Source organism: Ancylobacter sp. VNQ12 (assembly GCF_049445835.1).
Taxonomy (GTDB): domain Bacteria; phylum Pseudomonadota; class Alphaproteobacteria; order Rhizobiales; family Xanthobacteraceae; genus Ancylobacter.
In genome coordinates this window covers 164,920-221,294 of record NZ_JBMSDU010000007.1, presented here as the reverse complement: position 1 = coordinate 221,294, position 56,375 = coordinate 164,920, and the positions used below count along the sequence as shown (strand labels likewise).

The window sequence follows — 56,375 nt, the reverse complement described above, 5'->3', positions numbered from 1 at the left end:
GAAGGTGGTCAAATAGCCCGGATAACCGTTCGCAAGCGCCGTGACATAGAGAAGGAGGCCGCCAAGGAAGGCCAGAATGATGCTCCCCACCGCAACAAGCTTGGCCCGATATGACCGCCTTCGGGATTGCCGGGCGGCGTACAAACCCATCAAATAGCCGCTGAAACCCAGCATGAACTTGGTCCCGACCCATTCCAGGTAGGGCATACCCAAAGGCGTGGGGAACAGCGTCGATACAAATGTGGCTACGGCAGCCACCAGCACGCCGAGAGCAGTTTGCGAAAAGGAGAGCATCAGTGTCTCACTGGAAAGAATTGCCGAAGAAGGCGAATGGCGCCCGAGCGACCGGTCTACCGGCTTCGTTGAACACGAACACTTCGCTCACCTGGATTATTGGCGCCCCGCGCAGCTTGAAGGTCAAACTTTTCAGCTCACGTCCACGGTCGGACACAGCCAACAGCTGCTTGGCGTTCACTGCCTGGATAAACTCCCGGTCATCCGACACGTTGACGAGCGGCGTGACCTGCATCCCCTGCTCGGCCGCTTGATCGACATCACCACCCAGAGCAAACCCCACCCTATAATTGAGGGGCAGACCCTCCAGGTTCATCTCAAACCTGCCCTCGCCATCTTTGAATACGGCTGTGGTGCGGACGGAGAATTTTGTTCGCATAACGTTGGCGATGGTCTCAGTTATGCTCAGCTGGCTATAAAGCAGCTGCCCCTGCTCGATGATGCTCTTGGCGTCGCCCGTGCTGGCCACCTTCGTTCTCGCTCGGACGTATATGGAGCTGTCCGTCTTGCCGGAGTTGAGCCCGAACACCAGCGGGACGTTGCCCTCAACCTGAGGCCTGTCGAAGCCGACACTGATCCTGCTCACCATAGCCATCCCTTTTTTGAGAGGCAGGTGGCTATAATTGGAGAAGTCGGCCCTTTCCCATTTCAGGACGAGCGGCTTTTCAGCCTCATTGCACACGCTGTTGTCGATTGCCCAAACGTAGGTCGGTCCTGGGCCGTTTAACTGGTAAGCCTTCGACATCCAGTGGAAATTGACATCAGCGGCGTCATCCACCTTCTGGCCCGGCAGGTCTGGCTGGCTCATTTTTATTTCATAGGGTAGCCGTTCCGCGTCCCGGCACGACGTCTCTGCGAACGCGCCGCTGGCCATTAGCGTAACAACCATCGCAGATAGAAAACTACGCACAGTCATCCCCCGAGGATTCTTCTTTTCTGGGAGGAGCCGAACACCGACACGGTCCAAATGCAAGCGCTACTACACTCTAAAAGTGTGAAAGGGCGGCGGCTAAGGCAAACGGCCAAATAGAGACCTGGCGCCCTTTCATCATCCCCCGTTGTTGGACACGGTGGGCGGGTCCGTTCCGAAGGCGCCTCCGCCTTCAGACAGCCTAAACCGGGGAGTACACCATGGCGGTGGCCGCTTCCCGACGTTGGACTTCCCAGCGTGCTATGTGCACATCAACAGGGCACGTCCATGCTGTTCTAAGCGCTCCATCTCCGCAACGGAAATATTGAGACCCCGAATCTTGATGGGTGCGCTCTCCGATTCCGCCTATTTTGATAATATTTTCTTCAATGCTAGCGAATCTGGAAACCTAGCACTTGCCGTAGATTTTAAATGGTATGATCATCCGATTCCTTAACGTCAGGTGGACAACATGCCATTCAACCCAGGTACTCCTTATACCATAAGTGATGAGGCGATAGCTTTTTTTTTGCCATCACACCTGCCAATGCAGAGCGCATCGAGCTCGTCGCAGGCTACGATCTGTCAGTAATTACACATGAACTTTCTGATGACCTTATAAGGTCCGGGCGAACATACTCGTGCGAACAAGCGTATCCTCTCATGTTCGAGTATGGAAAATGCGATCTTCGTCTATCGGAACGGCTTGAACTAGAATTTAAGCGTTTTTACATTCTTACACTGGTAAAATCAGGCGTGCCTCATGCACCTGCCGGTGATATCGATATGTATTGGCACTTCTTTATCTTGCATACTAAACAATATGCCGAATTCTGCGTCTCGGTTTTGGGAGATTTCGACGGCGACCCTCGTGTGCGCGACCACTTTCCCTCTACCGACAGTACTCGCCGAGGCATGTTGAACGCATATCGGGACACGCGCGCTCTTTATGTGAAAGTTTTCGGTGAGCCCGAGCCATATCAGATGGACGGAATAGTTCGCCAAGGAGCCGACGTTCTGCCGGTCGCAGATCGACAAATTTGGCGTCACGCCAGCGATACCAGCGGCGATAGCTATTCGGGCACGATCGAGGGTGACTCACCGTCCTAGGTAGCTCTAACGCCAATCGTCGGTAGCGACGACGGTCATAAGTTCTGACCGGGCTGCCAATGCCTTGCGGGTGGCGAGAATGGGCCGGTCGTTCCAATCCATTCCCCACTTGCCGTCGATAATGCAGAGGGCGTGCCCCTCCCCGTCCCATTTCGTGAACGCCTTCAGCTCCAGTCTTTCATTGCTGAACCCGGCCTTCCGCAGCTCGGCACATTTCAACACGGCGAGTCGAGGCAGTTGCCGGGCTCGCCGCGCTCGATGACGCGCCACGAGCGGTAGAGGCGAGGCTTAGGCGTGTAGTTGTACGACGCGTTCACCTCGGCATTGATGTCCATGGCCTCGTAGTAGCCCTCGAAGGGCAGCGCTACGACTTGGCCGCTATACAGAAGAGAACACGACGATGGCCGGGCGCGTCGATTAGGGTATCAATGAACTCCACATTCTAGATTTTCATTTGATTTGCACCGGACGAACCAGCTCCGGCACCCATTTGATGCGGTAGCTTTGGTGTGCAGTGCTGCCCGTGCCTTCGGTGTGTGAGTCCACGGTCAGCCCCCTCCCGCTCCAAATAACGGCGAGCTTCACGAAGGCGGCCACCGACATCGTTGCTGGGGTCGTGGTGCTTGGCGAGGAGGCGCGTGTCCGCTTTTGGGCAGCGTCTGTCGCCACGGTAACGACCGAGATCGGGGCGCAAAGCGGACGTCGCTGAAAGGGCAGTGGAGGGGCAGGTATGGGTCAAAACCAGTCGCTTACCCCCGTCTTGGTACGCTCGGGCTGCCGGGAAGGGTCGTCACTCTATGCCTCAACATACTCTTTTTGCTCGCTTATTCCACTCGACTTCAAGGCGGAACAGAGCGACATCAGTGGTGCAGGTGGCAAAGAGGAAGACGGCAAATGGCGGAACGGATGGTGGACTTTGTGCAGCGACTTGGGCAGCTGCGGCTACGACTGGACCGCGCCGCCGCCATTACCGCAAGCGCGCAAGCGTGTGCCGAGCAGGGCGCGGGACGGGACGCGTTTCAGATGATCCTGGAACTCGATCTTGATGTGCTGATCGGTGAGGCTCGGGCCCTGCTCGATGCACTTTCTGTGAGGTCGATGGACGCTCGGCTGTCGGGCTGAGCCTCACACAAGGATGCCGATCTACTCTCTGCCCGCGCAATGCGCGGGCTTTCGGCAGTGCCGCCAGATGGACTGGAGGCCTGCCGAGGAGAGCCCTGATGACGATCACCAAGCCGACCACCCCGTCCCGCGCACGAATTCGCTCCCGGGTGCTGGAGCTGGGAACTGAAAAGCGCCGTCGTCGTAAGCAGACAGAGGCCGCCGGGCAGGCGGTGGCTGTTACGCCGGTTCAACTGCCAGAACCCCCGGTGGTCTCCACACCGACACGAGCGGCTGAGGTTCCTACGGCGCTGCCGACGCCCGTCGCTCCGACCACGATAATGCCGCAGTTGACGAAGAACGACCTTGTGCTGAACCAGCTTAAGCAAAAGGACGGCGTCAGCATATCGGACATGATGGAGGTCACCGGCTGGCAAGCGCATTCGGTGCGCGGTTTCCTCTCCGCAGTCATCCGCAAAAAGCTCTGCCTGACGTTGCTGACGGAAGTCGGCACCGATGGCATACGCCGCTATCGCATCGACGCGCGCGCCGCGGCCTGATCATGACGGTCGAACAACAGGTGATGGCGCTGGCGGAGCTGGAGGGTCCCCAGCTTCGCCAGCGATGGCAGGAGGTGAGCGGGCAGCCGGCCCCCGGTGTCAGCCCGAAGCTGCTGCGGCTGGCGCTGGCCTATCATCTCCAGGCGGCCGCCCTGGGTGATCTGCCCAGCTCCGCGCGGCGCGCGCTCGCTCAGATCGCGAAGGGCAAGCGATCGCAGCCGGTGGGCGCTGGCATGCGCCTTGTCAGAGAATGGCACGGGACCACCCATGTCGCGACCATCGACGAGCAGGGCAGGGTGCTCTGGAACGGGCGCGTATGGACGTCGCTCAGCGCCGTGGCGCGGGCGATCACCGGCCAGCAATGGTCGGGACCTGCCTTCTTCGGTTTGAGGAAGGGATAGGACGATGAGGTCGATCCGCTGCGCGGTCTATACCCGCAAGTCGAGCGAGGAGGGCCTCGAGCAGGACTTCAACTCCCTCGACGCCCAATATGGTGCCTGCTCGGCCTACGTCGCCAGCCAGGCCAGCGAGGGTTGGGTGCTGTTGCGCGAACGCTACGACGATGGCGGCATCTCAGGTGGCACGTTGGCGCGGCCTGCGCTCCAGCGCCTGCTGGCCGACATTGCCACCGGACGGGTCGACATCGTCGTCGTCTATAAGGTCGATCGCCTGACCCGCTCGCTGCTCGATTTCGCTAAACTGGTCGAGACCTTCGACAAGGCGGGGACCTCCTTCGTCTCGATCACCCAGTCTTTCAATACCACCACCAGCATGGGGCGGCTGACCCTGAACATGCTGCTGTCCTTCGCCCAGTTCGAGCGCGAGGTCACCGCCGAACGCATTCGCGACAAGGTGGCGGCTTCCAAGGCGAGGGGCATGTGGATGGGCGGTTCGCCGCCGCTCGGCTATCAGCCGGACGGGCGCACGCTCGCCATCGTCGAGAAGGATGCCGAACTCGTCCGGCAGATCTTCCAGCTCTATCTCGAGCGTGGCAGCGTTCGCAGCCTGTGTGACGAAATCGATCGGCGTGGCATCGTCAAGCCAATCCGGATCTCCAAGGCTGGGAAGTCTCATGGCGGGCGGCCCTTCGGGCGCGGCGAGCTCTACGCCATGCTCGCCAACCCGATCTATATCGGCCGCATCCGGCACAGACAGACGCTTCACGATGGGCTTCATCCGGTCATCATCGACATGCCGCTCTGGGAGGCGGTCCAGGTGCAGCTGCAGGACCATCGCAACGGTACCAGTCATCTGCGTGCCGCCAGCCACCCGAGCCCTCTCGCCGGCAAGCTATTCGATGAGGACGGACAGCCGCTGGTCGCCTCCCATGCCAGCAAGGGCAGTCAGCGCTACCGCTACTATGTCAGCCGGAACCTGCAGCTGGGCGTCGAGGATGCTAAGGCCAACGGGATGCGCCTTCCGGCGGCCGAGATCGAGAAGCTGGTGTGCGCGCAGCTTGCGGAACGCTTGGATGACCCGATCGCCCTGATCGAGCAGCTCAATCAGGGCGCCGTTGCCGATCACATCACCAAGATCCTGGCGGTGTGCCGCAATGCTGCCGGAACGCTGCGAGGCGCGGATCACACGGCCATCGCCCACCTGATAAACACCCTCGTCGGCAGGATCGTCATCAAGCGCGACGGCGTCACCATTATGCTCGACCCAAACGGCATCACGACGCTGCTAAAGATCAGCGCATCGGCACCCGATGCCGCGATCGCTCCGATCATCGTTCCAGTAAAGCTCAAACGCTCCGGCTTTGCCTTGCGCCTGGTGTTGCCGAACGGCACCGCCGCCCTGCCTCAGACCGATGACAAGCTCCTCAAGACCATCGCCACGGCGCGCGAGTGGTGGAAGCAACTGACCTCCGATCCGACGCTGCGCATCGCCGATCTTGCCGCGTCCAGCGGCACCACCGAATCCTGGGTCACCCGCGTGCTACGCCTCGCCTTCGTCGATCCAGCGATCGTCCAGCAACTCCTCGCCGGCGATGCACCTGCCGCTTTCACTTTCGACAGCCTCAGCGGGCCCGACAGCATCCCGGCGCTCTGGTCCGCCCAACGGGTGCTCCACCAGATCAGCCTTGCCCGCTAGGCGCGCCGGCAATTCCGTAGTGAAAAATATGGCCGAGAGAGAAAGGGCGATTTCCGCGCCCTGAGAGGCCTATTTCCGTACCTCAGAGAGAAAGCCATCGCCCGGAAACCCGCATATCCGCGCGCTTTGCGAGGCCAAGGCGCCACCGGGTCGTTTTCGGCAGACTAGTTGGCGGAGGGAGCGGGATTCGAACCCGCGATACGGTTTCCCGTATACACACTTTCCAGGCGTGCGCCTTCAACCACTCGGCCACCCCTCCTGCCGCGGGCGCGAGGCCCGGCGGTTCTCTCAAGGCGGCGGATCGCTTCGTCCGGCCGCCCCGTGAGAGGCGCGGAATATAGCGAAGCGCGTCGCGCTGGCAAGCGGGTCTGGCGTCATTCCCCCACAAGCCCGCAAAGCAGCGGTGGAACGCTCTTCCGGCGGGGGTCCGGCGATGCCGCCGCCTGTGGCCCCGAGCGTCGCGCGGCCTCGTCTCGGGCACCGCTCATCGGCGGTGCCGCGACCGTCGTTTCAGTTCGGCGGCGTGGTCGAGGAGATCGAGCACTGGGCGCCGTCCGCGGCGGCGCCCATGAGGTGCACCTGGTCCTGGCCCTTCGCGCCGGCGACAATGTTGTAGATGGTGGTGCTGGACGAGCCGACCGGCTTTCCCTTCGCCGTGAAGGCGCAGGTGACGACGGCGGAGCCGAGGGTGGCGGAGCTGCCATTGGTCACGGCGACGCCGATCACCGTGCCGACCGGATCGGTGAAGATGTCGCCCTGCGTCAGCGTGAGCGCCGGATCGGCCGCCAGGCCGAGGGTCGGAGCGGCGAGGGTGACGGCGACGAGGGCAAAAGCGACCGGCTTCATGCGGGGTCCCTGAAAGGCGCGTGGAGGGCATGCGCGATGACGTTCCCTACCAGTACAATCGCGCAGGCTCGCCGCCTAGAGGCTAATCCTGTCCCACGAGCCCGTGCATCCCGGTCGGCAGGAGGGTACTCAATCGGGTGAGCGAGACCCTCAATGGGACAGGATTTCTGCGTCCCCGATCAGGAGGCTCGCTTGGGTAGAGCCGTGCCGCCGCCGCATTGCTGCGAGCAAACATCCGATCCGAGCATGATTCTCCCGTTGCGCCGCAGCTTTGCACTGCACTGCACCTAATCGACCAAATCCCATCCCCCGCAGTGGGACGAGATGCCAGCTTCCGTTGCTCCGCCCTACACCCCGCAGGTCTGTACGAACCGTATCGGCGCGGCGCTCGCCATGGGACATTTGTTGTGAGTTTATGAAAGTATACCGACATCTCCCAAATATTAACTTAAATTAATTACAATACCTGCCAAACTAGACATTTGTCGGCTCGCCAGTATATTTTCGCCCCGGGCAATAGGTCGCTCGGGGGAATGGCATGGTTGCGGGTGTGCGTCTGTCGGCTGCGGGACGCAGATGGGCCGGTGTGTTCGGCGTATCGGTGATCGCGGCGCTGCTCGGAGCCTGCACCGAAGAGAACAAATACGTCCCGCCGCCGCCGCCGCAGGTGACGGTCGCCACGCCGCAGAAGCAGGCGGTGACGCGCTATCTCCAGTTCACCGGCAACACGGCCTCGATCAATTCGGTCGATCTGGTCGCCCGCGTCGAGGGCTTCCTCGAGGCGATCGACTACAAGGACGGTGCCGTGATGAAGAAGGGCGACCGGCTCTTCCTCATCCAGCAGGACACCTACCAGGCGAATCTCGACCAGGCGAAGGCCGATCTTGCCTCCGCCAATGCGCAGCTGGTCAATACGTCGGCGGAATATCAGCGCCAGCTGACCCTGGGCCAGCAGGACTTCGCCTCCCAGGCCACCGTCGACAAGGCCCGCGCGGCGCGCGACCAGGCGCAGGCCTCGGTGGACGGGGCCAAGGCGAGCATTGAGCTCGCCACCATCAATCTCGGCTACACCACGGTGATCGCGCCGTTCGACGGCATCGTCACCCGCCACCTCGCCGATGTCGGCCAGCTGGTTGGCAACGGCGCTCCGACCAAGCTCAGCACCATCGTGCAGATGGACCCGATCTACGCCTATTTCAACATCGGCGAGAACCAGGTGTTGCGCATCAAGGAAGCGCTGGCCAAGGAAGGGCGCACCATCGAGCAGGTCAAGCAGGTCGAGATCGACCTCGGCCTGCAGAATGAGGGCACAGATTTCCCTCACAAAGGCAATCTCGATTACGTCTCGCCCGAGCTCGACCCGTCGACCGGTACGCTGCTGGTGCGCGGCGTGTTCGAGAACAAGACCCTCTCGCTGCTGCCCGGCCTGTTCGTGCGCGTGCGCATTCCGGTTCAGGACATTCCGGACGCGCTTCTGGTCGACGATACCGCGATCGGCTCCGCGCAGCAGGGCAAGTATGTCCTCGTCGTCAACAAGGACAATGTGGTCGAACAGAAGATCGTCGTCACCGGCCAGTTGGTCGGCGAGTACCGGGTGATCGAATCCGGTCTCTCGGCGGACGATCGTGTCGTGGTCGGCGGCATCCAGCGCGCGGCACCGGGCGCGAAGGTCGATCCGCAGCTATCGGCAGCGGGCTCTGCGGCAACCTCGGCGACCGGATCGGCGACGAAGCCCGCCGCGCCGGCCAACTGATACGGCGACTGGATACGCATTGCTGCCCCCGGACCGCTCGAACCTAAGGCCCGCGCCATGATTTCCCGCTTTTTCATCGAACGGCCGGTTCTCGCCAACGTTCTCGCGCTGGTGTTCGTGCTCATCGGCGGCGTGGCGCTGCTCAACCTGCCGGTCTCGCAATATCCCAACGTCGTGCCGCCCACCGTGCAGGTGACGACGCTCTATCCGGGCGCCAGCGCGCGCACGCTGGTCGACACCGTGGCCTTGCCCATCGAGCAGCAGGTCAACGGCGTCCAGGGCATGCTGTACATGCAGTCGACCAGCGCCAGCGACGGCACCTACACGCTGACCGTCACCTTCGCGATCGGCACCGATCCGGATCTGGCGCAGGTGCTGGTGCAGAACCGCGTGGCGATCGCCATGTCCTCGCTGCCGCAGGCGGTGCAGGTGCAGGGCGTCACCACGCAGAAGAAGTCGACGGCGATCCTGCAGTTCGTCACGCTCTATTCGCCGGACGGGCGCTATGACAGCCTGTTCCTGGCCAATTACGGCGTCATCAACCTGCAGGACGAGATCGCCCGCCTCGATGGCGTCGGCAATGTCAGCGTGTTCGGCGCCGGACAGTACGCCATGCGCGTCTGGCTCGATCCCGAAGAACTGCAGGCGCGCCAGCTCACGCCTGAAGACGTCATCAACGCGATCCAGCTGCAGAGCCAGGAAGTCGCCTCGGGCGTCGTCGGCATGCCGCCGGTGCCGAAGGGGCAGAACTTCCAGTACACGCTGACCATCGACGGGCGGCTGAACGACGCTGCCGACTATGAGAACATCATCGTCAAGGTGTCGAATGCCGATGGCGGGCGCATCACCCGGCTGCGCGACGTGGCGCGCGTCGAGCTCGGCGCCCAGACCTACAGCCAGATCTTCACCTTCAACGGTCAGCCGGCGGCGGCGCTCGGCATCTACCAACTGCCCGAGGCGAACTCGCTGCAGGTGGCGACCGAAGTCCGCAACAAGATGGCGGTGCTGGCAAAGGCCTTCCCGCCGGGTCTTTCCTACCAGATTCCCTTCGACACCACCGTGTTCGTCAACGCCTCGGTGACGGAGGTCTACAAGACGCTGTTCGAGGCGGGCATCCTCGTGCTGATCGTCATTCTGGTGTTCCTGCAGGACTGGCGCGCCACGCTGGTGCCGGCGACCACCGTGCCGGTGACGATCATCGGGACCTTCGCCGCCATGGCGGCGATGGGCTTCACGGTGAACCTGTCCACGCTGTTCGCCATCGTGCTGGCCATCGGCATCGTGGTCGACGACGCCATCGTCATCGTGGAAGGCGTCGCCCGCCACATCGAGAAGGGGCTGCCGGGACGTCTCGCCGCCGAGAAGGCGATGGACGAATTGTTCGGGCCGGTCATCGGCATCACGCTGGTGCTGATGTCGGTGTTCCTGCCGGCGGCCTTCATGCCGGGCCTCACCGGCCAGCTCTACCAGCAGTTCGCCCTCGTCATCGCCGCTACCGCCTTCATTTCGGCGATCAACGCGATGACGCTGAAGCCGACCCAGTGCGCGCTCTGGCTGCGCCCGCCGGTGCCGCCGGAGAAGCGCAATTTCTTCTACCGCGGCTTCAACGCCGTCTATGACCGGGCCGAGCATTGGTATGCCCGCCTCATCAGCCGCATGGTGCATGTGAGCTATCTCACCGTCAGCTTCGCCCTGCTGATGATCGGCGTCGCCATTTGGGGCCTCACCCGCGTGCCGACCGGCTTCCTGCCGACCGAGGACCAGGGCTATGTGCTGATCGGCGCCCAATTGCCCGACGCCGCTTCGCTCCAGCGCACCAGCGCGGTGATGGAGAAGATCGCCAACCTCGCCAAGGCGACGCCAGGCGTGGAGAACGTCATCGCCATTTCCGGCGTGTCGGTGCTGGACAACAACGCGACCCTGCCCAATGCCGGCGTCGCCTATGTCATGCTGAAGGGCTGGGACGAGCGCGACAAGGCCGGGCAGGGCCTGCTCTGGATCTACGAGACGCTGAACCGCGAGCTGAAGCAGGTCGACGAGGCCGCCACCTTCGTGCTGGTGCCCCCGCCGATCCAGGGCATCGGCAATGCCAGCGGCTTCACCATGATGGTGGAATCGAAGAATGGCAGCTTTGATTTCGTCGAGCTGCAGAGCCTCACGCAGTCGATCGTGAGCAATGCCTCCTCGCAATCCGCGCTGCAGCGCCTCAGCACCTCGTTCCGCGCCAACGTGCCCCAGCTGTTCCTCGAGATCGACCGCATCAAGGCCGAGACGCTCGGCGTCACGGTCGGGCAGGTGTTCTCGACCGTGCAGGGCTATGTGGGGTCGAGCTATGTCACCCAGTTCAACCAGTTCGGCCAGACCTTCCAGGCCTATATCCAGGCCGAGGCCGATTTCCGCCGCTCGCCGGAAGAGATCCTGCAACTGAAGATCCGCACGCCGAAGGGCGAGATGGTGCCGCTCGGCACGCTCGCGCGGGTGACGCCCAGTTTCGGGCCGCCGCTCATCACGCTCTATAACCTGTATCCCGCCTCCACCATCGTCGGCGCGCAGGCGACCGGCTTCTCCTCCGGTCAGGCGCTGGACATCATGGAGCAGGTGGCGACGAGCACGCTGCCGCCGGGCATGGGCTATGAATGGAGCGCCATGTCCTATCAGGAGAAGGTGGTCGGTAACGAGATCTACTACGTCTTCGGGCTCGCCATCCTCCTGGTCTATTTCGTGCTCGCCGGCCAGTATGAGAGCTGGATACTGCCGCTCGCCGTGCTGCTCGCCGTGCCGCTCGCGCTGCTCGGCACGGTCGGCGCGCTGACCGGCTTCGGCGTTGCCAACAACCTCTACACCCAGATCGGCCTCATCCTGCTTATCGCGCTGTCGGCGAAGAACGCGATCCTGATCGTCGAGTTCGCCCGCGAGAAACGGGCGGAGGGCATGGAGATCATGGAGGCGGCGACCGAGGCGGCGCGGCTGCGTTTCCGCCCCATCCTGATGACCTCTTTCGCCTTCATCCTCGGCGTGCTGCCGCTGGTGCTGGCGACCGGCGCCGGCGCCAATTCGCGCAAGTCGATCGGCATCGCCGTGTTCAGCGGCATGCTCGCCTCGACCTGCCTGGCGGTGCTGTTCGTGCCGTCCTTCTACACCGTGCTGCAACGCTTCGAGGAATGGCGCAGTGGGCGCAAGGGCGGGGCTCCTGTGGCCCCGGCAGCTGCCGGCGACGTGCCGGCCGAGCCCCATCCGGCGCCGTGATCGCGTTGCCGCCTCTTTACGCGGCAATCATGGCGCCGAAACAGGCGAGGGCCCGCTTTCGCGACCTCGGCCGTCCGCAACCGCCGTGGCAGGCCAAGAGTGGAACAGGCCGCCGCCCCGCTGACGCGTGCGGCACGATTCGTGCGTTCGGGATCGTATACAAACTCGCGTCGCGCGGTCGGGCATGCTGTCCGGCCGAACGGGGTCCATTGCCCAGTTGGTGCCTATGACAATCTTTGCCAGCCTGCATCACGTCACGGCCTACAAATATGATCGGCCGGTATCGCTCGGGCCCCAGATCATCCGCCTGCGTCCAGCGCCGCATTGCCGGACCCCGGTCAAGAGCTACTCGCTCAAGGTCACGCCCTCGAACCACTTCGTGAACTGGCAGCAGGATCCCTTCGGCAACTGGATGGCGCGCTACGTCTTCCCGGAGCCGACGACCGAGTTCCGCGTCGAGGTCGACCTCATCGCCGACATGACGGTCTACAACCCGTTCGATTTCTTCATCGAGGAATTTGCCGAGACGCTTCCCTTCGCCTATCCGACGGAACTGGCGAAGGAACTGATCCCCTATCTGGAGGCGGAGGAGGGGGGCCCGCTGCTCGATGCCTATGTCGAGAAGGTGCGGCCCAAGGACGGCGCGCCCACGGTCGACTATCTGGTCGAGCTCAACCAGAATCTCCAGCACGCGGTCAAATATCTCATCCGCATGGAACCGGGCGTTCAGGCGCCCGACGAGACGCTGGCGCTTGCCGCCGGCTCCTGCCGCGATTCCGGCTGGCTGCTGGTGCAGATCCTGCGCCGGCTCGGCTTTGCCGCCCGTTTCGTCTCGGGCTATCTCATCCAGTTGAAGCCGGACGTGAAGGCGCTGGACGGCCCGACCGGCACCGAGGTCGACTTCACCGACCTGCATGCCTGGTGCGAGGTCTATCTGCCGGGCGCCGGCTGGATCGGCCTCGACCCGACCTCCGGCCTGCTGTGCGGCGAGAGTCACCTGCCGCTCTGCGCCACGCCGAACTACGTCTCGGCGGCCCCCATCACCGGCAGCTTCAGTGCCGAGCCGGGGCTGGAGACGACGTTCGACTTCGACATGAAGGTCACCCGCATCGCCGAGAAGCCGCGCGTCACGCTGCCCTTCTCGGACGATGCCTGGGCGGCGCTCGACGCGCTCGGCGACAAGGTCGACGCGGACCTCGCCGCGCAGGATGTGCGCCTCACCATGGGCGGCGAGCCGACCTTCATCTCGATCGACGACTATCAGGGCGCGGAATGGAACACCTCGGCGGTCGGCCCGACCAAGCGGATGCGGGCGGACGATCTGATCCGCCGTCTGCGCAAGCGCTTCGCGCCCGGCGGCATGATGCATTACGGCCAGGGCAAATGGTATCCCGGCGAGAGCCTGCCGCGCTGGACCTTCTCGCTCTACTGGCGCAAGGACGGCCGGCCGATCTGGCGCGATCCCGATCTCGTGGCGACCGAAAACCAGACCGGCACGACGACCGAGGACGCCCGCGAATTCACCGAGAACCTCTCCGAGCGCCTCGGCCTCCCGAGCGGCTTTGTCGAGCCGGCCTATGAGGATCCCTCGCACTGGATTCTCAAGGAAGGCGACCTGCCCAACAATGTCGATCCGCTGGATTCCAAGCTGGAGGATCCGGAAGCGCGCGCCCGCTTCGTGCGCGTCTTCGAGCGCGGGCTCGGCCGGCCGACCGGCTATGTACTTCCGGTGCAGCGCTGGCAGGCGCGTTCCAAGCGGGGCTGGGTCAGCGAGAAGTGGCGCTTCCGGCGCGGCAAGCTGTTCCTGGTGCCGGGCGATTCGCCGGTCGGTTTCCGCCTGCCGCTCGCCAGCCTGCCTTGGGTGCCGCCGGCAGCTTACCCTTACGTCAATCCTGCCGATCCGATGACCATTACCGGCGATCTGCCGGATGTCGAGGCGCTGCACCAGCTCTATCGGCGCAGCGCGACCGAGGAAGGCCACCAGGACAAGGTCGACCAGGTGCTGACCGGCACCGGATCGGTGCGCACCGCGCTCGTCATCGAGCCGCGCGACGGACGGCTGTGCGTGTTCATGCCGCCGACCGAGCGGCTGGAGGACTATCTGGAGCTGCTCGCCGCCATCGAGGTGACGGCGGCGGAGCTGAAGCTGCCGGTGCATGTCGAAGGCTACACCCCGCCGGTCGATCCGCGGCTCAACGTCATCCGTGTCGCGCCCGATCCCGGCGTGATCGAGGTGAACGTCCATCCGGCGTCGAACTGGAAGACCTGCGTCGAGATCACCCGCGACCTCTATGACGAAGCGCGGCTGTCGCGGCTCGGCACCGAGAAGTTCATGGTCGACGGCCGGCACACCGGCACCGGTGGCGGCAACCATGTCGTGGTCGGCGGCGCGACGCCGGCGGACAGTCCGTTCCTGCGCCGGCCGGACCTGCTGAAGAGCCTCGTCACCTACTGGCAGCGCCACCCCTCGCTGTCCTACCTGTTCTCCGGCCTGTTCATCGGCCCGACCAGCCAGGCGCCGCGCATCGACGAGGCGCGCCACGACAGCCTCTACGAGCTGGAAATCGCCATGGCGAACGTGCCGGCGCCGGGCAAGGGGCAGGCGCCCCCGCCCTGGCTGGTCGACCGGCTGTTCCGCAACCTGCTGACCGACGTCACCGGCAACACCCATCGGTCCGAGATCTGCATCGACAAGCTGTTCTCGCCGGACGGGCCGACCGGGCGGCTCGGCCTCGTCGAGTTCCGCTCCTTCGAGATGCCGCCGGACTGGCGCATGAGCCTTGCGCAGCAATTGCTGCTGCGCGCGCTCATCGCCTGGTTCTGGCGCGAGCCGCAGGAGGGCCCGCTGTCGCGCTGGGGCACGGCGCTGCATGACCGCTTCATGCTGCCGCATTATGTCTGGGCCGATTTCCTCGACGTGCTGCACGATCTCGGCGGTGCCGGCTACCGCGTCGACCCGCTGTGGTTCGAGGCGCAGCGCGAGTTCCGCTTCCCCTATTTCGGCCAGGTCGAGCATGGCGGCGTCTCGCTCGAATTGCGCCAGGCGCTGGAGCCCTGGCATGTGCTCGGCGAGGAGGGAGCGGTCGGCGGCACGGTGCGCTTCGTCGATTCCTCGGTGGAGCGCCTGCAGGTGAAGGTGGAAGGGCTGAACCCGATCCGCCACGTCATCACCTGCAACGGGCGGCGCCTGCCGCTCGGGCCGACCGGGCGGTTCGGCGAATATGTCGCCGGCGTTCGCTTCAAGGCGTGGCAGCCGGCCTCCGGCATGCATCCGACCATTCCCGCGCACGCGCCGCTGACCTTCGACATCGTCGATCTGTGGTCGAACCGTTCGCTCGGCGGCTGCGTCTATCATGTAGCGCATCCGGGCGGCCGCAATTACGAGACTTTTCCGGTGAATTCCTACGAGGCGCAGGCGCGCCGACTGGCGCGCTTCCAGAACTACGGCCACACTCCGGGCTATCTGTTCGTGCCGCCGGAGGAGCCGTCGTCGGAATTCCCGGCGACGCTCGATCTGAGGCGTCCGGCGCAGATCTGACGCCGTCCGGGCGGCGCGGGGGATAACGGGGAGGCCGCCCTCCGGCGGCCGGTTGCGAATTGCTTTCCCCGGCCAAGGGTGGGCATAGGGGGCATCATGCCCAAACGCATTAAGCCGCAGGCGCTGACGCGCCGCTTCGAGGAAGAGGCGGTCGAGGCGCTGCTGGCGGGATATCAGCCGCTTCCCGGCGTGCACGACGAACTCGTCGATGCCGAGGGGCGCCCGCGCGCCCATTGGCTGGCCATGCTCTCCGCTCTGGCGGAGATGGGGGTCGACGAGGTCAACCGCCGCTTCAACGCCGCCGATCGCCATCTCTACCGCTCCGGCGTGTTCTATCGCGTCTATGACGACCCCAATGGCGGCGAGCGGCCCTGGCCGATCTCGCATCTGCCGCTCGTCGTCGACGACCGCGAATGGCAGGCGCTGGAACGCGGCTTGATCCAGCGCGCCCAGCTGATCGAGGGCGTGCTGGCGGACATCTATGGCGCGGGCAATCTGGTGCGCTCGGGCGCCCTGCCGGCCGCCGCCATTGCCGGCTCGCCGGATTTCCTGCGCCCGCTGGTCGGCGTCGATCCGCATGGCGGCAGCTTCCTGCGGCTCTATGCGGCGGATATCGGCCGCGGTCCGGACGGACGCTGGTGGGTCATCTCCGACCGCACGCAGTCGCCCTCCGGTGCGGGCTACGCGCTGGAGAACCGCATCGCCATCGCCCGCGCGCTGCCCGATCTCGCCCGCTCGCTCAACGTCGTGCGGCTTGCCAGCTTCTTCCAGGCGATGCGTGCCGGCCTGACTCGGCTGGATCGGTCGGGCGAGGGCCGGGTCGGCCTGCTCACGCCCGGCGCGCTGAACGAGACCTATTTCGAGCACGCCTATCTCGCCCGCTATCTCGGCTTCGTGCTGCTGGAGGGCGAGGACCTGATGGTGCGCGACAACATCGTTTACGTCCGCACCGTTGCCGGCCTCAAGCGCGTGGACGTGCTGCTGCGCCGTCTCGATTCCGACTATGCCGATCCGCTGGAGCTCAATCCGCGTTCGCAGCTTGGCGTGCCCGGCCTCGTGCAGGCCATCCGTTCGGGCGGTGTGGCCGTGGCCAATGCCCTCGGGGCGGGCGTGGTCGAGGCGCCCGCGCTGATGGGCTTCCTGCCCAAGCTCGGCCCGCGCGTGCTGGGCGAGGACCTGATCCTGCCCAATGTCGCGACCTGGTGGTGCGGGCAGGAAAGCGAGCGCGAACGGGTGCTCGACGAACTGGACGACCTTGTGATCGCGCCTGCCTTCCAGCGCTCGCTGCCGGGACTGCTCGACAAGGGGCCGGTGATCGGCGCCGATCTCGACCGGGCGCAGCGCCTGAAGATCGAGGCGGCGATCCGCACCCGCGGCGTCGATTTCGTCGGCCAGGAAGCGGTGCGGCTGTCCACCACGCCGGTCTGGCGCAATGGCAGGCTGGAGCCGCGCCCGTTCATCCTGCGCATCTTCGTCGCCGCGACGGAGAATGGCTGGAAGGTGATGCCCGGCGGCTTCTGCCGCGTGTCCGAGAGCCAGGATTCCCGCGCGGTCACCATGCAGAGCGGCGGGCGCTCCGCCGACGTCTGGGTGCTCGATGCCAGCCCGGTGGAGCAGACCTCGCTGCTGCCCGCCGTCGACCGCGTGGAGATCAAGCGGCAGACCGGTCCGCTGCCGAGCCGTGCGGCAGATAATTTCTTCTGGCTCGGGCGCTATGTCGAGCGCGCCGAGACGACACTGCGCCTGCTGCGCACGCTGGTCGGCCGCCTGTCGGCCTCGGTCGAGGGCGACAGCACCTCGCTGAACGCGCTGCTCGACCTGCTGCGGATCTGGGGCGCGGTGCCGGCCGACCTCGCGCCGGCCAGGCCCGCGCGTCATGCGCTCGCCGCATTGACCCGCCGCGATCTGCCGGGCGCGCTGCCCAACATCATCGAGGCCGCGCGCCAGACTGCGTCGGTCATTCGCGATCGCCTGTCGCCCGATGCCTGGCGCACGCTTTCGGAACTCGCCCAGCTGATCGCCGAGCCGGTGCCGACTGTCAGCGCCGAGCCGGACGCCTATGAGCGCTCGGATCGGGCGCTGCGGGCGCTTGCCGCCTTCTCCGGTCTTGCTTCGGAGAACATGAACCGGCTGGCGGGCTGGCGCTTCCTCGATCTCGGGCGCCGCATCGAGCGCGGCATCTCTACCTGCCGCTTCGCTCGCGCCCTTGTCGGCGAGAAGCCCACCGCCGGCACGCTCGACGTGCTGCTGGAGCTGTGCGACAGCCAGATCACCTACCGCTCGCGCTATGTGATGGTGGAGAGCCGCGCGCCGGTGCTCGACCTCGTGCTGCTGGAGGCGGTCAATCCGCGCGCGCTGGCCTTCCAGATCGACGCCATCATGGCGCATCTCGACCAGTTGCCCGGCCATCTCGGCGATGAACCGCCGCCGCCCGAGGAGCGGCTTGCCGCGCGCCTCGCCGCCTCGATGAAGGCGTTCGACGCCAGCGACTTTGATGATAGCCGCCTGCGCGAGATCGAGGGGCAGCTCATGGAGCTCTCCAACGACATCGCCGAGCGCTATTTCATCCACCGCCAGCCGGTGGAGACCCCGTGGGACCTCCTGTCATGACCGAGACCGGGGCTGAGCGGACGCCCCCCGCCCGCATGATCTACGACATCCACCAGACGACGGCCTACGCCTACAGCCATGCCGTGCCGATGGCGCGGCACGTGGTGCGCATGGTGCCGGTGGACCGTCCCGGCCAGCGCGTCACCGCCAGCCATTTCAGCGTCGAGCCCGAGCCGGTGGAATGGACCGAGACGCGCGACTTCTTCGGCAACAAGGTAGCGCATATCCGCATCGAGACCCCGCACACCGAGTTCAAGGTGCATACGCGGGCGCGGGTGGAGGTGGAGGCGGCGCCACGGCTCGACCCTGAGGCGTCACCCGACTGGGAGGCGGTGCGCGAGGCGATCGCCGCCTGCCTCGATCTCGGGCCGGGCTCGCCCGCCCACCATGTCTTTCCCAGCCTCGCCGTGCCGCTCAGCGCGCCCATCACGGAATGGGCGGCCGAGAGTTTCCCGGCGGGACAGCCGATCCTCGCCGGCGCCATCGACCTGATGGAGCGCCTGCATGACGAGTTCACCTATGACCCGCGCGCGACCGACGTCTCCACTCCCGCGATCGAGGCGTTCGAGATGCGCGCCGGCGTGTGCCAGGATTTCGCGCATATCATGATCGCCGGGTTGCGCGGCCTTGGCTTGCCCGCGGCCTATGTCTCCGGCTTCCTGCGCACCGAGCCGCCGCCTGGCCAGGAGCGGCTGCAGGGGGCGGATGCGACCCATGCCTGGGTATCAGTATGGTGCGGTGCCGTCCTTGGCTGGCAGGGGCTCGACCCGACCAATGCGCTGCTCGCCTCGACCGATCACGTCATCCTTGCCAATGGCCGCGACTATACGGATGTCGCGCCCATCGGCGGCGTGGTGCTCGGCCCCGGCCGGCAGAAGCTCGACGTGGCGGTCGACGTCATCCCGGTAACCGCCGCCCGGACTGCCGAGGGCCGGGGATAGCGCCGCGCGACAGGCCGGCGCGGGCGCGTTACAGATACGCTTCGTCCTGTCCTCGATTCGATGCGCCCGACACCAGATGACCGACGCCGCACCCCCCGATGCCGCCCGTCCGGCGCCGCGCGACCAGGACGACGGCTTGCTCGCGAGCCTCGCGGTGTATCTGCGGCCGCGCGTGCTCATCGTCATCCTGCTCGGCTTCTCCTCTGGCCTGCCGCTGGCGCTGTCCGGAGCGACGCTGACCATCTGGATGGCGGAAGCCAAGGTGAATCTCGCCACCATCGGCCTCTTCGCGCTGGTCGGCGTGCCCTATAATTTCAAATTCGTCTGGGCGCCGCTGGTCGATGCGCTCGACGTGCCGCTGCTCGGGCGCTGGCTGGGCCGGCGGCGCGGCTGGCTGGTGTTCACCCAGTCGCTGCTCGCCGTCGCCATCGTCTGGCTCGGCTTCCAGGACCCGGTGCTCTCGCCCTGGCATGTGGCGCTCGGCGCCTTCCTCGTCGCCTGCGCTTCGGCGACGCAGGACATCGTGGTCGATGCCTTCCGCGTCGAGAGCCTGGAGACGCGCGAGCAGGCCGCCGGCATGGCCGGCTATGTCGCGGCCTACCGCGTCGGCATGCTCGCCTCGGGCGCCGGCGTCGTGCTGCTGGTGGCGTGGTTCGAGGTTCTCGGCGTGCCGCGCGCGGATGTGTGGGGCTATGGCTATCTCGCCGCCGCGCTCATGGTGGCGGTCGGCCTTTTCGCCGCGCTGATGGCGAAGGAGCCGGAAGGCGGGCCCGCCGCACGTCCCGAGGGCAACCTGCTCAAGCGCATCGGCGAGACGGCGGTCGGCGCCTTCGGCGAATTCCTGTCCCGCCGCAGCGCCATCGCCATCCTGCTGTTCGTGGTGTTCTTCAAGTTCTGCGATGCCTTTGCCGGCGTGCTCACCGGCGCCTTCGTCATCGATATCGGCTTCGACAAGGCGGCCTATGCCGGCATCGTCAAGGGTGTCGGCTTCGCCGCGGCGATCCTCGGCGGTTTTGCCGGCGGGCTGATCGCCCGCGCCCTGCCGCTGGTGACCAGCCTGTGGATCGCCGGCCTGCTGCAGATGGCGTCGAACCTCGTCTTCTCCTGGCAGGCATGGATGGGCGTCGATCTCGGCGCGCTGACGCTGACCATCATCATCGAGAACTTCACCGGCGCCATCGGCACGGTGATCTTCGTCGCCTACATCTCCGCGCTGTGCGGCGACCGCGCCCATACCGCCACGCAATACGCCCTGCTGACCGCGCTTGCCGCCGTCGGGCGCACCTTCCTCGCCTCCTCGGCCGGCTTCGTGGCGCAGGAAACCGGCTGGATGGTGTTCTTCGCCGTCACCGCGCTCGCCGCATTGCCGGGGCTCGCCATCCTCGCCTGGCTACAGGCGCGCGGGCATTTCCGCGAACTGGCGACGCGCGGCGCGACCTGACGCGGCTGCCCATTGGGTGTGGCGTGCGCGTCCCGTCGCAAGGCGGGGGAGGACGGTGGCTTCGGTGGCACCTGTTAATCCGTTGTTAACCGACGCGGCCGGAACGTTCGCCTGAGCCGGCGTCCGTCCCATCCCTTCATTCCGTACCCTATCGGAGCCTCCCGTGACCGCTTCATCCAACCGTCTGCGCATCGCGGTGCTCTATGGCGGGCGCTCCGCCGAGCATGACGTCTCGGTGATGTCGGGCACCAATGTCATGCGGGCGCTGGACCCGGCGAAATACGACGCCGTCGCGATCTTCATCACCCGCGACGGGCGCTGGCTCGCCGGCCGCTTCGAGAACGACGTGCTCGACACGCCCGAGAGCGGCACGGAGCTGTGCCTCGTGCCGGGCGGCAAGGGGCGGATCGTTGCGATTCCCGCCGGTGGCGTGCCGCACGAGCTGCCGGCGGTCGACCTCCTCTTCCCGGTGCTGCACGGCCTGCCCGGCGAGGACGGCTCGGTGCAGGGCCTCGCCGATGTGGCGGGCGTGGCGCTGGTCGGCTGCGGCATCCTCGGCTCGGCCACCGCGCTCGACAAGGACATCGCCAAGCGGCTCTATATCGAGGCCGGCCTGCCGACCGCCCGCGCCGTCACCATCCGCGAGGGCGCCGCGCCGAGCTTCGCCGAGCTGAAGGCGACACTCGGGCTGCCGGTGTTCATCAAGCCGGCCCGGCAGGGCTCCTCGGTCGGTGTCAGCAAGGTCGCGACCGAGGCCGACTATGCCGCCGCGCTTGCAGAGGGGTTCCGCTACGATCGCAAATTGCTCGCCGAGGAGTTCATCCGCGGCCGCGAGATCGAGCTCAGCGTGCTGGAGGATCCCGAGGGCGGGCTGTTCGTCTCCCGTCCCGGCGAGATCCGCCCGGCCGAAAGCCACGGCTTCTACAGCTACGACGCCAAATATATCGACGCCGACGGCGCGGCCATCATCGTGCCGGCGCAGCTGCCGGCCGAGGTCGAGGCCAAGCTCCAGGCCATGGCGGCCGATGCCTTCCGCGCGCTCGGCTGCGACGGCTTGGCGCGTGCCGACTTCTTCGTGACCGAGGACATGCGCATCCTCGTCAACGAGCTCAACACCATGCCCGGTTTCACCAATATCAGCATGTATCCGAAGGCGATGGTGGCGAGCGGGGTGAGCTATCCCGAGATCATCGACCGGCTGGTGGCGCACGGGCTGGCGCGCGCCGCGCGGTAGGCGGCGCTCTCCTACAGGCTGGTGCGCGCCCGGATCGCCGCCGCCAGCGTGCCCTCGTCGAGATAGTCGAGCTCGCCGCCGACCGGCACGCCATGGGCGAGGCGGGTGACCTTCACGCCGGAGTCGCGCAAGAGCTCGGTCACGTAATGCGCCGTGGTCTGCCCGTCGACCGTGGCGCCCAGCGCCAGCAGCACCTCCTTGATCGCGCCGCCATGGGCGCGGGCGACCAGCGACTTGAGGTTCAGCTCCTCCGGCCCGATGCCGTCGAGCGGCGAGAGCGTGCCGCCGAGCACGTGGTAGCGCGCGTTCAGCGCGGCGGCGCGCTCCAGCGCCCAGAGGTCGGCCACATCGGCGACGACGACGAGCAGGCTCTCGTCGCGCGTCTCGTCGACGCAGACCGAGCAGGGATCGCGCACATCGAGATTGCCGCAGATCCGACAGGTCGAAATCTTGCCCAGCACCTCGCCAAAGGCCGTGGCCAACGGGCTCATCAGCTGTTCGCGCTTCTTGATGAGGTGCAGCGCCGCCCGGCGCGCCGAGCGGGGGCCGAGCCCGGGGACGCGGGCGAGAAGCTGGATCAGGCGTTCGATCTCGGGGCCGGCGACGGCGCGGGGCATGGCATCCTCTTCACCGGCCGCGGCGACGATGGTGTCGGCGGGCCGGCATCTGGTTCGCTCCGGTCTAGCGCAGCGGACGAGGCCGCGCCAAGTCCCATGGACCGGGGATCACATCGGGAGCGGGCCGGTCCGGTTTTGCTCGACACCCGGGAAGGGGGTTGCTAACCGGGAATACGCGCCCGATACCGCGAGGGGAGACGTGATGCCGACGACGAAAGCCGCCGCTTGTGCCGCCATGCTCGTGGCTCTTGCCGGATATGTTCTCTCCGGGACGCCCGTTCTGGCGGCCGAAGCTGCCGGGATCGACGGCGCGAGCCTGTCGCTCGCCTGGGGTATTCCCTTCGTCGGCATGCTGCTGTCCATCGCCGTCATCCCGTTGCTGGCGGGCCATTTCTGGCACCACAATTACGGCAAGGTGGCGCTGCTGTGGTCGCTGGTCCTGCTCGTGCCCTTCGTGCTGAGCTTCGGCTCGGGCCTGGTGGTCTACGAGGTCGTGCACGCGGCGCTGCTGGAATATGTGCCCTTCATCATCCTGCTGTTCTCGCTCTTCACCATTTCCGGCGGCATCCTGCTGACCGGCAATCTGAAGGGCAGCCCGGCGGTCAATACCAGCCTGCTCGCCATCGGCACCGTGCTGGCCAGCATCATCGGCACCACCGGGGCCTCGATGGTGCTGATCCGCCCGCTGCTGCGCGCCAATGACGAGCGGCGCTACAACGTCCACACCGTGGTGTTCTTCATCTTCCTGGTGTCGAACATCGGCGGCTCGCTCACCCCGCTCGGCGACCCGCCGCTGTTCCTCGGCTTCCTCAAGGGCGTCGACTTCTTCTGGACGACGCAGCACCTGTTCCACGACACGGCGGTGGTGGGCGTGATCCTGCTCGCCGCCTTCTACCTGCTCGACCGGCATTTCTACGCCCGCGAGGAAGGGCGCGCGCCCAAGTGCGATCCGACGCCGACGACGGAAGGGCTGGGTCTGCGGGGCGTGCGCAACCTGCCGCTGCTCGCCGGCGTCATCGTCGCCATCCTCATGAGCGCACTGTGGAAGCCGGGCATCGAGTTCAACATCCTTGGCACCCATGTGCCGCTGCCCTCCGTCATGCGCGACCTGGCGCTGCTCGCGCTGGCCGGCGTTTCGATCTGGATCACACCGGCCTTCATCCGCGAGCGCAACGGCTTCGACTGGGAGCCGATCCGCGAGGTGGCGAAGCTGTTCGCCGCCATCTTCCTCACCATCATCCCGGTCATCGCCATCCTGAAGGCGGGCGCGGACGGCGCTCTCGCCCCGCTGGTCGCGCTGGTCACCGGCGAGGGGGGCGAGCCGTTCAACGCCGGCTATTTCTGGATGACCGGCCTGCTCTCCGGCTTCCTCGACAACGCGCCGACCTATCTGGTCTTCTTCAATCTGGCGGGCGGCGACGCGCAGGAACTGATGACCACGCACGCCGTGACGCTGGAGGCGATCTCGGCCGGCGCGGTGTTCATGGGCGCGCTGACCTATATCGGCAACGCGCCGAACTTCATGGTGCTCGCCATCGCTAAAAGCCGCGGCGTCGCCATGCCCAGCTTCTTCGGCTACATGGCATGGTCGGGCCTTTTCCTGCTGCCCTGCTTTGCCTTGCTGACCTGGCTGTATTTCCTCTGAGGCGTCAGCTGGCAGCGGTGGCGAAGCGGGTGCGGAACCACTTGTCGAGCATCGCCTTCTCAAAGCGCAGCGGCTCGCTGGAGCGCACCGCGACCGGGTCCATCAGGTAGTTCATGGCACGGAGGGTCTCCTCGCCCTTCGCGATCACGCGGCCCTGCCGGCGCAGCGTGTAGCGCAGCGTCATCGAGGGCCAGGTGTCCCCGCGCATCACGCGCAGCGTGCCGGCGCGGGACGTCAGCGGATCGATCTTGCCGGCGAGATCGAGGTTGAGCACCTCGACCGAGAGATCGTCACCGGCCGGCAGGCGCTTGTCGGCAAGGCGGGCGATGATGCGCTCCAGCCCCTCCAGGGTCAGGCGCTGGTCTACATCGCTCCAGGCGAGATTGCCGTCGGTGTAGTTCTGCGGGGCGACGAAGCGGACGGTGGTCGCCGCCTGCGCCGCCACGGGCAGCAGCAGGGCCGCCGCGGCGAGGACGAGGATTCGCATGGGCATAGGCGCCTCCTTCGCTGGGAGACGCCAGTCTGTCACTACTCCGCGGCGATCGCCATACCGGGCTGCGCGTGCCGGACATCGTCGTCGACCGCACTCTCGAAGCGGGCGAAATTGTCCGCGAACATGCCGACCAGCCGGCGGGCGGTCATGGCGTAGTCCATGCGGCTGCTCCAGTTGCGGGCCGGGTCGAGCAGACGGGGATCGACGCCTTCGATCCTGGTCGGAACGGCAAAGCCGAAATGCGGATCGGTGCGGGTTTCCACGTCGCGCAGGCTGCCGTCGAGCGCCGCGGTTACGAGCGTACGCGTCACCTCGATCGGCATGCGCTGGCCGGTGCCGGCCTTGCCCCCGGTCCAGCCGGTGTTGACCAGCCAGCAATCGACCTCGTGCGCGGTGACCAGATCGCGCAGCAGGCGGCCATAGACGGAAGGATGGCGCGGCATGAAGGGCGCGCCGAAACAGGCGGAGAAGGTTGCCTGCGGCTCGCTGAGCCCGGCTTCGGTGCCGGCGACCTTGGCGGTGTAGCCGGAGAGAAAATGGTACATCGCCTGCGCCGAGGTGAGCCTGGCGATCGGCGGCATGACGCCGAAGGCGTCGCAGGTCAGCATGACGATGTTCTTCGGCGCGCCGCCGCGTCCCTCTGCGCGGGCCCCGGTGATGAAGTCGAGCGGATAGGCGGCGCGGGCGTTTTCCGCCAGCGTGCCGTCGTCGAAATCGGGCAGGCGGCTGTCGGCATCGAGCACGACATTCTCCAGCACGGTGCCGAAGCGCTGCGTCGCCGCGAAGATGGCGGGTTCGGAGGCCGGCGACAGGCGGATGGTCTTGGCGTAGCAGCCGCCCTCGATGTTGAACACGCCGTCCGCGCTCCAGCCGTGCTCGTCATCGCCGATCAGCGCGCGCGCGGGATCAGCGGAGAGCGTGGTCTTGCCGGTGCCGGACAGGCCGAAGAACAGGGCGACATCGCCGGCATCACCGGCGTTTGCCGAACAATGCATCGGCAAAACCCCGCGTTCGGGCAGGATGTAGTTGAGATAGGAGAACACCGATTTCTTCATCTCGCCGGCATAGAGCGTGCCGCCGATCAGCACGAGGCCGGTGGAGAAGTCGCAGGCGATGACGGTGGGGGAGCGCACGCCGTGCTTCTCGGGCTCGGCCCGGAAGCTCGGCACACAGAGCACGGTGAGTTGCGGCACGAAGCCCGTGAGCGCCTCGCGCTCCGGCCGGCGCAGCATGGTGCGGATGAACAGGGCATGCCAGGCATGCTCGGTATAGACGCGCACGCCGATGCGGTGGGCGGGGTCGGCGCCGGCGTCGAGGTCCTGCGCGAACAGGGTGCGGCTGCCGGCATGGGCGAAGAAGTCCGCCTTCAGCGCCTCGAACTGCTCACGGGACAGCGCATTGGCATTCTCCCACCAGATGCTCTCCTCGGATGCCTCGTCGCGGACGATGAAGCGGTCGGCCGGGCTGCGGCCGGTGTGCGGGCCGGTCTCGGCGGCAAGGGCGCCCGACGCCGTGAGGCGGGTCTCGCCGCGGGCGATGGAGCGCTCGTAAAGCGGGGCTTCCGTGAGGTTCCAGAAGACCTTGCCGATGCCCGCAAGGCCGAGCGCCTCGATGCCGTTTTGCTCGTTGCGTGTGCCGGACTGGTGCATGTTTTGGCTCCTGACGCGTGACAAACAGGGGCAACCTACGCGCCCGCCGCGCCTTTCTCGCCGATGTTCCGGGACGAATCTGTGGCCAAACCGGGCAGCTATTGCGGCGAATCGATCGTCGTGGTGCGGGCCTTGTTGGCCAATTCGACGAGCACTTCGCGCATGGCGCGGGCAGTGGTGACGCGGCGGGGGAAGGGCAGGCGCCGCGCATCCGTACCGGCCATCAGGTCGCATCCGTCGGGGTCGATACCGACGATCCGCCAGTCGGCCGGACCGGCGCCGACGAGATGCAGCGCATAGAGCTGGATGGCATCGCGGTGGTCCTCGTTCATGTGCGCGATGGCGCCGCTCTCGGCGGCGAGAAGCTCGCCCGCATCGGCGACCGGCGTGGTGAGTTCCGCGCCGTCCACATCCATGATGCGGCCGAAGCCGGCAACGAGATGGGCGCTGTCGAGCGCCACCCGGTAGAAGGCGAAATCGGCGAAGCCGGCGAAACCCGCCGCATCGGGGTGGCGGGCGAGGAAGCGGCGTCGCGCCGTTTCGATCTCACCGGTCTCGGTCAGCCGCGTGATGCGTCCCATCAGGCTCGCCCGCGCGCCCTGAAGCTCGTCGCCGAGGCGGCGCTCGTCGACCAGCAGCGAGACGCGTTGCTCGCGCTGGAGATTGCGCGTGTGGCGGGCGAGCCCCGACAGCAGCAGCACCGGCGCGCCGTCCGGCAGCGTGGCGAACTGCACGAGCGAGACATAGGGCCCGCCATCCTCGTCGAGCGTGGCGAGCGCGCCCATGCGAGCTTCGCGGATGAGGCGCCTGACGGCTGCGGCGGGGTCGAAACCGTCGGTGGTGGGCTGGGTGGCGGGCATGTTTTCCTCCCTCGCAGGACCGTTTCAGTGGTGACTCGGTGGACAGGCCTGCGTCAAGGATGCGCGCTCAGTTGGCTATGTGCCTTGAAACGCGCTATTTTCGGTTGAATCAGTTTGCGTGTCACATTATGGCCACGCCGGCACGGTTCACCCGCCGGGCTGCGTGAAACGCCGCCGAACAGGAAAGTGTGCAGATGCCGACCATTGCTCTCGTCGACGACGACCGCAACATCCTCACCTCCGTGTCGATCGCGCTGGAATCGGAAGGGTACCGGATCCAGACCTACACGGACGGCGCGACGGCGCTCGACGGATTCAAGACCAATCCGCCGGACCTCGCCATCTTCGATATCAAGATGCCGCGCATGGACGGCATGGAGCTGCTGCGGCGTCTGCGCCAGAAGAGCGACATGCCCGTCATCTTCCTGACCTCGAAGGATGACGAGATCGACGAGTTGTTCGGCCTCAAGATGGGGGCCGACGACTTCATCAAGAAGCCGTTCTCCCAGCGCCTGCTGGTGGAGCGGGTGAAGGCGGTGCTGCGCCGCGTGGCGCCGAAGGACGGCACGCTGCCGCGCGAGACCGACAGCGCCAAGGTGCTGGAGCGCGGCCTGCTGCGCATGGACCCGGAGCGCCACACCTGCACCTGGAAGGGCGAGAACGTCACCCTCACCGTCACCGAGTTCCTGATCCTGCAGGCGCTCGCCACCCGTCCCGGCGTGGTGAAGAGCCGCAACGCGCTGATGGACGCGGCCTATGACGATCAGGTCTATGTCGATGATCGCACCATCGACAGCCACATCAAGCGCCTTCGCAAGAAGTTCAAGGTGACGGACGACAATTTCGAGATGATCGAGACGCTGTACGGCGTCGGCTACCGCTTCAAGGAGTAGCGGCTTCTTGCTCGATACCGCATCCACCCGGCCCAAGGCGGAGGACGAGGACATCCTCGACGACGCCGAAGCCGTGGAAGAGGCCGCGCCGAGAAAGGGCGGGCGTTTCGCCGGGCTCCTCGGGGCCTTCCGGCGGCTGCGGAATTTCGTCGCCTTCCAGAGCTTCTCCAGCCTCACCCGCCGCATCGTGCTGCTCAACCTGGCGGGCATGTGCGTGCTGGTGTCGGGCATTCTCTACCTCTCCGAGTTCCGCGCCGGGCTGATCGACGCGCGGGTGCAGAGCCTGCTGGTGCAGGGCGAGATCATCGCCGGGGCCATCGCGGCGCAGGCGCAGGTCGAGACCAACGCCATCACCATCGATCCCGAGCGCCTGCTGGAGCTGCAGGCCGGCGAGAGCTACGGGCCGGGCGAGGAGGGCTTCGCGCCGCTCGAATTCCCCATCAATCCCGAGCGCGTCGCCCCGGTGCTGAAGCGCCTCGTCGAGCCGACCGGCACGCGCGCGCGCATCTATGACCGCGATGGCGCGCTGCTGGTCGATTCCCGCTCGCTCTATTCACGCGGGGAGATCCTGCGTTTCGAGATGCCGGCGCCGAACGCCCGCCAGCCCAACTGGATGGAGCGCGGCTGGAACAGCCTGAAGATGTGGTTCGAGCGCGGCGACCTACCGCTCTACAAGGATCTCGGCCCGAATAATGGCCGGGGCTATCCGGAGATCGTGGCCGCCCTTCAGGGCCAGAAGGCGAGCGCGGTGCAGGTCAATGAGCGCGGCCAGGTCATCGTGTCCGTCGCCGTGCCGGTGCAGCGCTTCCGCGCCATTCTCGGGGCGCTGCTGCTGTCCACCCAGGGCGGCGAGATCGACGAGGCGGTGGCGGCCGAGCGGCTCGTCATCGTGCGGGTCTTCCTCGTCGCCATGGCGGTGATGGTGGTGCTGTCGCTGCTGCTCGCCAGCACCATCGCCGGCCCCGTACGCCGGCTGGCCGATGCGGCGGAGCGGGTACGCCGGCGCACGCGCTCGCGCGTCGAGATTCCCGATTTCACCCGCCGCTCGGATGAGATCGGCCATCTCTCCGGCGCGCTGCGCGACATGACCGACGCGCTCTATACTCGCATCGAGGCGATCGAGAGCTTCGCCGCCGACGTCTCGCATGAGCTGAAGAACCCGCTCACCTCGCTGCGTTCGGCGGTGGAGACGCTGCCGCTCGCCAAGTCCGACACTTCGCGCGGGCGCCTGCTCGAAGTCATCCAGCACGATGTGAAGCGGCTCGACCGCCTGATCACCGACATTTCCGACGCCTCGCGGCTCGATGCCGAGTTGCAGCGCCAGGAGGCCGAGCCGGTTGACCTGACGCGGCTGCTCAACACCGTGACCGGCGTGCAGAACGACGTGGCGCGCGGCGACGAGGTGCATGTGAAGCTCGCCTTCGAGCACGCGCCGGGCGCCAATGGCGAGTTCGTCGTGCCGGGCCATGATTCGCGCCTCGGCCAGGTCATCAACAACCTGATCGACAATGCCCGTTCCTTCTCGCCCAAGCGCGGCGAGGTGCGCGTCACCTGCCGGCGGCTCAAGGATGCGGTGGAGATCATGGTCGACGATGACGGGCCGGGCATCCCCCCGCACGCGCTCGGCCGCATTTTCGAGCGCTTCTACACCGACCGGCCGGAGGAGCAGGGCTTCGGCCAGAATTCCGGCCTCGGCCTGTCGATTTCCCGGCAGATCGTCGAGGCGCATGGCGGCCGCATCTGGGCGGAGAACCGGCCGGCCGAGCCGAAGCCGCGCGGCCGAAAGGCAGCGGCGAAGCCTGCGGGAGCAAGCGGGGACATTCAAACCGCCGCCGCGCCGCGCACCGCCGGGGCGCGCTTCATCGTGCGCCTGCCGGCGGCATGATGGCGCCGGGTCCCAGCCTCCATGGCCCGACCATCCATGCCTCCTGCGTCAGCGTCGGCGGGCGCGGCGTGCTCATTCGCGGCCCCTCGGGCGCGGGCAAGTCGCATCTCGCCTTCGCGCTGATTCTGGCGGGTGGAACCGGGCGAGTGCCGCAGGTCGAACTCGTCGCCGACGACCGGGTGCTGCTGGCGGCGCACGAGGGGCGGCTGATCGCCAGCGCGCCGCACAATCTCGCCGGCCTTCTCGAAATCCGCGGTGCCGGCATCCGCCGGCTGCCCTGTCGCGCGGAGGTCGCGGTTGATCTCGTGGTCGACCTCGATGCGGCCGACGCGGCGCGCCTGCCGGAGCCGGAGGCCCGCCATGTCGTGATCGAGGGAGTGAGGCTTCCCCGCCTCGCCGTGCTGCCGCACGGCGACAGCGTGCAGCAGGTGCTGGCGATGCTGCTGACCGACCCGTTCGAGGGATGACGCTTGGTCACGTTATTATCGTGGGGACCCTTCCGGCGGGCCTTGCCATTCGTGTGCAGTGCAACGATGATGTGCGCCCCCAGCACAGGGGGTGACCGGGATCGACACCCCCCGGCGCCTCGCGCAAACGCACTCGTGCCGGAAATCGGGCGCGGCAGAGCAGGATGATTGGTCTCGTACTCGTAACGCACGGACGCCTTGCCAGCGAATTCCGCGCCGCTCTTGAACACGTGATGGGCCCGCAGTCCCAGATCGAAGCCATTACCATTGGCCCCGACGACGACATCGAGCAGCGTCGAACGGACATTGTCGAGGCGGTCGCGGCGGTGAACAGCGGTGGCGGCGTCGTCATACTCACCGATATGTTCGGCGGCACGCCGTCGAACCTCGCCATTTCCGTCATGACTTCGCCGGATATCGAGGTCGTGGCCGGCATCAACCTGCCCATGCTGGTCAAGCTCGCCACCGTGCGTGGCGAGGTGCCGATGGCCGAGGCGGTGGTGCAGGCGCAGGAAGCCGGCCGCAAATATATCAACGTCGCCAGCCGGGTGCTGGCCGGAAAATGACGGTGACGACGGAACAGGCCGCCCTCAGCCGGGAATTGCCCATCGTCAACAAACGCGGCCTGCACGCCCGCGCCTCCGCCAAGTTCGTCCATACCGTGGAGCGCTTCGACGCCGACATCCGGGTGACGCGCTGCGGCGAGACGGTCAGCGGCGCCTCGATCATGGGGCTGATGATGCTGGCCGCCGCGCCGGGCACCACCATTCTTGTCGAGGCGTCCGGCCGCGAGGCGCAGGCGGCGCTCGACGCGCTCGACGCACTGGTGGCGGACCGCTTCGGCGAGGGCGAATAGCGCCGCCAAGGCTCTCGCCTCGTCTGTCACATAAAGACATCTTTATATCGTTATTGTATTCGGGCGGTCGGGCTGCTATCACCCGGCCAGCTCATCCGCGCCAGCTCCGCGCCAAGGCAGAAGGGACGCCGCACATGGCCATTGCCAGCGAATACATCGTCAAGGACATCAATCTCGCCCCGTTCGGCCGCAAGGAACTCTCGATCGCCGAGACCGAGATGCCCGGCCTGATGGCCACCCGCGAGGAATACGGCCCGAAGCAGGTGCTGAAGGGCGCGCGTATCGCCGGCTCGCTGCACATGACCATCCAGACCGGCGTGCTGATCGAGACGCTGGTCGCGCTCGGCGCCGATGTGCGCTGGGTCTCCTGCAACATCTACTCGACGCAGGACCACGCTGCCGCCGCGATTGCCGCCGCCGGCGTTCCGGTGTTCGCCGTCAAGGGCGAGACGCTGACCGAGTACTGGGACTACACCGCCAAGCTGTTCGACTGGCACGGCGGCGGCTACCCCAACATGATCCTCGATGATGGCGGCGACGCCACCATGTATGTCCATCTCGGCCTGCGCGCGGAGAATGGCGACACCGCCTTCCTCGACGCTCCCGGTTCGGAAGAAGAGGAAGTGTTCTTCGCGCTGCTCAAGAAGCAGCTGAAGGAGAAGCCGAAGGGCTATTTCAAGGCGATCGCCGACAGCATCAAGGGCGTCTCGGAAGAGACCACCACGGGCGTGCACCGCCTGTACGACATGCAGAAGGCCGGCACGCTGCTGTGGCCCGCCATCAACGTCAATGACAGCGTCACCAAGTCGAAGTTCGACAACCTCTATGGCTGCCGTGAATCGCTGGTCGACGGCATCCGCCGTGGCACGGACGTCATGATGTCCGGCAAGGTCGCGATGGTCGCCGGCTTCGGCGACGTCGGCAAGGGTTCGGCCGCCTCGCTGCGCCAGGCCGGTTGCCGCGTGATGGTGTCCGAGGTCGATCCGATCTGCGCGCTCCAGGCGGCGATGGAAGGCTACCAGGTCGTGACCATGGAAGAGGCGGCGCCGATTGCCGACATCTTCGTCACCGCCACCGGCAACAAGGACATCATCACCCTCGAGCACATGCGGGCGATGAAGGACCGGGCGATCGTCTGCAACATCGGCCACTTCGACAACGAGATCCAGATCGCCTCGCTGAAGAACCTGAAGTGGGACAACATCAAGCCGCAAGTCGACGAGATCACCTTCCCCGATGGCAAGCGCATGATCCTGCTCTCGGAAGGCCGTCTGGTGAACCTCGGCAACGCCATGGGCCACCCGTCCTTCGTGATGTCGGCGTCGTTCACCAACCAGACGCTGGCGCAGATCGAGCTGTTCGCCAACAACACGGACGGCAAGTACAAGAAGGAAGTCTACGTGCTGCCGAAGTCGCTGGACGAGAAGGTGGCGATGCTGCACCTCGCCAAGATCGGCGTCAGCCTCACCAAGCTGCGCCCCGACCAGGCCGCCTATATCGGCGTCACCACGGAAGGCCCGTTCAAGAGCGATCACTACCGCTACTGATCGCCGTTTTCGGCCGATCCACGCAAAGGGGCGCCGCAGGGCGCCCCTTTTTTGTGTCACAGTTCTTTCTGCATGAAGACGAGGTCGAGACGCTGGCCGAACTTGGTGCCGATGCCGAGCAGGCGGCCGGTCTCCTGGAAGCCGAGCCGCTGGTGCAGGGCGATCGAGGCGGTGTTGCCGCCGGTGATGCCGCCGATCATCACCTTCTTGTCGAGTGCGCGGGCGGGGGCGAACAGCGCCTCCACCAGCACCTGCCCGAGCCCGCGTCCGCGGGCGGGCTGCGCCACATAGACCGAATGCTCGACGCTGATGCGGTAGCCCTCGAAGGGGCGGAAATCGCCGAAGCTGGCATAGCCCAGCACGTCGGCGCCCTCGGCCGCGACGAGGACGGGAAAGCCGCGGGCGCGGCGGTCGTCCAGCCAGGCGCGGCGGTTGGCGAGATCGACCGGCGTGTCGTTCCAGATCGCCGTCGTGGTGAGCACGGCATCGTTATAGATGGCAAGGATGCCGGGAAGGTCGTCTTCGTGCGCCTCGCGCAGGATCATCGGTCGGGCTCCGGCGGGCGATGCGGGTTCGCGCCTGCGTCCCTTCGCCCATTTCGAATTTGCGATATGGCCGCTGGAATGTGTGCGGCGCGCTCCCATATGGCATAGAAGCGGGTGACCGCCGAGGAGGAAAGACCCAAGGGATGAGTTCCACCGATCCGTTCGACCGCATGCGTTTCACGGTCCGCCGCGTCAGCTGGTGGCAGGTCGCGATTGTCGTCGCCGTGGCACTGGCGGTGGGAACCGCACTGGCGCTGGTGGCGGCAAGCGTGTTCCTCGTGGTCTTCCCGATCGTGGCGATCGCCGGTCTCGCCTACCGCCTGTTCGGCAGCCGCAAGCGCGGGCCCGAGGCGGGCGGCCCGACCATCATCGAGGCCGAGTATCGCGTCCTGTCGCCGGACGAGGCGGCGCGCGATCGCGGCGCGGACTTCGATCCGGACCGCCGGCTGCGCTGAGCCACGCTCTGGCGATCTGGCCGGACGCTCCCGCCCGGCTCACTTCTCCACGAAGGCCTTTTCGATCACGAAGTCGCCGGGCTCGGTGGTCGAGCCCTCCTCGAAGCTGCGCTCCTTCAGGATGACGCGCATGTCGTCGAGCAGCTGCGGGCTGCCGCACAGCATGACGCGGTCGTCTTCCTTGTTCAGCGGCGGCAGATCGAGATCGGCGAACAGCTTGCCCGAGGTGATGAGATCGGTGATGCGACCCTGATTGGTGAAGGGTTCGCGCGTCACCGTCGGGTAGTAGATCAGCTTTTCCAGCACCAGCTCGCCGAAGAACTCGTTGTTCGGCAGTTCTTCCTCGATCAGCTCGCGATAGGCCAGCTCGGCGACCGTGCGCACGCCGTGCACCAGGATGACTTTCTCGTAGTTCTCATAGGTCTCCGGATCCTTGATCAGGCTCAGGAAGGGGGCCAGCCCGGTGCCGGTGGCGAGCAGGTAGAGCCGGCGGCCGGGCACGAGATAGTCGACCAGCAGCGTGCCGGTCGGCTTGCGCCCGACAATGACCTCGTCACCGACCTTCAGGTGCTGAAGGCGCGAGGTGAGCGGGCCGTTCTGCACCTTGATGGAGAAGAATTCGAGCGTCTCCTCGTAATTGGCGCTGGCGATGGAATAGGCGCGCAGCAGCGGCTTGCCGTCGACCGGCAGGCCGATCATCACGAACTGGCCGTTCTTGAAGCGCAGCGCCGGGTCGCGCGTGGTCGTGAAGGTGAAGAGATTGTCGGTCCAGTGGTGCACCGACAGGACGCGCTCGTGATGGAGATTGCTCATTTACAATCCATTTAAGTGAAAACTTCCGAACAAACTGGAAGTCCATGTAATTCCGGCTGCACCGTTTACTGCGCATTCGCGCGGCTGTCGACCCTTGCTTGCGCGTTGCCGCCGTGCGGATGGAACATGCGCCGGTGCCGTGGCGAGGCCATGAGGCGAATCAATCGGGAGGCATCATTGTTCAGTCACATCATTCTCGGCGCGCGTGATCTCGGCCGGCTGACCGCCTTCTATGATGCGACGCTGGCCCCGCTGGGCCTCGTGCGGGTCGACGAGCCGGAGGATGGCGGTCCCTCGGGCGCGATGTGGGTGATGCCGGGCCGCCGCTGGCCGCAATTCTTCGTCCAGCTGCCGTGGAACGGCCTGCCGGCAACCTGGGGCAACGGCACGCAGGTGAGCTTTGCCGCGCCGAGCTCTGCGGCGGTGGACGCGGCGTGGGCCGCGGCGATCGCCCAGGGCGGCAGCGACGAGGGCGCGCCGGGACTGCGGCCACATTACGCACCGGACTATTACGGCGCCTATTGCCGCGACCCGGAAGGCAACAAGCTGTGCTTCGTTCACACCGGCGAGGTCGAGGCGCTCGCCGCAGCGGCGGTGTAAGCCGATTGCGGTTCAGCGGCCGCCGCGCTGCGGAGCGTCGTCGGCCCGGCGCTTGTTCTCGTACATCTCGAAATCGGCGCGCTTGACCACCTGCTCCAGCCGCTCGCCGGTGACGCTGGTCGCCATGCCCATGGAGACCGACAGCGTGCTCGCCGAATAGAACTGGTTGTTGAGGGCGATCAGCTTCTCGATGTTCTCCATCACCGCCAGCCCGGCGTCGGCGTCGGCGCCCGGCAGCAGCACGGCGAATTCGTCACCGCCGATGCGCGCGGCGCAGTTGGGCCGGTCGACCGCCTTGGCGAGGACCTCGCCGGCCCGGCGCAGCAGCGTGTCGCCGGCGGCGTGGCCGAGCTGGTCGTTGACGTGCTTCAGGCTGTTGAGGTCGACCATGATGATGGTGACGGGGAAGGGCCCCTTGCGCTCCAGCCGGTTCAGTTCGTCGACATAGAAGGAGCGGTTGTAGAGCTTGGTCAGCACGTCGTGCTTGCCGAGATATTCGAGATAGGCCTCGGCCTTCTTGCGTGCGGTGATGTCGGTCAGCGCCACCTGCACCAGCGACCAGTCGTGCTCGTGGCCGGGCAGCACCGAGAATTGCAGGTGGACGTGCAGTTCCTCGCCATTGAGCGTGTAGTTCACCACCTCGCGCTGGTGGAACAGCTTGCCGTTCCACAATTCGATCAGCTGCTCGCGGAAGTGGCGGTGCATGTCGTCGCGAAACACCGAACCGATATTGGCGATCAGCGCCGCCTTGCTCGGGGCGGCGAACATCTGCAGCGTGTGCTGGTTCACGTCGATCACGCGCACCTCGCTGATGCAGCGCTGGACGAATTCGGGATGGACGTCGGTAAAGACGCGCAGGTCCGAGATGCCGCGCAGGCGGATATCGTCGATGAGCTGCTTGACGCTGGAGAAGTCCTCGACCCAGAGCGAGACCGGCGAATGCTCGAACAGGCCGCTCGCATAGATTTCGGCCTGAGCGGCCTGGCGGCGGGCGGTCTCGCGCTCGGTGACGTCCTCGATCGACAGCAGGACCCTTCCGAGCGAGGCCTCGTAGCCCGGCAGCACGGCGCCCTTGAGCTGGATGTCGATACGCTGGCCGGAAAGCGAATAGTTCACCGTGTTGCTGACGAAGGTCGTGCGACCGCTCCACAGCTGGCAGAGCTCGTCGACGAAGGCCTTCAGCATGTCGGCGCGAAACACCTTGGGAAGGTTGGCGACCAGATGCTCGAGGCTCTCGGCCTCATAGAGGGCGAGCGTGCGACGGTTTACCTTGAGCACCCGGATGCGCTCGGAGCATTCCTGGATCTTTCCGGGATGAGCCTGAAGGAAATCGCGCAGCGAGGTCACACCCTGTTCGCGCCAGGAATCGAACAGGGTCCTCAGCCCGGTGTAGTCCTCCAGCCAAAGCGAGACAGGCGCCAGATCGAACATTTCCGCGTAGTCGCGGTGCTCGGTATCTGCCCCCATCGATGCTTCGTCGTGAAGATTGAGCATGTTTTCCAGCCGCTTCAGTTCGCCGCATGCCGATGCGGGTCTCCCCGAGTGATGCGGCTCAACGAGATCTACATATAGCGGATCACGTGTATTTTGTGGCGGGCGACGCTTCGTAGGTTGCAAACCGTGCCGTCTCGAACCGGCACGCGGCGAATAGGCTTAGACCGGACGGTCTGGAATAATACACCCGACCGTCGGTATCACCAGAGCCGACGATGCGCAGAAGAACGAAATTCGACGGAATTTCGAGCCATATTTCTCGTCACGGGCCGATCAGGTCGCCGCCGCTCGCTCGGACGGGGATTGGACGGTATCGCCGTAGCGTCGGGCGGCCTCGATCGCGAGGCCGGTGCCGACCGAGCCGAATGTGTCGCCCTCGACGACACGCGCGCCCGGCACCGCGGCGACGATGGCGGCGCGGACATGCTTGAGCCGGGTCGAGCCGCCGGTGAGGAACAGCGCGCCGATCCGGTCCGCGCTCAGCCCCGCCTGCGCCAGGCAGATGTCGACGCGGCGGGCGATGCGTTCGGCGAGGCTCGCCGTGTGCCCGACGAGTTCCTCCGGGGTGAGGCCGACCGAGAGCCCCGCCTCCAGCCAGCCCAGATCGACGCTGGCGCGGGGCGCGTCGGCAAGGGCGATCTTGGCGTCCTCCGCCTGCATGGCCAGCGTGTGGCCGCGCTGCTCCTCGATCACCCGGATCAGCCGCTCGACAAGGGCCGGGCTCGCCGCCTCGCGGCGCACCTCGTGGAGGTCGCGCACGGTCTTCGCGGTATAGAGCCGGTTGATGCTCGACCAGGTGGCGAGCTCGTGGAAATAGCCGCTCGGCACGTCGCGGCCCGGCCGCTTCATCGGGCTGCGATAGCCGAGCAGCGGCATCAGCGCGCCGAGATTGAGATGCCGGTCGAAATCGGTGCCGCCGATGCGCACGCCGTCATTGGCGAGAATGTCGCCGGCGCGGTCGGCCCTCACATGGCGGGCGGGACTGAGGCGGACGATGGAAAAATCCGAGGTGCCGCCGCCGATATCGGCGATCAGCGCGATTTCCTCGGCATGCACCTGCTGCTCATAGTCGAGCGCGGCGGCGATCGGCTCGAACTGGGTGGACACATCGCGGAAGCCGACGCGGCCGGCAATGGCGCGCAGCGCGTCCTCCGCCTTGGCGTTGGCCCCCGCGTCGTCATCGACAAAGAACACCGGCCGGCCCAGCACCACCTGGTCGAGCGCCGTGCCGGCATCCTGCTCGGCGCGGTGCTTCACGGCGCCGATGAAGTCGGCGATCACGTCGCGAAAGCCGATGGCGCGGCGGCCGATCTGCGTCTTCTCGTCGATCAGCGCGCTGCCGAGCACCGCCTTCAGGCTGCGCATCAGCCGCCCGTCCTCGCCGGCGACATAGCGTGCCATCGCCGCGCGGCCGATCGCGAAATGGCCCTGCCGGTCGTAGAACACGGCGCTCGGCACCGTGACCTTGCCGTCCTCCACCACGGCGAGCGCCGGCGCGCCCTGGCGCCAGATGCCGAGCGTGGTGTTGGACGTGCCGAAGTCGAGCCCGCAAAATGCCATGGGAGAATCCTGCACCGAAGGGGGAGCCTCGTTAACGGGTCGGGCGGGATTGTTCAATTGACGTCCGGTTGAGGACGCGCCACACCGGGACCATAAGAGGGAGAAAATGCCGTGACGCTGCACAACTGGACCATGAAGCACTCGATCGCCGTCGTGCTGATCACCCTGCTGGCGGTGGGAGCCTTCCTGTTCAGCTGGACGTGACGCCCGCGGCCTTTGGTCCGCGCGTCTGGCGAATGTCATGCGGACGGACTATCTGAACGGCGTCGGGCTCCTGATCGCGAGCCGTGTTCGGACTGGCCCGCAAGGAGCAGCGTTTCACCGTGCAGACTGATTTCCCCTCCGAGGAGAGCGCCGTCGGTACCGGGGCTGTCCCGCCGGACGAAGCGTCCCGGTTGTCGGAGATCCTGAACCAGATCGCCAGCGATCCCACCCGCGAGCGCATCGCGGTCGGCGATTTCCTGCGGGTCATGCGGGAGCGCGCCTTCGGGCCGCTGATGCTGATCTTCGCCCTGCCCAACGTGATTCCGACGCCGCCGGGCACCTCGACGGTGCTGGGTGCGCCGCTGGTCTTCCTGACCGCACAGCTCGCGCTGGGGCGCACGCCCTGGCTGCCGCCGCTGATTTCCCGCCGCTCCATCGCCCGCAAGGACTTCGCGGCCTTCGTCGCCAAGGCGACGCCGTGGCTGGCCAGGGCGGAGAAGCTGCTGCGTCCCCGGCTGGGCGTGCTGGCGCATCCGCCGGCGGAGAATCTCGTCGGGCTGATCTGCTTCGTGCTGGCGGTGGTGCTGATATTGCCGATCCCGCTCGGCAACATGCTGCCGGCGCTCGCCATCTGCGTCATGGCGCTCGGCATATTGGAGCGCGACGGCATCTGGACCGGGCTGGGCGCGCTCATCGCGCTCGCCTCGCTCGGCGTGGTGTGGGGCGTGGTCTGGGCCTTCGTGAAGGCCGGCCTCTTCCTGCTGCACCAGCTGATCGGCTAGCGGCCGGTCCGGCGCGGCGCCGGGGTGCCGCCCTCAGCCATAGGCGCGGGCATTCTCCAGCGCGCGGGCGAGCATGGAGAGGCATTCCTGCGCCTGCTCCTGGCCCGTCTCGTCGCCGTGCAGGCGCTGGGCGAGATCGCGCAGGTCGCGGATCGCCACGTCCACGGCCGTCAGAAGGTCGATGTCGAAGAGATCGGCGTCCGCTTCGGATGGCGCGGGTCGGGCGGGGAAGGGAATGACGTTACTCATTACCGGTACTCATGGTCGGAACAGCGCCGCTGGAAGCGAGAATCGCAAGTGTGTCGATGCCCGGAGATTGCCCGGAATTGGTTAACGCCATCTTCTCGCCACGTTCCGGCAGGCGCGCGCGACAAGATCCATTCATTGGTATAATTGAATGTAAATTGACTGCATTCATTTTAGCAACAATACCGTTGACATTGAATGGATCGCGGAGCATCTAGAACGCGACGGACGGGATGTGCCGCTTGGTGTTTCCTTGGCGCCCGACGTCGGGAGACGGGACATGGAACAGCGCGACTGGCCGAAGCTTTCCCCCTTTGAGTGTGGCATCAAGGGATGCTGCCCGCGCTGCGGGCAGGGGCGCCTGTTCGACGGATTCCTCAAGCTCGCGCCGCGCTGCGAGGTCTGCGGGCTGGATTATTCCTTCGCCGATCCGGCCGATGGCCCGGCCTTCTTCGTCATCTGCTTCGTCTGCGTGCCCTCGGTGCTGTTCGGCCTGTGGATCGAGGTGGCGTTCCAGGCGCCCTACTGGGTGCATCTGGTCACGACGCTGCCGGTCATGCTGCTGACCTGCATTCCACCGCTGCGGCCGCTCAAGGGGTGGCTGGTCGCCAGCCAGTTCTATTACAAGGCCGAGGAGGGCCGGCTGGTGAAGGCCGAGCCGCCGGCGGCGGGATCAGCCTCGCCGCGCTGACGCGCCGGCAATATCCCCGGTCTCGCGGAAGCGCGCCGGCCGCACGCCGGCCGCGATCAGATCCTCGCCGCAGCGCTCCGACGTGAAATAGGCCAGCTCCCGCTCGCGCGGTTCCAGCAGCGGATCGAGCCGGCGCAGTTCCTCGTCGACCGTGCCGGGATGGCAATGCACGAGGATGCGCGCACCCGGCCCCTGCAGGCTGGCGCGGAACACGTCTCCATAGGGCGGGTCCGGGGTGAAGCCGTAAAGCCCGCGAAAGCTGTCATTGCTGGCGAAGCCCGCCCGCCTGGCCGCCTGCGCGCTGCCGGCGGCCAGCGTGCCGACGATCATCGCCTTGCGCCAGCCGAGCCGGCGCCGGCGCGCCCAGGCGGCGGGCTCGGTGCAGTTGCGCACCCAGAGCGGGTGGCCGGAATAGCGCGCCGACAATTCGTCGAGCACGATGGCGCGAATGCCGGGCAGCGCATGCGCGTGCTGGTGGCCGTCGAGGAAATCCGGCGGCGCCCCCCACTGGTCCTCGAACGCATCGAGCTGGGCGCGCAATTCATCGCGGATGGCGGCGCGCGGCAGGCTTCCCGCCAGTGCGCGCAGGATGAGCGCGCCGATTTCCGGCAGGCGGCCGTCCTTTGCGAGGCCGCGCGCCGGCGACAGGGGGCGCTGTCCGGTCAAGGTGAAGTGCAGCCCGACATCCGCCGGATGGGATTTGATCAGCTGGCGGAAATCGCCCGCCCGGCGCCGCCAGGCGGGCAGGCCGGTCATGGCGCCGGTGGCCGAAAGCCGGCCGCGCGCGATCAGGCTCTCGATTGCATCGCAAATGCCCATGCTCAAGCCGTAATCATCGGCGCAAATTACTATGGCTTTCAGGTCATCATTCATGGGTATGTCGCGGCCAAACAAACATCACAATCCGAATATACGTGTTCGTGGACTTCGCAAGAGGTCAAAATCCTTTAAAGATTTGGGTGGCCGCCTGCCGTCACGGCAGGTATCAAGTAAAAGTAGCGACGACAACATGCCGAGCCTGTCCCGAGGAATGCCGCATCTCGTATCGGTGGTGGTGCCCGTGTATAACGAGGCCGCCTGCCTCGACGCTCTGCATGCGCGACTCGCTGCGGTGCTGGATCGCTATCCCGGCATGCAGCGGGAGTTCATTTTCGTCGACGATGGCAGCCGGGATGCCAGCTTCGATACACTGGTCGCGCTCGGCCGCCGCGACCCTTCGGTCAAGGCGCTGCGTTTCGCCCGCAATTTCGGCAAGGAATCGGCGATGGCCGCCGGCCTGCGCGCCGCGGTGGGCGATGTCGTCGTCCTGATGGATTCCGACCTCCAGCATCCGCCGGAGGTGATTCCGGAGATGATCGAGCGCTGGCAGCAGGGCGCGCAGATGGTGATCGCGGTGCGTCGCTCGCGCCAGACCGATCCGCTCGCCCGCCGGCTGTTCACCCGCGGCTTCTACCATTTCTTCCAGGCCCTCAGCGAGGTGGACATACCCGAAGGCGCCGGCGATTTCCGGCTGTTCGACCGGCGCGTGGTCGACGCCATCAACGCCCTGCCCGAGCGCAACCGCTTCATGAAGGGCATCACCAGCTGGGTCGGCTTCCGCCAGGAGGAGATCGAGTTCGAGGTGGCCGAGCGCGCCGGCGGCGTGTCCTCGTTCAACATGCTGCGGCTGCTGCGCTACGCGATTGACGGGCTGTCGTCCTTCTCCATGGTGCCGCTGCGCGTGTGGTCGTTCATCGGCGTCGTGCTCGCCTTGCTGTCCGGCGTCTACGGGCTCTACCTCATCGGCGAGGCGCTGTTCCTCGGCGTACGCACGCCGGGCTTTCCCACCATCATGGTCAGCATGCTGTTCGTCTCCGGCGTCCAGCTGATCAGCCTCGGGGTGATCGGCGAATATGTCGGGCGCATCTTCACCGAGGTGAAGCGTCGTCCGCTCTATCTCGTCGCCGACGAGGTGGGCTTCGCGCCGCCCGCCTCGCTGCCCGCGACCGCCACCCATGCCGACGGCCGGCATGTCCCCTCGCTCGTGCCGGATGGTTTCGCCTCGTGAGTTTCAATGCGTCGGAGTTCCCCGCGGCGGTCCGGGCCGCCCCTGCGGTTGCGCGCGTCTGGCGTTCGGCCGCGCTCACGCGCGTCGTCAGCCTCGCTTTGTTCGCGGCGGTGGCGGCCTGGATCGTGCTCACCTTCCGCGATTACGGCATCTCGAATGACGAGCTGGTGCAGCACACCTACGGCCAGCTGCTGCTCGCCTGGTATCGCAGCGGCTTCACCGACGACCAGGCGTTCCACTACATCAACCTCTATCTCTATGGCGGGCTGTTCGACCTGATCGCGGCCGGCTTCGAGCCTATCGTGCCGCTGCCGCTCTATGAGTGGCGCCATCTGCTTTCCGCCGGCTTCGGCTTTGCCGGCCTGATCGGCGTGTGGAAGCTCGCCAAGCTGCTCGGCGGCGAGAAGGCGGGCATCCTCGCGGTGCTGCTGCTGGCCTTCACCGGCATGTATGGCGGGGCGATGTTCACCCACACCAAGGACGTGCCCTTCGCGGCGGCGATGGTGTGGAGCCTTTATTTCACCACCGCGCTGGTGGCGCGGCTGCCCGAGGCCCCTGGCTGGCGGGTCAGCCTCGGGCTGGGCATCGCGGTGGGCAGCGCTCTCGGCCTTCGGGTCGGCGGCGTCTTCGCGGTGTTCTATCTTTTGGTGACGATCGGCGCGGGCATGCTGGTGTTCCGCGACTGGCGCCTGCCGCTGCGCGTGCTGCCCCGGCTGCTCGTCGCCGGCGTGGTCGCCTTCGCCATCATGGCGGCGACCTGGCCGTGGTCGGTGCTGCCGCCCACCAACCTGTTCAAGGCGATGGGCGCCTTCAACAATTTCGCCTTCGACCTGTCGACCATGCTCAATGGCGAAAAGCTGCCGATTGACCAGATCCCGCCGACCTACATGTCGGAATATCTGCTGATCAAGCTGCCGGAGGTGACGCTGTTCGGCCTCGTCGCGGCGCTGGTCATGCTGGGGGCCACCGGGGTGCGCCTGCTGCGCGAGCGGGCGATGGGCGAGGTGCTGGCGCTGCATCCGCGTCGGGTGATCGGCTTCCTGCCGCTCGCCCTCGCCATTGCGGTGCCGGTGGTGTTCACCCTGGCCGACGATCCCCCGCTCTATAACGGCATCCGCCACTTCCTGTTCGTGATCCCGCCGGTGACGGTGCTGGCGGCGCTCGGGCTGACGGCCGGCTGGCGCGCGCTCTGGTCGCGCTCGGCGGTGGCGGGCACGGGCTTCGCGGCGGTGATCGTGGCGCTGTTCGCGTTCAATGTCTCCACCTTCCTGCGGCTGCACCCTTACGAATATGTCGCCTATAACCAGCTCGTCGGCGGCACCACGGGCGCCTGGGGGCGCTTCGAGGGCGACTACTGGTCGACCAGCCTGCGCGAGGCGGCGCTGGACCTGCGCCACGGGCTCGACCATGAGGAGCGGATCGCGGCCTCGCACGCGCCGCCGCACCGCTACAAGGTGGCGGTGTGCGCGGAGGACGTGCAGGCTTCCACCTATCTCGGCCCCAATGTCGACGTGGTGGAGGACTGGGATGCGGCCGACTTCCTGCTGACCTCGACCAATATCGGCTGCGACAAGGCGGGGGGCATGCCCTATGCCACGGTCTCCCGGCTGGGCGTTGCGCTGGCCACGGTGACGGACCTGCGGGCCGGACACACGCCGGTGCGGCAGACGCTGCCGAGTGATGACGACGACGATCCCTTCACCCCCGAGCCGAACGCACCGGCGGTCTCGCTCCGGGATGCGGGCCCGCAGGTGGCGAAGGCAAAGCCCTGAGCCGGGATCGCCCGCGACAGGGATGACGGGAAACGGATGGTGGGCGCGGTGGACAGGTTGCAGGTCGAGGCCGGCACGACGCGGCCGGGCAGGCTGGTGGCGCGGCTGCGCCATATCCTGCTCTTCGCCGCGCTGGGCGGCATCGGCACCGCGGCGCATTACGCCGTGCTGATCGGCCTCGTCCAGACCGGCCTTGCCGGCCCGGTGCTCGGCACCACCGCCGGCTTTCTCGTCGGCGCCTTCGTGAACTACCAGTTCAGCCGTCATGTGGTGTTCCGTTCGTCGAAGCCGCATGGCGAGGCGATGACGAAATTCCTGCTCGTCGCCGGCATCGGCATGGTGCTGAACGCGGCGCTGATGGCGCTGCTCACCCATGTGCTGGCGGCCCCCTATCTGCCGGCGCAGATCCTCGTCACCGGCCTGCTGGTGCTCTGGCACTATGGCGGCAACGCGGTGTGGACCTTCCGCGAGAAGCGGCCCGACGCACGCTGAGCTTCTCCCGAATGGCGCTTGACTCTCGACGCGGAAAGAGTCGTTTTAGAAGGAACAAAACAGGAACGAACGCGAGCGCGTCATGGATCGACACCGCGATGTCGCCGCGCTTCGGCAGATGCTCGCCGGGCTGGAGGCGGAGCGCCTGCCGGACGTGGCCAACAGCTTTTCCCTGGGGGCCGGCGGGCCGGCGCAGGCGGGCGTCACCCTGCCGCGCGGCGCGCTGCACGAGGTGCAGGCGGCACGCGGTGCCGACCTGCCGGCAGCCACCGGTTTCGCCCTGGCGCTGGCGCTGCGGGCGGCGTCGGGCGAGCGCCCCATCCTCTGGGTCCGGCAGGACGCGGTGGAGGGCGAACTCGGCCGGCCCGAGGCGCTGGGCCTCGCCGCGCTGGGCTTCGACCCGGCGCGGCTGATCCTGGTGCGGGCACCCGACGCGAGCGAGGTGCTGCGCGCGGCGGGCGACGCGGTGCGCTGCGCCGGGCTCGGCGCGCTGATCATCGAGCCTTTCGGCGAGCCGAAGGCGCTCGACCTCACCGCCACGAGGCGGCTTTCCCTGCGGGCCGCCGATTCCGGCGTCACCGGCCTGCTGTTGCGCGCCACCATGCGCGAACTGCCGACGGCGGTCGCCACACGCTGGCGCGTGGCGCCGTCCGCCTCGGCGCCCTTGGAGGCCAACGCGCCCGGTGGACCGGCCTTCTGCGTCACCTTGCTGCGCCATCGCGGCGGCGAGGGCGCGCGGCCGGTGGAAGGGGGCAGCTGGAATCTGGAGTGGGATCATGAGGCATGTTCCTTCCGCGACCTCGTCGCGCTATCTCGCGCTGTGGTTTCCGTTCCTGCCGGCGGACCGGCTGGAGCGGGTGCGCCAGGCGCGGAGCAGAGGGAGGGCGAGCGGGAGGGCGTTCTCGTCGCGCTCCGCCGCGCCGGCTGAGGATGCGTCCGCCCACCCGCTCGCCCCCGCTCCGCTCGTCTTCACCGAGAAGGTGAAGGGCGCGCTGCGTCTCGCCGCCGTCGACCGGGCGGCGCGCCGGCACGGCCTCGTGCCCGGCCTGACGCTGGCGGATGCCCGCGCGCGCATTCCCGACCTCGCCGTGGTCGAGCACGATCCCGCCGCCGATGCCGCCTTCTTCGAGAAGGTCGCGGATGATTGCGACCGCTGGACCCCGCTGGTCGCGCTCGATGCGGCGGACGGGTTGATGCTCGACATCACCGGCTGCGCGCATCTGTTCGGTGGCGAGGCGGCGATGCGTGCGCGGCTTCTCGCCCATTTGCAGCGCCACGGGCTCGGCGCCGTCGGCGTCATCGCCGGCACGCCGGATGCCGCGCGGGCGCTGGCACGGGCAGGCAAGGCAAGCGCGGGCGAGGGGGGCGCGGGCGAGGGGGGCGTGGTCGCGCCGGGCGGCGAGGCGCGCGCGGTCGCGGGGCTGCCCATCGCCCTCCTCGGCATAAGCGAGGAGGCGGCGACCGGCCTCTCCCGCGCCGGGCTGAGGACCATTGGCGATCTCGCCACCCGGCCCGGCACGCCGCTCGCTGCGCGTTTCGGCGAGGATCTGCTGGCGCGGCTGCGCCGCGTGCGGGGCGAGGAGGATATCCGCCTGGTGCCGCGCCGGCCGCTGCCGGCGGCGATCGCCGAGCGCCGCTTCGCCGAGCCGATCGCCCGTGCGCAGGACATCGAGGCGACGCTCGCTTTGCTGGTCGACGATCTCGCTTTGATGCTGGAGGCGCGCGGGGAGGGCGGGCGCGCCTTCGAGGCGTCGTTCTTCCGTGCCGACGGGGCGGTGCGGCGGCTGAAGGTCGAGACCGCGCGCCCCTCGCGCGACCACGCCGCGCTGGCCCGGCTGTGGCGGGAGAAGATCGACGCGCTGGCCGACCCCATCGACCCCGGCTTCGGCTTCGACCTGGTGCGCCTCGCCGTGCTGCGCGCCGAGCCGCTCACCCCGGCGCAGGTGAGCCTCGACGGGCGCGCCATCGAGGAAGAGGAGGTCGCGGCGCTGATCGACCGGCTCGCCGTGCGGCTGGGGCGCGAGCGGGTGCTGCGCTTCCTGCTGCGCGACACCCATGACCCGAGCCGGGCGAGCGCGCTGGTGCCCACGGCCGATCTGCCGGCATCGCCGCCCGCCCCGCCGGCGGACGGGCTGCCGCGCCCCCTGACGATGTTCGAGCCGCCGCAGCCGGTCGAGGCGCTGGCCGAGGTGCCGGACGGCCCGCCGCTGCGCTTCCGCTGGCGCCGCGTGGTGCATGAGGTCGCCCGCGCCGAGGGGCCCGAGCGCATCGCCCCGGAATGGTGGCGCCAGCCGGAGGGTGTCCCCACCCGCGACTATTATCGGGTGGAGAACCGTGAGGGCCGCCGCTTCTGGCTGTTCCGCGCCGGACTCTATGGCCGCGAGAGCGGCGAGCCGCGCTGGTTCCTGCACGGGCTGTTCCCGTGAGCCGCCCATGAGCACCCCCTTCTTCGCGGACATGGTCACGGCGACCCATTTCTCCTTCCTGCGCGGCGCGTCGACGGCGGCGGATCTGGTGGCGCAGGCGATGGCGCTCGGCCATGCCGGCATCGGCATCGCCGACCGCAACACGGTGGCCGGGGTGGTGCGCGCCTATGCAGCGCTGAAGGAGGCGCGGGAGGCGCATCGGCAGGCGCTCGCGGACCCGACGGCGACGCTGCCCTTCACCCTCGCGGTCGGCGCGCGCCTCGTCTTCGCCGACGGCACGCCGGACATCGTCGCCCATGCGCAGACGCGCGCAGGCTGGGGCCGGCTCTGCCGCCTGCTCACTGTCGGAAATCTGCGCGGCGCCAAGGGCCAGTGCATCCTGAAGCTAGATGACCTGCTGGCGGACGCCGGCGGTCTCTCGCTCATCCTTCTTCCCCCCGATGATTTGCCGGCAAAGCAGATAGCGGACCTGAGCCGCTTTCTCGGCCCGCTGCACGAGGCGGCGCCCGGCGCGCTCTGGCTCGGCGCCCGGATGGGCCGCCGGGGTGACGACCGCCGCCGGCTCGCCGCGCTGACATCGCTGGCGGCGAAGGCCGGCGTGCCGCTCCTCGCCAGCAATGACGTGCTCTATCACCACCCCGACGCGCGCGACTTGCAGGACGTGCTCACCTGCATCCGCGAGGGCACGACCATCGAGGCGGCGGGGCGCCTGCTGGAGGCCAATGCCGAGCGCCATCTGAAGCCGCCGGCCGAGATGGCGCGCCTGTTCCGCGACGCGCCGGAGGCGGTGGCGGAGACCCGCGATTTCCTCGCCCGCATCGATTTCTCGCTCGGGGAACTGAAATACGAATATCCCGAGGAGCCGGTGCCGCCCGGCTACACGCCGCAGCGCCGGCTGGAGGAACTCGTCGCGCAGCGCTCGGTTGTCCGCTATCCCGACGGCGTGCCCGACAAGGTGGCGGCGCAGCTGCGGACGGAACTCGCCCTCATCGACGAGCTCGGCTACGCCTCCTATTTCCTCACCATTCGCGACATCGTCGAATTCGCCGAGAAGGAGCGCATCCTGTGTCAGGGGCGCGGCTCGGCGGCCAATTCCGCCGTCTGCTACGTGCTCGGCATCACCGCTGTCGATCCATTCGAGAGCGAGCTTCTGTTCGAGCGTTTCCTTTCGAAGGAGCGGAAGGAGCCGCCCGACATCGACGTCGATTTCGAGCATGAGCGGCGCGAGGAGGTGATGCAGTATATCTATGCGCGCTATGGCCGGCACCGCGCCGGTATCGTCGCCACCGTCATCTCCTATCGCCCGCGCAGCGCCATGCGCGATGTCGGCAAGGCGCTCGGCCTCACCGAGGACGTCACCGCGCGTCTCGCCGGCACGGTGTGGGGCAGCTGGGGCAACGAGATCAAGGAGAGCCAGGCGCGCGAGGCGGGGCTCGACCCGTCGAACCCGATGGTCGCCCGCGCCATCCATTTCGCCGCGCGCCTGCTCGGCTTTCCGCGCCATCTCTCCCAGCATGTCGGCGGCTTCGTGCTGACGCAGCAGCGGCTCGACGAGACGGTGCCGATCGGCAATGCGGCGATGGAGAAGCGCACCTTCATCGAATGGGACAAGGACGACATCGATACGCTCGGCCTCCTGAAGGTCGACGTGCTGGCGCTCGGCATGCTCACCTGCATCCGCAGATCGCTCGACCTGATCAAGCAGCATGAAGGGGAAGATTGGGGCCTCGCGGACGTGCCGAAGGAGCGGCCGGACGTCTACGACATGCTGTGCCGGGGCGATTCCATCGGCGTGTTCCAGGTGGAAAGCCGGGCACAGATGAACATGCTGCCGCGCCTGAAGCCGCGCGAGCTTTACGACCTCACCATTCAGGTCGCCATCGTTCGGCCCGGCCCGATCCAGGGCAATATGGTGCATCCCTATCTGCGCCGGCGCGAGGGCAGCGAGAAGGTCATCTACCCCTCGCCCGGTCCCGGCTATCCGCAGGACGAATTATACGCCGTGCTGGAGCGGACCAAAGGCGTGCCGCTGTTCCAGGAACAGGCGATGAAGCTCGCCATGGTCGCCGCCGAGTTCACGTCGGACGAAGCCAACAAACTGCGCCGCGCCATGGCGACGTTCCGCAATCTCGGCACCATCGGCGAATTCAAGGACAAGCTGATCAATGGCATGACCCGGCGCGGCTATGAGCGCGCCTTCGCCGAGCGCTGCTTCGAGCAGATCAAGGGCTTTGGCGAGTATGGCTTCCCCGAAAGCCATGCGGCGTCCTTCGCCAAGCTGGTCTACATCTCCGCCTTCATCAAATGCCGCTACCCCGCCATCTTCGCCGCGGCGCTGCTCAACTCCCAGCCCATGGGCTTCTACGCCCCGGCGCAGATCGTGCGCGATGCGAGCGAGCACGGCGTCGAAATCCGCCCCGTCGACGTCAATTACAGCCATCACGACAATACGCTGGAGCGCGATGCGCCCGGCCAGCCGCTGGCGCTGCGGCTGGGCTTGCGTCAGCTCGACGGGTTCGGCGAGGCGTGGTCGGAACAGCTCGACGCGGCGCGGGCGGGCGGCTTCCTCGCCGATATCGAGACGCTTTCCCGCCGCTCCCGCCTGCCGGTGGCGGCGCTGCGCAAACTGGCGGATGCCGATGCCTTCGGCTCGATGGGGCTCGACCGGCGGGAAGCCGCCTGGGCGGTGCGCCGGCTGCCGGACGACGTGCCGCTGCCGCTGTTCGCTGCCGCCGATGCGCGCGAACTCGGCACGGATCTCGACGCGCATCTGCCGCTCATGCCGCTGCCCGAGCAGATCGCGGTCGATTACCAGACGACACGCCTGTCGCTGAAGGGCCACCCCATGGGCATGCTGCGGCAGGTGTTTTCGCGCGAGGGCGTGCTGTCGAGCGCCGGTGTCGCGGGCGCGCGCGACGGGGCTTACGTGCGCGCCGCCGGCATCGTGCTGGTGCGCCAGCGGCCGGGCAAGGGCAACGCCATCTTCATGACGCTGGAGGACGAGGCCGGCATCGTCAACGTGCTGCTGTGGGCGCGGCAGTTCGAGCGCTACCGCGCGCAAGTGATGGGCGCGCGCCTCGTCGTGGTGGAAGGGCGGGTGCAGAAGAGCAAGGACGGCGTCGTGCATGTCATGGGTGAGCGGGTGTTCGACCGCTCCACTGAGCTGGCCCGCCTGTTCGAGGACCCCCGGCACCTGCCGCGTCCGCAGGTCGACCCCGGCGAGGACGAGCGGGTGCGCGATAAACCGGGGGAGGGGCATCTGCTGGCCGGACGCCGCTCCGGCCACGGCCATCCGCGCCAGCTGCGCATCCTGCCGAAGTCGCGCGACTTCCATTGAGCGCGGAGTGTCGCGCAGGTGGTGTCCCGCACGGTCTGTCGCGCGCGCCGCAATCGGTGCTAGATCGAGGCTGACACGGCGCCCGCGCGCGCCAGATCCGCCTCAAGAGGAGACCAGCATGGCCGGCCGTTTCGACGATTGGGACAAGGACGACAAGGGTCATCTCAAGGTGTGGCCGATGCAGGCCTTCACCACCGCGCTGTTCGGCACCGAGAAAGTGGGCCTGCGCATCGAGATCGGCACGCAGGCGCCCAAGCCCGGCGAGCCGGTGCCCGCGCTCCAGCTGGTGCTCGATCCCGCGCAGGTGCGCCAGCTCGCCGACGCGCTGGCCGAGGCCGAGGCGCGCCTCGCCAATGCGCATTTCGCCGCGCTCGGCCAGCCGGGCAATGGCTGAGCGGGCCTCCTCCGTCGCCGTCATCCCGGCCGGAGCGTCGCGCAGAGCGGGCCTCGTTGGAAATTGGCAAGAGCGATCCCGGATCGGCCTTACGGCCGTCCGGGATGACGTCCTTCGAGAAATCCGGCGACCGAGAGACGTCCGCTCACGCCGCCAGATACTGCGCGTCGGCCTGGTCGAGCCGGCGGCGGATCTGGGTGACGATGAGCTGGTCGTCCGGCTGGCAGTTGTCATAGGTCAGCCGCTCGCCGGCCTTGACCGGCTTCAGCACCCGCGCCCTTTCGGCGATGCCGAGCGGCAGGGCGAAGCTGTCGCGGGCCTCGCGCCAGGCCATGGTGAAGCCGCGATAGTCGTACTCGCCGATCTTGCCGAGCACGTCGCCGGGATTGAGGTTGCGCTTGGCCACCGCCGTGCACTCGGCGACCGGGTGGTCCAGCACTTCCATGTCCGGCGTGCCGTGCAGCACGGCGCGCACCGCCGACAGCGGCACTTCGAGGCTGGTGAGGTGATAGGGGCGGATCAGCGCGAAGCAGGGGCCGGGGCCGACCTTGAGGTCGATCATGCGCTCCATCACGCGCGGATGGCGCGGCTTGACGATGCAGAACACGCCGGGCGCCACGCCCTTGCCGAGGGTGAAGTCGACCACGCCGGTGCGCGAGAGGATGCCGCCATCCTCGCGGGTGCACAGCACCTGCGCCAGCACGTCGCGGTCGGCGTGCGGCCCGTGCATGCCCGGCACATCCGGCACCAGGCCGGTGGCATTGGCCAGCGCGGTCATCTCGACCATGGTCTTCGAGCCGTCGACGAACTCGACCAGCATGCGCGGATTCATGTTGCGTGCCTTCGCCTCTTCCTCGAACTCGTCGGGAATGGCGTCGGGCTTGAAGGCGTTGTTCTTGGCCTTGCCGGCGCAGACGATCTCGAAGCCGAGCGACTGGGCAAAGCCGATCAGTTCCACCGTCGCGGCGGGCTCGTCGCCGGCGGCGCCGGTCAGCACCACGCCGGCGGCGCGCGCCTCCTGCTTCAGGAAACGGCCGATGGTGATGTCGGCCTCGACGCTGAGCAGCACCACATGCTTGCCGTTGTGGATCGCCTCCAGCGAGACCAGCGTGCCGATGTTCGGGCTGCCGGTGGCGTCGATCACCACGTCGATATGTCCGGCCGCGCACATGGCACGGTAGTCGTCGGTGATGACGAAATGGCCGGCCTCGATGGCGCGGTCGATCTGGCTGCTGGTCGAGACGGAAACGATGTCCTCGCGCCGGTGGCCGGCCATCAGCGCGGCGTCGATCGCGGTCTGGGCGTTGAGCTCGACCACGGCGCCGATGCGCACGCCCGGCATCAGCGCGGCCTGCACGATGAGATCGGTGCCCATCTGCCCCGCACCGGCGAGACCGATGGTGATGGGGCCATGCGTCTCGACGCGGCGCGCCAGTTCGGCGGCGATGCCGGAGCGGACAATCCCGTTCTGGACGAACATCAGCGAAAATCCTTCCCCCGCAGGACGCGGCGGGTGCGTTCACCCTGCCTCACCTTTCGGTACTCAACAATTCGGCCGCGCACAAATGTTCCGTGCGAAACCGCGGCTTCCTAGGGCGTATCGCCCGCCTGCGCCACCTTGGCCAGCACGGCGGCGGCGGTGATCTCGTCGGTGATGAACACGGTGGGGCGCAGCAGGCGCAGCGCGCCGATCACCGCATCGGTCTTGCCGGGGCCGCCGGAGGTGAGGATGCGCTCCGGTGTCGCCTGTAGCGTTTCCAGCGGGATCGACATGATGCGGCTGTTGATCGGGTGGTCGATCACCCGGCCCTGCGTGTCGATGAAATTGTAGACGACGTCGCCCACCGCGCCGGCGGCGATCAGCGAGGCCCAGTCGGCATCGGAGAAGAAGCCGAAGCGCAGCGAGGTGCTGTCGCTGTCCATCTCGCCGACGCTGACCACCACGGCGTCCATCTCGCGGGCGAGGGCATAGACCGTGCCGAGGCCGCAGCGCTCGATCAGCGCCTTCTTGGTCTCGATGCTGTCGACGATGGCCGGGGCGGCGATGAGGTGGCAGTCGGCCTGGAAGATGCGCGAGAGCTGCCAGGCGAACTCCGAGGGGTTGTACTGGCGCGCCTTGGTGATGCCGCCGAGCAGCGAGATGACCGAGACGTTGGCGACCGCCTTCTCGTCGATGAAGCCGAGCGCGCGCATCAGCGTGCGGCCCCAGCCGAAGCCGATCTTCATCTCGGGGCGGATCAGGTCGGAAATGAACTGGCCGGTGGCCGCGCCGATGGCGCTGGTGGGGTCGGCGAGCGGTCCGGACAGCGGGGCGACGATCGCCTCGCGCAGGCCGAACGCCTTCTGCAATTCCATTTCGAGTCGCGGCAGCTCGGCGATTTCGCGCGAGAGCGAGATTTTGACTTCGTTCAAAGCACGAGCATCCGCCAGCAGGCGCACCACGGTGACGCGGCCGATGTCGAGCGCCTCGGCAATGGCGCTCTGCGTCATGCCCTCGACATAGTACATCCAGGCGGCGCGCAGCCGCAGGCGGGCCGAGCGGCGCCCGGTCGCGCTAAGATCGCCGTGCGAGACCGGTTCGGCAAAGCCGCCCGGCTTCGTCGTGGCGGCTCCCCCCGACATGAGCACGATTCCCCGATGGATGTTTTGCCGATGCTATAGAGGACAGCGGCGGCTTCATCAAATCGTCATCCGCGCCCCGCGCGAAGTTCGGCTTACGCAAAATCCCGCTTGTGAACGCTGCGGGCGCGAGTCAGGTTGCAAGGAACAGCCAACCGCGGTCGCCATGTCCAACGACGAAACACTGAAGCTCGACGATTTTCTCTGCTTCGCCGTCTATTCGGCAAATCACGCTTTCAACCGCGTCTACAAGCCGATTCTGGACCGGTTGAACCTCACCTACCCGCAATACCTCGCCATGGTCACCCTGTGGGCCGAGGACGGCGTGACGGTCGGCCAGATCGGCGAGAGGCTGATGCTCGAGACCAACACGCTCACCCCGCTGCTCAAGCGGCTGGAGAGCGCGGGGCTGGTGCGGCGCGTGCGCGACGTCGCCGACGAGCGCCAGGTGCGCATCCACCTCACCGAGAAGGGACGGGCGCTGCGCCAGGAGGCGGAGGGCATTCCCGGCAAGATCGGCGCCTGCATCGCGCGCGACCATGAGGCGATCGGCATGTTGACGGATGAGCTTACCAGCGTGCGCAACACGCTGCTGGCGCGCATCAAGCCCTGACATCCGCCTCCGGCTCCGCCAGCGGGCCGTCCGGCTGGTGGCCGGCATCGCCCTCGATGAAGCGGCGGTGCCGGGCGATCTCCACCGCGAGGAAATCCAGGAAGGCGCGCACGCGCGGCGAATGCCTGAGATCGGGATGGGTGAGCAGCCAGAGGTCGGCGGCATAGTCGTCGTCCGGCGGGGCGAGCCGCACCAGCGTGGGGCGTGAATCGCCGATCAGGCAGGGAATGTGGCCGATGCCGATCCCCGCCTCCACCGCCTCGGCAAGGCCCAGCACGCTGTTGATCTTGTAGGCCACGCGTTCGGGCGCGACGTTCTCCTGCACGAACTTCACCGCCTTGAGCGCGCCGAGCGTGTCGCCGAGCGACACCCAGTTGCGCGCGTCGAGCTGTTCCTGCGTCACGCTGCCGGGCTCGGGAAAATCCTGTGCGCGGCCATAGAGCGCCCAGGCGATGCGGGCGATGCGGCGCCCGACCAGATTTTCCGGCGGATGGTCGGTCGCGCGTACGGCGACGTCGGCGTCGCGCTTGGAGAGATTGAGCGCCTGGTTGCTCAGCACGATGTCGAGCCGTACTTCCGGATAGCGCTCGCGGAAGGCGGCGAGCATCGGCATCAGCAGTTCGATGAGCAGCGAATCCGGCGTGGTCACGCGCAATTCGCCCGAGGGGGCGGGCTCGCGGCCGGCGAGCTTGCGGCCGACCGCGGTGATCTCCTCGTCCAGCCGGTTGGCCAGCGCGACCATCTCCTCGCCGGCAGGGGTGAGCGCGTAGCCGGTGCGGTGGCGCTCGAACAGCACGGCGCCGAGCGCTTCCTCGATCTGCTTCAGCCGGCGGAACACGGTGGAGTGGTTCACCCCGATCATCGCCGCCGCTGCCGGCAGCCCGCGCGCATCCGCCACCGCCTTGATCAGCCGGAAGTCGTCCCAGGCGAGGTTCTTGAAGGGCTCGGCCATTCGGGTCTCCTCCTGCCGCATCGGCAAGTTCCTGCGATATCACGCAAATTATTGGATTCGCGATGGTTTGCACCATAGCAGCAGGAGTGACATTGCGTCAACGCAATTGATCGGGTCTGGCATTGCGTCTGTGCCGGGTTATCTTCCTCACCAAGACGAGCGCAGATCGCGCTCACCGAACACAGCGAGCGCCAGATGCGCTCGATCCGAGGGCAAGATCATGAACCGCAACGGCATCCATCACGTCACGGCGATCGCCGGCAATGCGCGCCGCAACGTGGAGTTCTACACCCGCACGCTGGGCCTGCGCCTGGTGAAGAAGACCGTCAATTTCGACGATCCCGGCACCTATCACTTCTATTACGGCGATGAGGCGGGTTCGCCCGGCACCATCCTCACCTTCTTCCCGTGGGACCATGTGGCGCCCGGCCGGCTCGGCGTCGGCGAGACGCAGGAGACCGCCTTCCGCGTGCCGGCCGGTTCCATCGGCTACTGGACGCAGCGCCTCATTGAGAAGGGCGTGTCGCACAGCGCGCCGGTGAAGCGCTTCGGCGAGAGCGTGCTGTCCTTCAAGGATCCGCATGGCATGCGCCTCGCGCTGGTCGGCGTGCCCGGCATCGAGAACGAGCCGGCCTGGATCGGCACGGACGTTCCCGCCGAGCACGCGATCCGCGGCTTCCACAGCGTGAACCTGCTGCTCGCCGAGGCGGCGCCCACCGGCGCCATCCTCACCGACATCTTCGGTTTCACCGAGATCGGCCGCGAGGGGTCGCTGGTGCGCTTCAAGGCCGAGGGCACGGAGATCGGCGGCATCGTCGACATCCATGAGGCCGGCGGCTTCCTGCCCGCCCGCATGGGCGGCGGTTCGGTGCACCACATCGCCTTCCGCGCGGCCGACGACGCCGGGCAGGAGGAGATGGTGCGCAAGCTGGTGGAGAATCACGGCATCCGCACCACGGAGCAGAAGGACCGCAACTACTTCCGATCCGTCTATTTCCGCGAGCCCGGCCATGTGCTGTTCGAGATCGCCACCGACGTTCCCGGTTTCGCCGCGGACGAGGCGCCGGCGCATCTCGGCGAAGCGCTGAAGCTGCCGGATTTCCTGGAGAACCGCCGCAGCCAGATCGAGGCGGTTCTGCCCGAGATCGCGTGAATCCATACGGCGCCGCCCCTCACCGGGCGGCGCCATTCCCAGGAGCCGGAACGGCTTTTCCTCTCCCTATTGAGGAGAGGTGGCCCGCGAAGCGGGTCGGTGAGGGGCTTTAGCGATTGCGGAGCCAAAGAAGCCCCCTCACCCCAACCCTCTCCCCGTTGGGGAGAGGGAGAAGGTGGTCGTGGCCGATTTCAAGCCGGATTCTGCCGCCGCGGGCGGCACCATTCCCCACATCACGAGACAGGAGGCCGCCATGAGCGACACTGCTGCGCTTTCCTTCGTCCATCGCTATGAGCCCGGCATCGATGCGAGCGCCCCGCCGCTGCTGCTGCTGCACGGTACCGGCGGCGACGAGAACGACCTGATCGGGCTCGGCCGCAAGCTCTCGCCCGGCTCCGCGCTGCTCTCCCCGCGCGGAAAGGTGCTGGAAGGCGGCATGCCGCGCTTCTTCCGCCGCCTGCGCGAAGGCGTGTTCGACGAGGACGACGTGCGCGACCGCGCGGCCGAACTCGCCGGCTTCATCGCCGAGGCGCGCGCCGCCTATGGCCTTGCCGCGCCGGTCGCGGTCGGCTTCTCCAACGGCGCCAACA

At 67.1% G+C, this 56,375-nt stretch carries 49 protein-coding genes and 1 tRNA gene (2 of these 50 only partly in view); 33 read left to right on the top strand and 17 right to left on the bottom strand.

Annotated elements, in window-relative coordinates:
- Together ACO2RV_RS12660 and ACO2RV_RS12655 are read right to left on the bottom strand one after the other, a co-directional pair.
- Positions 1–294, bottom strand: the 5' portion of a protein-coding gene (locus ACO2RV_RS12660) for a hypothetical protein (RefSeq protein WP_423293418.1). Its footprint begins 93 nt before the window's first position; the window shows 294 of its 387 coding nt (coding positions 1–294); the start codon lies at positions 292–294; the stop codon falls past the left edge of the window.
- A gap of 7 nt (positions 295–301) precedes the next feature.
- Complete coding sequence (locus tag ACO2RV_RS12655; RefSeq protein ID WP_423293416.1) at positions 302–1,102, bottom strand: hypothetical protein; 801 nt, start codon at positions 1,100–1,102, stop codon at positions 302–304.
- A gap of 765 nt (positions 1,103–1,867) precedes the next feature.
- Between ACO2RV_RS12655 and ACO2RV_RS12650 the strand changes: the two genes are divergently transcribed.
- The 5 genes from ACO2RV_RS12650 (at position 1,868) to ACO2RV_RS12630 (ending at position 6,069) form a co-directional block, all read left to right on the top strand.
- Entirely contained in the window at positions 1,868–2,314 is a 447-nt protein-coding gene (locus tag ACO2RV_RS12650) for a hypothetical protein (protein ID WP_423293414.1), read from the top strand.
- 894 nt (positions 2,315–3,208) lie between these two features.
- Positions 3,209–3,436 (top strand): hypothetical protein, encoded by a 228-nt coding sequence (locus ACO2RV_RS12645; protein ID WP_423293412.1) that lies wholly within the window; start codon positions 3,209–3,211, stop codon positions 3,434–3,436.
- A 98-nt stretch (positions 3,437–3,534) separates the two neighbouring features.
- Entirely contained in the window at positions 3,535–3,975 is a 441-nt protein-coding gene (locus tag ACO2RV_RS12640) for a DUF3489 domain-containing protein (RefSeq protein WP_423293410.1), read from the top strand.
- Positions 3,976–3,977: 2 nt separating this feature from the next.
- Entirely contained in the window at positions 3,978–4,376 is a 399-nt protein-coding gene (locus ACO2RV_RS12635) for a DUF2924 domain-containing protein (protein WP_423293408.1), read from the top strand.
- A gap of 4 nt (positions 4,377–4,380) precedes the next feature.
- Positions 4,381–6,069, top strand: coding sequence for a recombinase family protein (locus ACO2RV_RS12630; protein ID WP_423293406.1), 1,689 nt, complete (start codon positions 4,381–4,383; stop codon positions 6,067–6,069).
- 169 nt (positions 6,070–6,238) lie between these two features.
- On the opposite strand, the gene ACO2RV_RS12625 is transcribed toward ACO2RV_RS12630, so the two are convergent.
- Together ACO2RV_RS12625 and ACO2RV_RS12620 are read right to left on the bottom strand one after the other, a co-directional pair.
- Positions 6,239–6,328: transfer RNA gene (locus tag ACO2RV_RS12625), tRNA-Ser, on the bottom strand.
- 251 nt (positions 6,329–6,579) lie between these two features.
- Positions 6,580–6,915: a hypothetical protein gene (locus tag ACO2RV_RS12620; protein WP_423293404.1), complete on the bottom strand. Its 336-nt coding sequence runs from the start codon at positions 6,913–6,915 to the stop codon at positions 6,580–6,582.
- Positions 6,916–7,453: 538 nt separating this feature from the next.
- Here ACO2RV_RS12620 and ACO2RV_RS12615 point away from each other — a divergent pair.
- The 7 genes from ACO2RV_RS12615 (at position 7,454) to ACO2RV_RS12585 (ending at position 21,678) form a co-directional block, all read left to right on the top strand.
- Positions 7,454–8,668: an efflux RND transporter periplasmic adaptor subunit gene (locus tag ACO2RV_RS12615; protein ID WP_423293402.1), complete on the top strand. Its 1,215-nt coding sequence runs from the start codon at positions 7,454–7,456 to the stop codon at positions 8,666–8,668.
- 57 nt (positions 8,669–8,725) lie between these two features.
- A complete protein-coding gene (locus ACO2RV_RS12610) occupies positions 8,726–11,914 on the top strand; it encodes an efflux RND transporter permease subunit (protein WP_423293400.1) in 3,189 nt (1,062 codons plus the stop codon).
- A 226-nt stretch (positions 11,915–12,140) separates the two neighbouring features.
- Positions 12,141–15,452 (top strand): DUF2126 domain-containing protein, encoded by a 3,312-nt coding sequence (locus ACO2RV_RS12605; RefSeq protein WP_423293398.1) that lies wholly within the window; start codon positions 12,141–12,143, stop codon positions 15,450–15,452.
- Positions 15,453–15,548: 96 nt separating this feature from the next.
- Positions 15,549–18,062, top strand: coding sequence for a circularly permuted type 2 ATP-grasp protein (locus ACO2RV_RS12600; protein WP_423293396.1), 2,514 nt, complete (start codon positions 15,549–15,551; stop codon positions 18,060–18,062).
- A gap of 35 nt (positions 18,063–18,097) precedes the next feature.
- Positions 18,098–19,003 carry a transglutaminase family protein gene (locus ACO2RV_RS12595; RefSeq protein WP_423293442.1) on the top strand — a complete coding sequence of 302 codons (906 nt, stop codon included), beginning with the start codon at positions 18,098–18,100 and terminating at the stop codon, positions 19,001–19,003.
- A 76-nt stretch (positions 19,004–19,079) separates the two neighbouring features.
- Positions 19,080–20,444, top strand: coding sequence for an AmpG family muropeptide MFS transporter (locus tag ACO2RV_RS12590; protein WP_423293394.1), 1,365 nt, complete (start codon positions 19,080–19,082; stop codon positions 20,442–20,444).
- Positions 20,445–20,607: 163 nt separating this feature from the next.
- Positions 20,608–21,678, top strand: a complete 1,071-nt coding sequence (locus ACO2RV_RS12585) for a D-alanine--D-alanine ligase family protein (RefSeq protein ID WP_423293392.1) — start codon at positions 20,608–20,610, stop codon at positions 21,676–21,678.
- Positions 21,679–21,689: 11 nt separating this feature from the next.
- Here the strand turns inward: ACO2RV_RS12585 and recR are convergent, their stop codons facing one another.
- Positions 21,690–22,295, bottom strand: coding sequence for a recombination mediator RecR (gene recR, locus ACO2RV_RS12580; RefSeq protein ID WP_423293390.1), 606 nt, complete (start codon positions 22,293–22,295; stop codon positions 21,690–21,692).
- Between the two features lie 202 nt (positions 22,296–22,497).
- Here recR and ACO2RV_RS12575 point away from each other — a divergent pair, with 202 nt between their 5' ends.
- Complete coding sequence (locus ACO2RV_RS12575; protein ID WP_423293388.1) at positions 22,498–23,940, top strand: sodium:proton antiporter; 1,443 nt, start codon at positions 22,498–22,500, stop codon at positions 23,938–23,940.
- Positions 23,941–23,944: 4 nt separating this feature from the next.
- On the opposite strand, the gene ACO2RV_RS12570 is transcribed toward ACO2RV_RS12575, so the two are convergent.
- The 3 genes from ACO2RV_RS12570 to ACO2RV_RS12560 form a co-directional block, all read right to left on the bottom strand.
- Positions 23,945–24,433: a DUF3016 domain-containing protein gene (locus ACO2RV_RS12570; protein WP_423293386.1), complete on the bottom strand. Its 489-nt coding sequence runs from the start codon at positions 24,431–24,433 to the stop codon at positions 23,945–23,947.
- Positions 24,434–24,468: 35 nt separating this feature from the next.
- Entirely contained in the window at positions 24,469–26,082 is a 1,614-nt protein-coding gene (locus tag ACO2RV_RS12565; RefSeq protein WP_423293384.1) for a phosphoenolpyruvate carboxykinase, read from the bottom strand.
- 98 nt (positions 26,083–26,180) lie between these two features.
- On the bottom strand, positions 26,181–26,942 hold the full coding sequence (locus tag ACO2RV_RS12560; RefSeq protein ID WP_423293382.1) for a HugZ family protein: 762 nt from the start codon (positions 26,940–26,942) through the stop codon (positions 26,181–26,183).
- A 194-nt stretch (positions 26,943–27,136) separates the two neighbouring features.
- On the opposite strand from ACO2RV_RS12560, the gene ACO2RV_RS12555 reads away from it, so the two are divergent.
- From ACO2RV_RS12555 to ahcY, 6 genes are all read left to right on the top strand, one after another.
- Entirely contained in the window at positions 27,137–27,835 is a 699-nt protein-coding gene (locus ACO2RV_RS12555; protein ID WP_423293380.1) for a response regulator transcription factor, read from the top strand.
- 7 nt (positions 27,836–27,842) lie between these two features.
- On the top strand, positions 27,843–29,720 hold the full coding sequence (locus tag ACO2RV_RS12550; RefSeq protein WP_423293378.1) for a stimulus-sensing domain-containing protein: 1,878 nt from the start codon (positions 27,843–27,845) through the stop codon (positions 29,718–29,720).
- Positions 29,720–30,187 carry an HPr kinase/phosphorylase gene (locus ACO2RV_RS12545; protein ID WP_423293376.1) on the top strand — a complete coding sequence of 156 codons (468 nt, stop codon included), beginning with the start codon at positions 29,720–29,722 and terminating at the stop codon, positions 30,185–30,187. The genes ACO2RV_RS12550 and ACO2RV_RS12545 overlap by 1 nt, the downstream gene beginning before the upstream one ends.
- Before the next feature lie 164 nt (positions 30,188–30,351).
- The gene (locus tag ACO2RV_RS12540) at positions 30,352–30,753 is read left to right on the top strand and encodes a PTS sugar transporter subunit IIA (RefSeq protein ID WP_423293374.1); all 402 of its coding nucleotides are present in this window, start codon (positions 30,352–30,354) and stop codon (positions 30,751–30,753) included.
- Positions 30,750–31,043: an HPr family phosphocarrier protein gene (locus ACO2RV_RS12535; RefSeq protein ID WP_423293372.1), complete on the top strand. Its 294-nt coding sequence runs from the start codon at positions 30,750–30,752 to the stop codon at positions 31,041–31,043. Before ACO2RV_RS12540 ends, ACO2RV_RS12535 begins: the two co-directional genes overlap by 4 nt.
- Positions 31,044–31,177: 134 nt before the next feature.
- Complete coding sequence (ahcY, locus tag ACO2RV_RS12530) at positions 31,178–32,590, top strand: adenosylhomocysteinase (protein WP_423293370.1); 1,413 nt, start codon at positions 31,178–31,180, stop codon at positions 32,588–32,590.
- 56 nt (positions 32,591–32,646) lie between these two features.
- Here ahcY and ACO2RV_RS12525 read toward each other — a convergent pair whose 3' ends face one another.
- Positions 32,647–33,135 carry a GNAT family N-acetyltransferase gene (locus ACO2RV_RS12525; protein WP_423293368.1) on the bottom strand — a complete coding sequence of 163 codons (489 nt, stop codon included), beginning with the start codon at positions 33,133–33,135 and terminating at the stop codon, positions 32,647–32,649.
- Between the two features lie 143 nt (positions 33,136–33,278).
- Here ACO2RV_RS12525 and ACO2RV_RS12520 point away from each other — a divergent pair, with 143 nt between their 5' ends.
- Positions 33,279–33,590 (top strand): hypothetical protein, encoded by a 312-nt coding sequence (locus ACO2RV_RS12520; protein ID WP_423293366.1) that lies wholly within the window; start codon positions 33,279–33,281, stop codon positions 33,588–33,590.
- Positions 33,591–33,629: 39 nt separating this feature from the next.
- Here ACO2RV_RS12520 and ACO2RV_RS12515 read toward each other — a convergent pair whose 3' ends face one another.
- The gene (locus ACO2RV_RS12515) at positions 33,630–34,403 is read right to left on the bottom strand and encodes a ferredoxin--NADP reductase (protein ID WP_423293364.1); all 774 of its coding nucleotides are present in this window, start codon (positions 34,401–34,403) and stop codon (positions 33,630–33,632) included.
- Between the two features lie 177 nt (positions 34,404–34,580).
- On the opposite strand from ACO2RV_RS12515, the gene ACO2RV_RS12510 reads away from it, so the two are divergent.
- Complete coding sequence (locus tag ACO2RV_RS12510; protein ID WP_423293362.1) at positions 34,581–35,003, top strand: VOC family protein; 423 nt, start codon at positions 34,581–34,583, stop codon at positions 35,001–35,003.
- A gap of 12 nt (positions 35,004–35,015) precedes the next feature.
- Here ACO2RV_RS12510 and ACO2RV_RS12505 read toward each other — a convergent pair whose 3' ends face one another.
- Both ACO2RV_RS12505 and ACO2RV_RS12500 read right to left on the bottom strand, forming a co-directional pair.
- The gene (locus ACO2RV_RS12505) at positions 35,016–36,497 is read right to left on the bottom strand and encodes a diguanylate cyclase domain-containing protein (RefSeq protein WP_423293360.1); all 1,482 of its coding nucleotides are present in this window, start codon (positions 36,495–36,497) and stop codon (positions 35,016–35,018) included.
- 273 nt (positions 36,498–36,770) lie between these two features.
- Complete coding sequence (locus ACO2RV_RS12500; RefSeq protein ID WP_423293358.1) at positions 36,771–38,057, bottom strand: Hsp70 family protein; 1,287 nt, start codon at positions 38,055–38,057, stop codon at positions 36,771–36,773.
- Positions 38,058–38,344: 287 nt separating this feature from the next.
- Here ACO2RV_RS12500 and ACO2RV_RS12495 point away from each other — a divergent pair, with 287 nt between their 5' ends.
- Entirely contained in the window at positions 38,345–39,043 is a 699-nt protein-coding gene (locus ACO2RV_RS12495) for an exopolysaccharide biosynthesis protein (RefSeq protein ID WP_423293356.1), read from the top strand.
- A 33-nt stretch (positions 39,044–39,076) separates the two neighbouring features.
- On the opposite strand, the gene ACO2RV_RS12490 is transcribed toward ACO2RV_RS12495, so the two are convergent.
- Entirely contained in the window at positions 39,077–39,292 is a 216-nt protein-coding gene (locus tag ACO2RV_RS12490) for a hypothetical protein (protein ID WP_423293354.1), read from the bottom strand.
- Between the two features lie 277 nt (positions 39,293–39,569).
- Between ACO2RV_RS12490 and ACO2RV_RS12485 the strand changes: the two genes are divergently transcribed.
- Positions 39,570–39,980: a DUF983 domain-containing protein gene (locus ACO2RV_RS12485; RefSeq protein ID WP_423293352.1), complete on the top strand. Its 411-nt coding sequence runs from the start codon at positions 39,570–39,572 to the stop codon at positions 39,978–39,980.
- Here ACO2RV_RS12485 and ACO2RV_RS12480 read toward each other — a convergent pair.
- Positions 39,963–40,799: a ChbG/HpnK family deacetylase gene (locus ACO2RV_RS12480; RefSeq protein ID WP_423293440.1), complete on the bottom strand. Its 837-nt coding sequence runs from the start codon at positions 40,797–40,799 to the stop codon at positions 39,963–39,965. The genes ACO2RV_RS12485 and ACO2RV_RS12480 overlap by 18 nt on opposite strands.
- A gap of 211 nt (positions 40,800–41,010) precedes the next feature.
- On the opposite strand from ACO2RV_RS12480, the gene ACO2RV_RS12475 reads away from it, so the two are divergent.
- From ACO2RV_RS12475 to ACO2RV_RS12445, 7 genes are all read left to right on the top strand, one after another.
- Entirely contained in the window at positions 41,011–42,027 is a 1,017-nt protein-coding gene (locus tag ACO2RV_RS12475; protein ID WP_423293350.1) for a glycosyltransferase family 2 protein, read from the top strand.
- On the top strand, positions 42,024–43,799 hold the full coding sequence (locus ACO2RV_RS12470; protein WP_423293347.1) for an ArnT family glycosyltransferase: 1,776 nt from the start codon (positions 42,024–42,026) through the stop codon (positions 43,797–43,799). Before ACO2RV_RS12475 ends, ACO2RV_RS12470 begins: the two co-directional genes overlap by 4 nt.
- 36 nt (positions 43,800–43,835) lie before the next feature.
- Entirely contained in the window at positions 43,836–44,291 is a 456-nt protein-coding gene (locus ACO2RV_RS12465) for a GtrA family protein (protein ID WP_423293345.1), read from the top strand.
- Positions 44,292–44,373: 82 nt separating this feature from the next.
- Positions 44,374–45,219 (top strand): ImuA family protein, encoded by an 846-nt coding sequence (locus ACO2RV_RS12460; protein ID WP_423293343.1) that lies wholly within the window; start codon positions 44,374–44,376, stop codon positions 45,217–45,219.
- Positions 45,220–45,271: 52 nt separating this feature from the next.
- Positions 45,272–46,717: a Y-family DNA polymerase gene (locus ACO2RV_RS12455; protein ID WP_423293438.1), complete on the top strand. Its 1,446-nt coding sequence runs from the start codon at positions 45,272–45,274 to the stop codon at positions 46,715–46,717.
- A 7-nt stretch (positions 46,718–46,724) separates the two neighbouring features.
- The gene (locus ACO2RV_RS12450) at positions 46,725–50,054 is read left to right on the top strand and encodes an error-prone DNA polymerase (protein WP_423293341.1); all 3,330 of its coding nucleotides are present in this window, start codon (positions 46,725–46,727) and stop codon (positions 50,052–50,054) included.
- A 118-nt stretch (positions 50,055–50,172) separates the two neighbouring features.
- Positions 50,173–50,448 carry a hypothetical protein gene (locus tag ACO2RV_RS12445; RefSeq protein ID WP_423293339.1) on the top strand — a complete coding sequence of 92 codons (276 nt, stop codon included), beginning with the start codon at positions 50,173–50,175 and terminating at the stop codon, positions 50,446–50,448.
- Between the two features lie 145 nt (positions 50,449–50,593).
- Here ACO2RV_RS12445 and ACO2RV_RS12440 read toward each other — a convergent pair whose 3' ends face one another.
- On the bottom strand, positions 50,594–51,928 hold the full coding sequence (locus ACO2RV_RS12440; RefSeq protein WP_423293337.1) for an NAD(P)H-dependent oxidoreductase: 1,335 nt from the start codon (positions 51,926–51,928) through the stop codon (positions 50,594–50,596).
- A 110-nt stretch (positions 51,929–52,038) separates the two neighbouring features.
- Complete coding sequence (locus tag ACO2RV_RS12435; RefSeq protein ID WP_423293335.1) at positions 52,039–53,070, bottom strand: sugar-binding transcriptional regulator; 1,032 nt, start codon at positions 53,068–53,070, stop codon at positions 52,039–52,041.
- Positions 53,071–53,233: 163 nt separating this feature from the next.
- Here ACO2RV_RS12435 and ACO2RV_RS12430 point away from each other — a divergent pair, with 163 nt between their 5' ends.
- The gene (locus ACO2RV_RS12430; protein WP_423293333.1) at positions 53,234–53,680 is read left to right on the top strand and encodes a MarR family winged helix-turn-helix transcriptional regulator; all 447 of its coding nucleotides are present in this window, start codon (positions 53,234–53,236) and stop codon (positions 53,678–53,680) included.
- Here the strand turns inward: ACO2RV_RS12430 and ACO2RV_RS12425 are convergent.
- Positions 53,670–54,632, bottom strand: a complete 963-nt coding sequence (locus ACO2RV_RS12425; RefSeq protein WP_423293331.1) for a LysR family transcriptional regulator — start codon at positions 54,630–54,632, stop codon at positions 53,670–53,672. The two genes, ACO2RV_RS12430 and ACO2RV_RS12425, sit on opposite strands and share 11 nt — an antisense overlap.
- A 220-nt stretch (positions 54,633–54,852) precedes the next feature.
- Between ACO2RV_RS12425 and ACO2RV_RS12420 the strand changes: the two genes are divergently transcribed.
- The gene (locus tag ACO2RV_RS12420) at positions 54,853–55,785 is read left to right on the top strand and encodes a ring-cleaving dioxygenase (protein ID WP_423293329.1); all 933 of its coding nucleotides are present in this window, start codon (positions 54,853–54,855) and stop codon (positions 55,783–55,785) included.
- 253 nt (positions 55,786–56,038) lie between these two features.
- On the top strand, positions 56,039–56,375 hold the 5' portion of the coding sequence (locus ACO2RV_RS12415; protein ID WP_423293327.1) for an alpha/beta hydrolase. The gene runs 299 nt beyond the window's last position; 337 of the gene's 636 nt are visible here — the first part of the coding sequence; the start codon lies at positions 56,039–56,041; its stop codon lies off the right edge, out of view.

What these genes read in the sequence shown, in the direction of transcription:
- ACO2RV_RS12655 (WP_423293416.1), bottom strand. Translation starts at nt 1,102, where the DNA reads ATGAGCCAGCCAGACCTGCCGGGCCAGAAGGTGGATGACGCCGCTGAT.
- ACO2RV_RS12650 (WP_423293414.1), top strand. Translation starts at nt 1,868, where the DNA reads ATGTTCGAGTATGGAAAATGCGATCTTCGTCTATCGGAACGGCTTGAA.
- ACO2RV_RS12645 (WP_423293412.1), top strand. Translation starts at nt 3,209, where the DNA reads ATGGCGGAACGGATGGTGGACTTTGTGCAGCGACTTGGGCAGCTGCGG.
- ACO2RV_RS12640 (WP_423293410.1), top strand. Translation starts at nt 3,535, where the DNA reads ATGACGATCACCAAGCCGACCACCCCGTCCCGCGCACGAATTCGCTCC.
- ACO2RV_RS12635 (WP_423293408.1), top strand. Translation starts at nt 3,978, where the DNA reads ATGACGGTCGAACAACAGGTGATGGCGCTGGCGGAGCTGGAGGGTCCC.
- ACO2RV_RS12630 (WP_423293406.1), top strand. Translation starts at nt 4,381, where the DNA reads ATGAGGTCGATCCGCTGCGCGGTCTATACCCGCAAGTCGAGCGAGGAG.
- ACO2RV_RS12620 (WP_423293404.1), bottom strand. Translation starts at nt 6,915, where the DNA reads ATGAAGCCGGTCGCTTTTGCCCTCGTCGCCGTCACCCTCGCCGCTCCG.
- ACO2RV_RS12615 (WP_423293402.1), top strand. Translation starts at nt 7,454, where the DNA reads ATGGTTGCGGGTGTGCGTCTGTCGGCTGCGGGACGCAGATGGGCCGGT.
- ACO2RV_RS12610 (WP_423293400.1), top strand. Translation starts at nt 8,726, where the DNA reads ATGATTTCCCGCTTTTTCATCGAACGGCCGGTTCTCGCCAACGTTCTC.
- ACO2RV_RS12605 (WP_423293398.1), top strand. Translation starts at nt 12,141, where the DNA reads ATGACAATCTTTGCCAGCCTGCATCACGTCACGGCCTACAAATATGAT.
- ACO2RV_RS12600 (WP_423293396.1), top strand. Translation starts at nt 15,549, where the DNA reads ATGCCCAAACGCATTAAGCCGCAGGCGCTGACGCGCCGCTTCGAGGAA.
- ACO2RV_RS12595 (WP_423293442.1), top strand. Translation starts at nt 18,098, where the DNA reads ATGATCTACGACATCCACCAGACGACGGCCTACGCCTACAGCCATGCC.
- ACO2RV_RS12590 (WP_423293394.1), top strand. Translation starts at nt 19,080, where the DNA reads ATGACCGACGCCGCACCCCCCGATGCCGCCCGTCCGGCGCCGCGCGAC.
- recR (WP_423293390.1), bottom strand. Translation starts at nt 22,295, where the DNA reads ATGCCCCGCGCCGTCGCCGGCCCCGAGATCGAACGCCTGATCCAGCTT.
- ACO2RV_RS12575 (WP_423293388.1), top strand. Translation starts at nt 22,498, where the DNA reads ATGCCGACGACGAAAGCCGCCGCTTGTGCCGCCATGCTCGTGGCTCTT.
- ACO2RV_RS12570 (WP_423293386.1), bottom strand. Translation starts at nt 24,433, where the DNA reads ATGCCCATGCGAATCCTCGTCCTCGCCGCGGCGGCCCTGCTGCTGCCC.
- ACO2RV_RS12565 (WP_423293384.1), bottom strand. Translation starts at nt 26,082, where the DNA reads ATGCACCAGTCCGGCACACGCAACGAGCAAAACGGCATCGAGGCGCTC.
- ACO2RV_RS12560 (WP_423293382.1), bottom strand. Translation starts at nt 26,942, where the DNA reads ATGCCCGCCACCCAGCCCACCACCGACGGTTTCGACCCCGCCGCAGCC.
- ACO2RV_RS12555 (WP_423293380.1), top strand. Translation starts at nt 27,137, where the DNA reads ATGCCGACCATTGCTCTCGTCGACGACGACCGCAACATCCTCACCTCC.
- ACO2RV_RS12545 (WP_423293376.1), top strand. Translation starts at nt 29,720, where the DNA reads ATGGCGCCGGGTCCCAGCCTCCATGGCCCGACCATCCATGCCTCCTGC.
- ACO2RV_RS12540 (WP_423293374.1), top strand. Translation starts at nt 30,352, where the DNA reads ATGATTGGTCTCGTACTCGTAACGCACGGACGCCTTGCCAGCGAATTC.
- ACO2RV_RS12535 (WP_423293372.1), top strand. Translation starts at nt 30,750, where the DNA reads ATGACGGTGACGACGGAACAGGCCGCCCTCAGCCGGGAATTGCCCATC.
- ahcY (WP_423293370.1), top strand. Translation starts at nt 31,178, where the DNA reads ATGGCCATTGCCAGCGAATACATCGTCAAGGACATCAATCTCGCCCCG.
- ACO2RV_RS12525 (WP_423293368.1), bottom strand. Translation starts at nt 33,135, where the DNA reads ATGATCCTGCGCGAGGCGCACGAAGACGACCTTCCCGGCATCCTTGCC.
- ACO2RV_RS12520 (WP_423293366.1), top strand. Translation starts at nt 33,279, where the DNA reads ATGAGTTCCACCGATCCGTTCGACCGCATGCGTTTCACGGTCCGCCGC.
- ACO2RV_RS12515 (WP_423293364.1), bottom strand. Translation starts at nt 34,403, where the DNA reads ATGAGCAATCTCCATCACGAGCGCGTCCTGTCGGTGCACCACTGGACC.
- ACO2RV_RS12505 (WP_423293360.1), bottom strand. Translation starts at nt 36,497, where the DNA reads ATGCTCAATCTTCACGACGAAGCATCGATGGGGGCAGATACCGAGCAC.
- ACO2RV_RS12500 (WP_423293358.1), bottom strand. Translation starts at nt 38,057, where the DNA reads ATGGCATTTTGCGGGCTCGACTTCGGCACGTCCAACACCACGCTCGGC.
- ACO2RV_RS12490 (WP_423293354.1), bottom strand. Translation starts at nt 39,292, where the DNA reads ATGAGTAACGTCATTCCCTTCCCCGCCCGACCCGCGCCATCCGAAGCG.
- ACO2RV_RS12485 (WP_423293352.1), top strand. Translation starts at nt 39,570, where the DNA reads ATGGAACAGCGCGACTGGCCGAAGCTTTCCCCCTTTGAGTGTGGCATC.
- ACO2RV_RS12480 (WP_423293440.1), bottom strand. Translation starts at nt 40,799, where the DNA reads ATGGGCATTTGCGATGCAATCGAGAGCCTGATCGCGCGCGGCCGGCTT.
- ACO2RV_RS12475 (WP_423293350.1), top strand. Translation starts at nt 41,011, where the DNA reads ATGCCGCATCTCGTATCGGTGGTGGTGCCCGTGTATAACGAGGCCGCC.
- ACO2RV_RS12465 (WP_423293345.1), top strand. Translation starts at nt 43,836, where the DNA reads ATGGTGGGCGCGGTGGACAGGTTGCAGGTCGAGGCCGGCACGACGCGG.
- ACO2RV_RS12460 (WP_423293343.1), top strand. Translation starts at nt 44,374, where the DNA reads ATGGATCGACACCGCGATGTCGCCGCGCTTCGGCAGATGCTCGCCGGG.
- ACO2RV_RS12450 (WP_423293341.1), top strand. Translation starts at nt 46,725, where the DNA reads ATGAGCACCCCCTTCTTCGCGGACATGGTCACGGCGACCCATTTCTCC.
- ACO2RV_RS12445 (WP_423293339.1), top strand. Translation starts at nt 50,173, where the DNA reads ATGGCCGGCCGTTTCGACGATTGGGACAAGGACGACAAGGGTCATCTC.
- ACO2RV_RS12440 (WP_423293337.1), bottom strand. Translation starts at nt 51,928, where the DNA reads ATGTTCGTCCAGAACGGGATTGTCCGCTCCGGCATCGCCGCCGAACTG.
- ACO2RV_RS12435 (WP_423293335.1), bottom strand. Translation starts at nt 53,070, where the DNA reads ATGTCGGGGGGAGCCGCCACGACGAAGCCGGGCGGCTTTGCCGAACCG.
- ACO2RV_RS12430 (WP_423293333.1), top strand. Translation starts at nt 53,234, where the DNA reads ATGTCCAACGACGAAACACTGAAGCTCGACGATTTTCTCTGCTTCGCC.
- ACO2RV_RS12425 (WP_423293331.1), bottom strand. Translation starts at nt 54,632, where the DNA reads ATGGCCGAGCCCTTCAAGAACCTCGCCTGGGACGACTTCCGGCTGATC.
- ACO2RV_RS12420 (WP_423293329.1), top strand. Translation starts at nt 54,853, where the DNA reads ATGAACCGCAACGGCATCCATCACGTCACGGCGATCGCCGGCAATGCG.